The organism is Arsukibacterium sp. UBA3155, from assembly GCA_002364615.1.
In the GTDB taxonomy this organism is placed as follows: domain Bacteria; phylum Pseudomonadota; class Gammaproteobacteria; order Enterobacterales; family Alteromonadaceae; genus Alishewanella.
This window is the reverse complement of the sequence record DEYP01000024.1, coordinates 1-57671: the sequence shown is the minus strand read 5'-3', so window position 1 is coordinate 57671 and position 57671 is coordinate 1. Positions and strand designations below refer to the sequence as shown.

At 47.8% G+C, this 57671-nt stretch carries 47 protein-coding genes (1 of these 47 running past the window's edge); 22 read left to right on the top strand and 25 right to left on the bottom strand.

All coding sequences use genetic code 11. The annotated features are described in order from the left end of the window. The 3 genes from B2X65_RS11805 to narL all read right to left on the bottom strand — a co-directional run. Positions 1-1506, bottom strand: the 5' portion of a protein-coding gene (locus B2X65_RS11805) for a thiamine pyrophosphate-binding protein (RefSeq protein WP_290612738.1). 117 nt of this gene lie to the left of the window's left edge; only the first 1506 of its 1623 coding nucleotides appear in the window; the start codon lies at positions 1504-1506; its stop codon lies beyond the left edge, outside the window. Between the two features lie 122 nt (positions 1507-1628). Beyond that, a complete protein-coding gene (glp, locus tag B2X65_RS11800; protein ID WP_290612737.1) occupies positions 1629-2876 on the bottom strand; it encodes a gephyrin-like molybdotransferase Glp in 1248 nt (415 codons plus the stop codon). Further along, on the bottom strand, positions 2876-3529 hold the full coding sequence (gene narL, locus B2X65_RS11795; RefSeq protein WP_290612736.1) for a two-component system response regulator NarL: 654 nt from the start codon (positions 3527-3529) through the stop codon (positions 2876-2878). Before narL ends, glp begins: the two co-directional genes overlap by 1 nt. Positions 3530-3847: 318 nt before the next feature. On the opposite strand from narL, the gene B2X65_RS11790 reads away from it, so the two are divergent. Next, on the top strand, positions 3848-5464 hold the full coding sequence (locus B2X65_RS11790) for an MFS transporter (RefSeq protein WP_290612735.1): 1617 nt from the start codon (positions 3848-3850) through the stop codon (positions 5462-5464). A gap of 117 nt (positions 5465-5581) precedes the next feature. On the opposite strand, the gene B2X65_RS11785 is transcribed toward B2X65_RS11790, so the two are convergent. Continuing rightward, positions 5582-7369, bottom strand: a complete 1788-nt coding sequence (locus tag B2X65_RS11785) for an ATP-binding protein (RefSeq protein WP_290612734.1) — start codon at positions 7367-7369, stop codon at positions 5582-5584. Positions 7370-7725: 356 nt separating this feature from the next. Between B2X65_RS11785 and B2X65_RS11780 the strand changes: the two genes are divergently transcribed. The 8 genes from B2X65_RS11780 (at position 7726) to nrdD (ending at position 19245) form a co-directional block, all read left to right on the top strand. Beyond that, entirely contained in the window at positions 7726-11442 is a 3717-nt protein-coding gene (locus B2X65_RS11780; RefSeq protein WP_290612733.1) for a nitrate reductase subunit alpha, read from the top strand. A 16-nt stretch (positions 11443-11458) separates the two neighbouring features. Further along, the gene (gene narH / locus B2X65_RS11775) at positions 11459-12994 is read left to right on the top strand and encodes a nitrate reductase subunit beta (protein WP_290612732.1); all 1536 of its coding nucleotides are present in this window, start codon (positions 11459-11461) and stop codon (positions 12992-12994) included. A gap of 3 nt (positions 12995-12997) precedes the next feature. Then, a complete protein-coding gene (narJ, locus tag B2X65_RS11770; RefSeq protein ID WP_290612731.1) occupies positions 12998-13732 on the top strand; it encodes a nitrate reductase molybdenum cofactor assembly chaperone in 735 nt (244 codons plus the stop codon). A gap of 2 nt (positions 13733-13734) precedes the next feature. After that, positions 13735-14427, top strand: a complete 693-nt coding sequence (narI, locus tag B2X65_RS11765; RefSeq protein ID WP_290612730.1) for a respiratory nitrate reductase subunit gamma — start codon at positions 13735-13737, stop codon at positions 14425-14427. 32 nt (positions 14428-14459) lie between these two features. After that, positions 14460-15227, top strand: coding sequence for a peptidylprolyl isomerase (locus B2X65_RS11760; RefSeq protein ID WP_290612729.1), 768 nt, complete (start codon positions 14460-14462; stop codon positions 15225-15227). Between the two features lie 194 nt (positions 15228-15421). Next, positions 15422-16636, top strand: coding sequence for a hypothetical protein (locus B2X65_RS11755; protein ID WP_290612728.1), 1215 nt, complete (start codon positions 15422-15424; stop codon positions 16634-16636). 350 nt (positions 16637-16986) lie between these two features. Next, positions 16987-17439: an anaerobic ribonucleoside-triphosphate reductase activating protein gene (gene nrdG / locus B2X65_RS11750; RefSeq protein WP_290612727.1), complete on the top strand. Its 453-nt coding sequence runs from the start codon at positions 16987-16989 to the stop codon at positions 17437-17439. An 18-nt stretch (positions 17440-17457) separates the two neighbouring features. After that, the gene (gene nrdD, locus B2X65_RS11745; protein WP_290612726.1) at positions 17458-19245 is read left to right on the top strand and encodes an anaerobic ribonucleoside-triphosphate reductase; all 1788 of its coding nucleotides are present in this window, start codon (positions 17458-17460) and stop codon (positions 19243-19245) included. On the opposite strand, the gene B2X65_RS11740 is transcribed toward nrdD, so the two are convergent. Continuing rightward, entirely contained in the window at positions 19235-19618 is a 384-nt protein-coding gene (locus B2X65_RS11740; protein WP_290612725.1) for a SirB2 family protein, read from the bottom strand. The genes nrdD and B2X65_RS11740 overlap by 11 nt on opposite strands. 340 nt (positions 19619-19958) lie before the next feature. Here B2X65_RS11740 and B2X65_RS11735 point away from each other — a divergent pair, with 340 nt between their 5' ends. The 3 genes from B2X65_RS11735 to B2X65_RS11725 all read left to right on the top strand — a co-directional run bounded on the left by B2X65_RS11735 (position 19959) and on the right by B2X65_RS11725 (position 24054). Next, positions 19959-22226 carry a nitric-oxide reductase large subunit gene (locus tag B2X65_RS11735; RefSeq protein WP_290612724.1) on the top strand — a complete coding sequence of 756 codons (2268 nt, stop codon included), beginning with the start codon at positions 19959-19961 and terminating at the stop codon, positions 22224-22226. A gap of 109 nt (positions 22227-22335) precedes the next feature. Further along, positions 22336-23520, top strand: a complete 1185-nt coding sequence (locus B2X65_RS11730; protein WP_290612723.1) for an HPP family protein — start codon at positions 22336-22338, stop codon at positions 23518-23520. A 129-nt stretch (positions 23521-23649) separates the two neighbouring features. Continuing rightward, complete coding sequence (locus B2X65_RS11725) at positions 23650-24054, top strand: ribonucleotide reductase subunit alpha (protein WP_290612722.1); 405 nt, start codon at positions 23650-23652, stop codon at positions 24052-24054. Between the two features lie 60 nt (positions 24055-24114). On the opposite strand, the gene hemN (B2X65_RS11720) is transcribed toward B2X65_RS11725, so the two are convergent. Both hemN (B2X65_RS11720) and ubiT read right to left on the bottom strand, forming a co-directional pair. Next, on the bottom strand, positions 24115-25476 hold the full coding sequence (hemN, locus tag B2X65_RS11720; RefSeq protein WP_290612721.1) for an oxygen-independent coproporphyrinogen III oxidase: 1362 nt from the start codon (positions 25474-25476) through the stop codon (positions 24115-24117). A gap of 10 nt (positions 25477-25486) precedes the next feature. Next, the gene (gene ubiT, locus B2X65_RS11715; RefSeq protein ID WP_290612720.1) at positions 25487-25969 is read right to left on the bottom strand and encodes a ubiquinone anaerobic biosynthesis accessory factor UbiT; all 483 of its coding nucleotides are present in this window, start codon (positions 25967-25969) and stop codon (positions 25487-25489) included. Between the two features lie 161 nt (positions 25970-26130). Between ubiT and ubiU the strand changes: the two genes are divergently transcribed. The 3 genes from ubiU (at position 26131) to mog (ending at position 28638) form a co-directional block, all read left to right on the top strand. Then, positions 26131-27123 (top strand): ubiquinone anaerobic biosynthesis protein UbiU, encoded by a 993-nt coding sequence (gene ubiU / locus B2X65_RS11710; RefSeq protein ID WP_290612719.1) that lies wholly within the window; start codon positions 26131-26133, stop codon positions 27121-27123. A 4-nt stretch (positions 27124-27127) separates the two neighbouring features. Then, positions 27128-28000, top strand: a complete 873-nt coding sequence (locus B2X65_RS11705) for a U32 family peptidase (protein ID WP_290612718.1) — start codon at positions 27128-27130, stop codon at positions 27998-28000. Positions 28001-28101: 101 nt separating this feature from the next. Continuing rightward, positions 28102-28638 (top strand): molybdopterin adenylyltransferase, encoded by a 537-nt coding sequence (mog, locus tag B2X65_RS11700; RefSeq protein ID WP_290612717.1) that lies wholly within the window; start codon positions 28102-28104, stop codon positions 28636-28638. A 49-nt stretch (positions 28639-28687) separates the two neighbouring features. On the opposite strand, the gene rnk is transcribed toward mog, so the two are convergent. The 3 genes from rnk to B2X65_RS11685 all read right to left on the bottom strand — a co-directional run bounded on the left by rnk (position 28688) and on the right by B2X65_RS11685 (position 32470). Continuing rightward, complete coding sequence (gene rnk, locus B2X65_RS11695) at positions 28688-29095, bottom strand: nucleoside diphosphate kinase regulator (RefSeq protein ID WP_290612716.1); 408 nt, start codon at positions 29093-29095, stop codon at positions 28688-28690. A gap of 111 nt (positions 29096-29206) precedes the next feature. Beyond that, positions 29207-30943: a bifunctional protein-serine/threonine kinase/phosphatase gene (locus B2X65_RS11690; RefSeq protein WP_290612715.1), complete on the bottom strand. Its 1737-nt coding sequence runs from the start codon at positions 30941-30943 to the stop codon at positions 29207-29209. Positions 30944-30973: 30 nt separating this feature from the next. Continuing rightward, entirely contained in the window at positions 30974-32470 is a 1497-nt protein-coding gene (locus B2X65_RS11685) for a NarK family nitrate/nitrite MFS transporter (protein ID WP_290612714.1), read from the bottom strand. A gap of 301 nt (positions 32471-32771) precedes the next feature. Here B2X65_RS11685 and B2X65_RS11680 point away from each other — a divergent pair, with 301 nt between their 5' ends. The 3 genes from B2X65_RS11680 (at position 32772) to B2X65_RS11670 (ending at position 35810) form a co-directional block, all read left to right on the top strand. Then, on the top strand, positions 32772-34100 hold the full coding sequence (locus B2X65_RS11680) for an MFS transporter (RefSeq protein ID WP_290612713.1): 1329 nt from the start codon (positions 32772-32774) through the stop codon (positions 34098-34100). Continuing rightward, entirely contained in the window at positions 34091-35293 is a 1203-nt protein-coding gene (locus B2X65_RS11675) for an NnrS family protein (RefSeq protein ID WP_290612712.1), read from the top strand. Before B2X65_RS11680 ends, B2X65_RS11675 begins: the two co-directional genes overlap by 10 nt. Positions 35294-35420: 127 nt before the next feature. After that, positions 35421-35810, top strand: coding sequence for a putative zinc-binding protein (locus B2X65_RS11670; protein ID WP_290612711.1), 390 nt, complete (start codon positions 35421-35423; stop codon positions 35808-35810). A gap of 12 nt (positions 35811-35822) precedes the next feature. Here B2X65_RS11670 and moeB read toward each other — a convergent pair whose 3' ends face one another. Genes moeB through norR form a run of 3 tightly spaced genes read right to left on the bottom strand, consistent with a single transcriptional unit; the run spans position 35823 to position 38514 of the window. Then, positions 35823-36590 (bottom strand): molybdopterin-synthase adenylyltransferase MoeB, encoded by a 768-nt coding sequence (gene moeB / locus B2X65_RS11665; protein WP_290612710.1) that lies wholly within the window; start codon positions 36588-36590, stop codon positions 35823-35825. Continuing rightward, positions 36580-36987, bottom strand: a complete 408-nt coding sequence (locus tag B2X65_RS11660; protein ID WP_290612709.1) for a YbaN family protein — start codon at positions 36985-36987, stop codon at positions 36580-36582. The genes moeB and B2X65_RS11660 overlap by 11 nt, the downstream gene beginning before the upstream one ends. Beyond that, positions 36988-38514: a nitric oxide reductase transcriptional regulator NorR gene (gene norR / locus B2X65_RS11655; RefSeq protein ID WP_290612708.1), complete on the bottom strand. Its 1527-nt coding sequence runs from the start codon at positions 38512-38514 to the stop codon at positions 36988-36990. A 169-nt stretch (positions 38515-38683) separates the two neighbouring features. On the opposite strand from norR, the gene ytfE reads away from it, so the two are divergent. Continuing rightward, positions 38684-39397 carry an iron-sulfur cluster repair protein YtfE gene (gene ytfE / locus B2X65_RS11650; protein ID WP_290612707.1) on the top strand — a complete coding sequence of 238 codons (714 nt, stop codon included), beginning with the start codon at positions 38684-38686 and terminating at the stop codon, positions 39395-39397. Positions 39398-39535: 138 nt separating this feature from the next. Here ytfE and B2X65_RS11645 read toward each other — a convergent pair whose 3' ends face one another. The 10 genes from B2X65_RS11645 to B2X65_RS11600 all read right to left on the bottom strand — a co-directional run bounded on the left by B2X65_RS11645 (position 39536) and on the right by B2X65_RS11600 (position 51364). Next, positions 39536-40213: a Fe2+-dependent dioxygenase gene (locus tag B2X65_RS11645; protein WP_290612706.1), complete on the bottom strand. Its 678-nt coding sequence runs from the start codon at positions 40211-40213 to the stop codon at positions 39536-39538. A gap of 25 nt (positions 40214-40238) precedes the next feature. Beyond that, positions 40239-42542 carry a TonB-dependent receptor gene (locus tag B2X65_RS11640; RefSeq protein WP_290612705.1) on the bottom strand — a complete coding sequence of 768 codons (2304 nt, stop codon included), beginning with the start codon at positions 42540-42542 and terminating at the stop codon, positions 40239-40241. Between the two features lie 150 nt (positions 42543-42692). Continuing rightward, positions 42693-43463 (bottom strand): response regulator, encoded by a 771-nt coding sequence (locus tag B2X65_RS11635; RefSeq protein WP_290612704.1) that lies wholly within the window; start codon positions 43461-43463, stop codon positions 42693-42695. 151 nt (positions 43464-43614) lie between these two features. Then, on the bottom strand, positions 43615-44040 hold the full coding sequence (locus B2X65_RS11630) for a secondary thiamine-phosphate synthase enzyme YjbQ (protein ID WP_290612703.1): 426 nt from the start codon (positions 44038-44040) through the stop codon (positions 43615-43617). Positions 44041-44093: 53 nt separating this feature from the next. Continuing rightward, a complete protein-coding gene (locus B2X65_RS11625; protein WP_290612702.1) occupies positions 44094-44534 on the bottom strand; it encodes a nucleoside deaminase in 441 nt (146 codons plus the stop codon). A gap of 94 nt (positions 44535-44628) precedes the next feature. Beyond that, entirely contained in the window at positions 44629-45687 is a 1059-nt protein-coding gene (locus B2X65_RS11620; RefSeq protein WP_290612701.1) for a hypothetical protein, read from the bottom strand. Next, on the bottom strand, positions 45687-47372 hold the full coding sequence (locus tag B2X65_RS11615; protein WP_290612700.1) for a molecular chaperone HscC: 1686 nt from the start codon (positions 47370-47372) through the stop codon (positions 45687-45689). The genes B2X65_RS11620 and B2X65_RS11615 overlap by 1 nt, the downstream gene beginning before the upstream one ends. A gap of 323 nt (positions 47373-47695) precedes the next feature. Next, positions 47696-48148, bottom strand: a complete 453-nt coding sequence (locus B2X65_RS11610) for a VOC family protein (RefSeq protein WP_290612699.1) — start codon at positions 48146-48148, stop codon at positions 47696-47698. A 73-nt stretch (positions 48149-48221) separates the two neighbouring features. Then, on the bottom strand, positions 48222-49787 hold the full coding sequence (locus tag B2X65_RS11605; protein ID WP_290612698.1) for a glutamate synthase-related protein: 1566 nt from the start codon (positions 49785-49787) through the stop codon (positions 48222-48224). 167 nt (positions 49788-49954) lie between these two features. Beyond that, positions 49955-51364, bottom strand: a complete 1410-nt coding sequence (locus B2X65_RS11600; protein ID WP_290612697.1) for an amidohydrolase family protein — start codon at positions 51362-51364, stop codon at positions 49955-49957. A gap of 221 nt (positions 51365-51585) precedes the next feature. Here B2X65_RS11600 and B2X65_RS11595 point away from each other — a divergent pair, with 221 nt between their 5' ends. After that, entirely contained in the window at positions 51586-53433 is a 1848-nt protein-coding gene (locus tag B2X65_RS11595) for a tetratricopeptide repeat protein (protein ID WP_290612696.1), read from the top strand. A 40-nt stretch (positions 53434-53473) separates the two neighbouring features. Here B2X65_RS11595 and hemN (B2X65_RS11590) read toward each other — a convergent pair whose 3' ends face one another. Further along, a complete protein-coding gene (gene hemN / locus B2X65_RS11590) occupies positions 53474-54835 on the bottom strand; it encodes an oxygen-independent coproporphyrinogen III oxidase (RefSeq protein ID WP_290612695.1) in 1362 nt (453 codons plus the stop codon). Positions 54836-54967: 132 nt separating this feature from the next. Further along, positions 54968-55408, bottom strand: a complete 441-nt coding sequence (locus B2X65_RS11585) for a nucleoside deaminase (protein ID WP_290612694.1) — start codon at positions 55406-55408, stop codon at positions 54968-54970. Between the two features lie 285 nt (positions 55409-55693). Here B2X65_RS11585 and B2X65_RS11580 point away from each other — a divergent pair, with 285 nt between their 5' ends. Together B2X65_RS11580 and B2X65_RS11575 are read left to right on the top strand one after the other, a co-directional pair. Then, positions 55694-56785, top strand: a complete 1092-nt coding sequence (locus B2X65_RS11580; protein ID WP_290612693.1) for a hypothetical protein — start codon at positions 55694-55696, stop codon at positions 56783-56785. Positions 56786-57049: 264 nt separating this feature from the next. Next, positions 57050-57559 carry a hypothetical protein gene (locus tag B2X65_RS11575; protein ID WP_290612692.1) on the top strand — a complete coding sequence of 170 codons (510 nt, stop codon included), beginning with the start codon at positions 57050-57052 and terminating at the stop codon, positions 57557-57559. Positions 57560-57671 lie beyond the last annotated feature (112 nt).

The following is a 57671-nucleotide window of genomic DNA, read 5'->3' as shown; positions in this document are numbered from 1 at the left end:
ACTGGCCAATGCCAGCGCTAAAGCCTGGTTAAAATCAGCCAATGAACTAACCTGCATGCCATTTCCTCCCATAGTGCGAGCCAGATCAGCATACTTCCAGTTACTTAAGTTGGTACAATTAAGCCCGGGCGAAAACGCCTCTATCATGTCCCAGCGCTGGTTATTAAACACAATGACAATAGGTGCAAAACCATAGCGGGCGCAATGCCCAAGCTCCAGCCCGGTCATTAAAAAGGCACCATCACCTACCAGCACTACCGGCCGCAGGCCAGTAACCGCCTGCACACCAAACGCCGCGGGCACCGCATAGCCCATAGACGCATAAAAGGCCGGCGCCAGCATTAAACTGGGTTTGGCATGGAGTGAAGCAAATAAACAATCGCCAATATCTGAAATTAGCGGCACGGTGTTATTGCGCTCTGCTAACATCTTATCCAAACACTGCACCAAACTGCTGGTAGTCAACCGCTGCTCGGGTTCGGTAGCGGCCAATACCGGCAAAATCAATGATTTAAACGGTGGTATTGCTTGGTTTAGTAGCGCCGCCAATAGCGGCTGCAACCCCAGCTGTTTATAAGTTGTTTCGCCGAGGTTTAATTGGTTCTGCTCAATACAAATTAGCTTTTCTGGGGGGAATAATTCAGCATGAGCAGCAAAATTACTGTCCGTTTTAATCACACCAACCTGAATAATCAGATCGGCTTCCTTAAGCAGCTCTGCCGGACGAACATCCGTTTTATCTAAGAAAATACCACCATACAGAAAATGTTGCTGATCAAAGCTGGCGCGGCCCATCAGGGTGCTGACAAAAGGAATATTCAGCTTACTGGCCAGTGCTTCCAGCTCGGCTACCGCATCAAAGCGCCGCACATCCACCCCAGCCAGGATCACCGGTTGTTTAGCTTGCATTAAGCGCGCGGTAAGTTGTGTTATCGCAGCATCAAGCTCAGCCTGAGGAACGTCGGCAACCTGATAAACAGGTGCCAGAGAGGTCGTAAACTGTACTGCATCGCGCGGTATTTCAAGCAAAACCGGCCGGCTCTGCTCTTTGGCGGTTTGCAGTGCGGCCCGAATATCTTCACCGGCGCGGGCCGGGTTATCTAAGCGGAATTGGGACGCGGTAATTTCCCGGTAAATATCACGTTGTGAATCGACCGTTTTAGCTTGATGATGGATTTGCAGGCCACGCTCAATCTCAGCCTGACTGGGAAAGCCGGCAATAACGAGCAGAGGGACATGTTCAACATAAGCCTGGGCCACCGCATTAACGGCATTTAATGCGCCCGCACCGTAAGTCAGGATCACGACTGCCGGTTTATTGCTGATGCGGGCTGCGGCATCGGCGGCAAACACGGCTGACGGCTCATGGCTTAAATAATACAGCGGCAGCGTGCTGCGCTGCTGTAATTGTTCAAACAGCGGCAGCACAAAATCGCCAGGAATACCAAACAGTTGTTTTATTTCGAAAACGTCAAACTCATGTAGCAATACATCCACCAACAACATAACCTGCTCCGGGCAACCACCAATGCAGACAGTCTGGAGATATTCGTTATAGCCAGTGTTGATTCAGATCAAGCCTGCGCCAGCTTGAGCTGGCGCAAAGGTGGTATGTAAAGAGTTAACTGTCAGCGTAACAGCACTGAAAACGGCTGTATCGATACGACTTCACCGGCAGGCAGGCTGGCGCTGTCAGCTGGCAGCACGATATAGCAGTTGGCGTTGGCAATCGAGCTGAGCATACCCGAACTTTGGCTGCCTAATGTTTTCACCTGTAAACCTTGCGCGTCTTGCCAGTACCAGCCTCGCTGATAATCCTGACGCCCGGGTTGTTTTTTCAAAGGCACAGTACATGTCGCCTGCAGTAAAGAAGCTGTCCCTTCGTGGGTTTCACCGCTAAGTTTGCGCAGCACCGGCTGTACCAGTTGCTCTAAGGTCACCACGGCCGCAACCGGATTACCGGGTAAACCAAAGAACCAGCAATTATCTAACTTACCAAAAGCAAACGGTTTACCCGGTTTAATCGCCACCTTCCAGAACGCAATCTGGCCAAGTTTCTGCAGAATTTGCCGGGTATAATCGGCCTCTCCTACCGACACACCGGCACTGGTAATAAGTACATCGGCTTCTGTCATTGCCTTTGCAAACGCGTGTTCTATGGCAACCGGATTATCAGGTAGCAACCCCAAGTCAAGCACCTCTGCACCTAGGCGTTGCAGCATCGCCGCCATTACATAGCGGTTACTGTCATATATATGCCCTGATAATAACGGCTGGCCCGGTGGTAGTAATTCATCACCAGTTGAAAATATTGCGATCTTAAGCTGTCGCAAAACGTTAACGCTGGCATAACCTAATGACGCCAGTAAGCCAAGATCAGCAGGCCGTAATTTATGGCCTGCCGCAAGTACCTGCTGGCCTGTAGCGATATCTTCACCGGCAATGCGAACATGCTCACCTGCCTCAGGTACTATCTGACAATGGATCTGCTGGCTTGGCCCGGTCTGGCTTAGTGCTACCTGCTCCTGCACTACGACAGTGTCCAGTTCAGCTGGCATTACCGCGCCCGTGGTAATACGCACACAACTGCCAACCGGCACAGTGTCGTGATAAGCATGCCCTGCCAGCGCTGAACCAATGACATCTAATGGCTGATTGGGTTTTACGTCTGCCGCTCGCAGTGCGTAGCCGTCCATTGCTGCATTATCATAACCTGGCACATTGATTTCAGATAATATTGGCTGCGCTAACACGCAATCCAGTGCTTCAGCCAACGGCACCGTTAGCGATTCAGATAACGGTGATACCTCTGACAACATTTGTTCAATGGCACGCGCTGCAGATAACATGTTTTTTGTTGTACCGCTTTCCCTCATCAGGCTTTGGCTCCCTGTTGGTTGACCATCCATACCGCTGCTTCAACCCGTGAACGCAACCCAAGTTTCTTAAGTAAGTGTTTAACATGCACTTTTACCGTGCCATCAGAGATATTCAGCTCCCGGGCAATAAGTTTATTGCTCAAACCTTTGGCAATAAAACTTAGAATTTCGTGTTCACGATTGGTCAGACTATTCAGTTCAGCAGACGTTTTTACCGCGGGCCGACGCAATGCAGTGGCGAGGACCTGAGTGATCGCTTCACTGAGCACCATTTTACCGGTAAGTGAGCGTTTAATCTGTTCCAGTAACATTTCAGGATCGCTGTCTTTTAACAGATAGCCATCTGCTCCATTGCTAATGGCATTTACCACATCTTCATCAGCATCAGAAACGGTCAGCATCACAATGCGTGAGGTAACCCCTTCATCGCGCATTCGTTTTAAGGTGGCAATACCATCCATACCCTGCATATTTAAATCCAGAATTATTAAATCCGGGTCAAGTTCAACTGCCATCGGAATAGCGTCAGCACCACTGCTGGCCTCAGCCACTACTTCAAGCTCATCTTCTAACGCTAACAATTGCTTAAGCCCTTTGCGTAATAGTGGGTGATCATCCACTAACATAATGCTGGATTTTTGCTCTGCCATGTTTTGCTCCAAAATGAAATTCGGCTTAATAATGCTATTAGCTTATAACAAGCAGGAACAAACTTTGATATAAATCAGTAAAATGATAACTCTTCACCAGCACCACGTCGGCGTGAAACCGGTTACCTTGTTAATTAATTTAATCTTATCTTTATGATTTTAATGCAATAAATTTATATACTCTTTTATGCCTACCACCTTATAGGTACCTACAACTAACCTCCTGGCTTAAGGTGCTAACACCGAAGATACATTGTGACATTGCTCATCGCCCTGCATAGTTCATTGCGCTAAGAATGCTTTTAACAGGAGTGACCTATGTCAGATCTTAAACAGTGGCAACCAGAAGATGAACTCTTCTGGCAAAAAACCGGTAAGCGAATTGCGAATCGCAACCTGTGGATTTCTATCCCCAGTTTGTTATGTGGCTTTGGGGTATGGATGTTGTGGAGTATTGTCACCGTACAAATGCTCAACGTGGGTTATCCGTTCAGCACCGCCGAGTTGTTCACCCTTACCGCCATTGCCGGCTTAACGGGTGCAACGCTGCGTATTCCCTCCAGCTTCTTTGTTCGTTTATGTGGCGGGCGTTACACCTTATTCCTTACTACCAGTTTGCTTCTGCTCCCTGCCGTTGGCACCGGACTGGCGCTGCAAAGTATCGATACACCGCTGTGGGTCTTTCAGCTAATGGCGCTGCTTTCGGGTATTGGCGGTGGTAATTTTGCGTCATCAATGTCAAATATCAGCTTCTTTTTCCCGAAAAAACAGCAAGGCTTAGCATTGGGTTTAAACGCGGGTCTGGGTAACTTTGGTGTAACCACGGTACAAATTCTGGTGCCTATTTTCATGTCTTACGGCGTGTTCACCTTACTTGGCGGCGGGGAGCCTATGGTTCTTGAAAAAGCAAGCGGTACCGTTACCGGCATTATCCCCGCTGGCACCGAAAGCTGGATCCAAAACGCAGGTTTTGCCTGGTTAATTACGCTAATCCCACTGGCCTTTTTACTCTGGTTTGGCACTAACAATATTCATACCGAAGAAGTCACCCCCAAGCTGCCTTCTGCTGCAAAGTCTTTCAGTATTATCCTGGCAATGCTGGGCATTGGTTTTATTACCTCTATTGCCGGTTTATGGTTAATTTTGCCGGAGTCGGCCAATGGTTCCGGTTTTGGCATTCCGAAAGAAATTGTACTGATTGCCATCTTGTTTGCTACCGTGTTTCTGTTAAAACTGCTGCCTGGTGCCATTCGCACCAGCCTCGATCGCCAGTACAAAATCTTTAATAACAAACATACCTGGGTAATGAGTGTGCTGTACGTCATGACCTTTGGCTCGTTTATCGGTTTTGCGGCCGCTTTTCCGTTATCGATTAAAGTGATTTTTGGCTATAGCCACATTATGGTTGATGGCGTAATGACCCATAATACTTCTAATCCGAATGGCCCCAGCGCTTTAACGTATGCCTGGATTGCGCCCTTTGTTGGCGCATTAATTCGCCCGGTCGGTGGCTGGATTGCGGATAAATTAGGTGGTGCTTTTGTGACACAACTTTGCTCTGTGGTAATGGTGCTATGTGCGTTAGGCGCGGCTTACTACATGCAGCTTGCTTATCAAAGCGCGACTCCCGAGCAATATTTCGTACCATTTTTCCTGATATTTTTAGGGTTATTTGCCGCCAGTGGCATTGGTAACGGCTCTACTTTTCGGACCATTGCCGTGGTGTTTCCCAAAGAGCAAGCCGGCCCGGTATTAGGCTGGACATCAGCTGTCGCTGCTTACGGCGCGTTTTATATTCCACAAGTGCTGGGTGAGCAAATTAAAGCCGCAACGCCAGAATACGCCATGGTAGGTTTTGCTATTTTCTATGGTCTGTGTTTGTTAGTTAACTGGTTTTTTTACCTTCGCAAAAATGGTGAGTTTTACAATCCTTAACCAAACTCATATCACACCACTTAAACAACGCGAGCGTGTTGCTTTCAAAGGCAACACGCTTAGTCTCATTAAGACTGCCACTGACACGTGTTAACACGCAAGGTTTAAGACTGTTCGTTATGCGCTTTTCTGTTGCACCAGATACCCAGGTGTAAAACTGAAATAGACGCCGGTACCACCGGCATTACGGCGTTTAATCTCAATCTCACCGCCTAAGTGCTTACTGCGTTCCTGCATAATTGCCAGACCATAGTGATTCATTTTTTCGGCTGACTGCGGAATACCAACGCCATTATCCTCTATTGACAATACGATCGATTGGTCTTCTTCTTGTTGCAAATTAATTAAAACCTCACTACCAGCACTATGGTGTACTGCATTTTGACTGGCTTCACGGATTATTTGCAGCAGATGGATTTCTTCATGTGGCGCTAACGGAACATTGGTTAAATGATAATTAAGCTCTATACGCATACCCGACTGCTCACTAAGCTGTTTTGCAGTTGTTTGCAGCGCACTGTGCAATCCGCTGCCATCAACTTTAAGACGGAAGGTCGTCAATAATTCACGTAGCTGCCGGTAAGCCGCATCTAAACCTTGTTTTAACTCAGCTGACACATCAGCAATGGTCTCTTTATCGTCTTTTTGCGTTGCTTTGTTTAATCGGGTCACCTGAATTTTCAGGTAAGAAAGTGCCTGCGCCAATGAATCATGTAATTCCCGTGCAATCACCGTGCGCTCCTGCATCAATGCCAGGCGCCGAACCTGCTCTTCCTCAGATTTTAAACTCAATGCCAACGCCAGTTGGTCTGCCACCGCCGCCAGCAATTTTTGCTGCCAAAGCGCCAGTTCTTGTCCTTCGTCGATACGCGCGACTAACACTCCATATTTTTTCTGGTCTCGGTGCAACAAATAGTTGTAGATGTCACTGCTGCAGCCTGATGGCTGTGGCGAGCTTAAACAATCACCGCAATTTTTCTGTGCGCAAGGATCTGACTCACTGTCACCCGGTAACACTTGCATATAAGGCTTAACACCCTCTTCAGTAAACAAACACAGCTCCAGATTGTCTACTTTCACTACCATTTTTAATTCAGCAATTATTTGAGTAAAATCCAGATATTCTGGCACATTTTCACTAATTCTCTGAGCGGTGCTATATAAAAATCGCAAAGTGGTGTTACTGTGTTGCAGCGCCTCAGTTTGCTCTTCCACCCGCTTTTCCAGGTTACCGTACATATAGGAAATAGAATCGCTCATCTTATTAAAACTATGCGCCAACGTACCAAGTTCGTCGTTATTTACCACACTGACTCTTTGGGTAAAATCTCCCATGGCCACTTGCCGCGCGCCTTTAGTTAACTCCTCCAATGGCTGTTGCACCATCACTTTTAACCAGTAAATCACAATGGCAGACAATAGTACGGTTGCCAACAATGCGATTAACTGCAATGTACGAAAACTACGGATTTTATCTTCAGCATCTTGTTGAATTAAAGACACCAGTTGCTCCAGCAACACCATTTGCTGCCCCAATGCTTGCTCCATTTGCCTTAAAGTAAGCGTGCGCTGGGTGACTTGCGGTTCAAGTTGTTGCCAGTGCTGCTTAGCGGCATCAAATTGCCTCGCTATTTCAGCATGTTGCGTAAAACGAGCGAATATCGGATGTTGCCAGCTTTGATTAAATTGGGTTGTTGCTTCCTGCAGCTTTTGCTCATCCGGCTGCATTGCCAGCCAGGCCATACGATAACTTTGCATTCGTAAAGAACCGGCTACATTGACAGCCAGGGCGTCACTGTCGGCTTTATCTGACAACCAGTACGATGCCAGCATAGTGCCAATCGCCAGGGTGACGATGCATGCAAGTGCAATATTAATTCGGGTAACCATTGAAAACTGTCGCATAACCACTCCGCTTTTTAACAAGTTAAGCATACCTGTTTATTCGTTACTGTGCCGCAATACTGGTAAATACAGCCGAAACACCCTTAAAAATAGCGGGCAAAATTGAGCTACCTCTTTTTTCCCGCCAGGGTAGTGTTTTTTTTTATCTCTACACCTGCGGTGGTAGAACAGCCACTATTGTCAGCCATCCAGCCACACCATGCACTACCACCTTGTAGGTATTTCTGATTTTTATCATGCATTTAGCCCTATAGCGACGTTGATCCAAATCAAGCATCATCGGCCTGTTGTTTCTATAGTGTGCATATCAGACGAGCAAGACATCTGTTCATGCCGGATAAGACCAGGAGCCATATATGAGTCACCTTCTCGACAAACTACGCTATTTTAAATCACGGAAAGAACCCTTTGCCGACGGCCATGGTATTACTACCGAGCAAGACCGCCGCTGGGAGCAAGGCTATCGTGAACGGTGGCAGCACGACAAAATTGTCCGTTCTACCCATGGGGTTAATTGCACCGGTTCTTGCAGCTGGAAAATATACGTTAAAAATGGACTGGTTACCTGGGAAACCCAGCAAACTGATTACCCGCGCACCCGTCCGGACTTGCCAAACCACGAACCGCGGGGCTGCCCGCGCGGCGCCAGCTACTCCTGGTATATTTACAGTGCTAACCGGCTGAAGTACCCAAAAATGCGGCAACAGCTAATGATGCTGTGGCGTGAAGCTAAAGCGCAGCACGCTGATCCGGTAAAAGCCTGGGAATCTATTGTTACCGATCCGGTAAAGGCAAAAAGTTATAAAGAGCGTCGCGGTTTAGGTGGTTTTATCCGGGTAACCTGGGATGAAGTAAACGAGCTGATTGCTGCCTCTAACGTTTATACCACTAAAAAGTATGGTCCGGATCGGGTAACCGGCTTCTCGCCTATTCCTGCCATGTCAATGGTGTCGTATGCGGCAGGTGCCCGGTATTTATCATTAATTGGTGGTAACTGTTTAAGCTTCTACGACTGGTATTGTGACTTACCACCTGCTTCACCGCAGGTATGGGGCGAGCAAACCGACGTGCCCGAGTCAGCCGACTGGTATAACTCAAATTACATTATTGTCTGGGGCTCGAATGTGCCACAAACCCGCACCCCGGATGCTCACTTTTTAACTGAAGTGCGCTACAAAGGTACCAAAACCTGCGTAATTACCTCAGATTATTCTGAAGCATCAAAATTCGGCGATACCTGGCTGGCACCACGTCAGGGCACTGATGCCGCACTGGCAATGGCCTTTGGTCATGTGATTTTGCAGGAGTTCTATGTTAATAACCCCAGCGCATACTTTACTGACTATGTACGCCGCACAACGGATATGCCGATGTTGGTTATGCTGGAGCCCGGTGAAAAACATCTGACGCAAGGTCGTTTTTTACGTGCGGCCGATTTAGTCGATAACTTAGGCGAAGATAATAATCCGGATTGGAAAACCATTGCCCTGAATAAAGATGGCCGCTTAACCAGCCCCAATGGTGCTATTGGCTATCGCTGGGGGCAAAGTGGTAAATGGAACCTGGAACAAAAAGACAAAGACGGCGATCTGGAACTGCAGTTAACACTGAAAGATGGCCATGATGAATTGGTTGATGTTGGCTTTCCTTACTTTGGTGGCGCACCGCACGAGTATCAGTACTTTCAGCATACTGCGCATGATGATGTGCAAATTCGGAAAATTCCGGCCAAGCGGGTTGAGTTAGCCGATGGCAGCAGCGTATTGGTTGCCACTGTATTTGATTTAATGCTGGCGCACTATGGGGTAGATAACGGTATTGGTGATGAAAACCGGGCTAAATCCTTTACCGACAATGTGCCTTACACCCCAGGCTGGCAGGAAGCCATTACCGGCGTTCGGCCCGATGACGTGATCCGCGTTGCCACCGAATTTGCCCGTAATGCAGACAAAACGCGTGGGCGTTCGATGGTGATCGTAGGTGCGGCACTGAACCACTGGTACCACATGGATATGAATTACCGCGGCCTGATTAATATGCTGATGATGTGCGGCTGTATCGGCCAAAGTGGTGGCGGCTGGGCGCATTATGTTGGTCAGGAAAAACTGCGACCACAAACCGGCTGGACGCCATTGGCCTTCGCCCTTGATTGGCAACGCCCGCCTCGTCATATGAACGGTACCTCATTCTTTTACAATCACTCCAGTCAGTGGCGTTATGAAAAACTGGACATGACAGAAATTATTTCGCCGCTGGCCAATAAAGAAAAATGGAGCGGCAGTATTCTTGACTTTAACGCCCGCGCCGAGCGGATGGGTTGGTTACCATCAGCGCCGCAACTGGGAGTAAACCCACTGGGGCTGGCAGCAGAAGCTAAAGCGGCGGGAGTTGAGCTAAAAGATTATGTACTGGATCAGCTGAAAAACCGCAAAATTAAATTTGCTTGTGAGCAGCCTGAAAGCCCGCAAAATTTCCCGCGCAACATGTTTATCTGGCGCTCGAACTTACTGGGCTCCAGCGGCAAAGGCCATGAATATATGCTGAAGCATTTGCTGGGCACCAAACATGGTTTACTGGGCAAAGACTTAGGCGAGTTTGGCGGTAAAAAACCACAGGACATTGAATGGACTGACGACGGCGCTGAAGGCAAAGTTGATTTATGGGTAACGCTGGATTTTCGGATGTCCACGACCTGCCTGTATTCCGATATCGTGCTGCCAACCGCTACCTGGTATGAAAAAGACGATATGAATACCTCGGACATGCACCCGTTTATTCACCCGTTAACGGCTGCCATAGACCCGGTATGGGAAGCGCGCAGCGACTGGGAAATATTTAAAGGCATTGCCAAAGCGTTTTCAAAAGCATCTGTGGGGCATTTGGGGGTAGAAACCGATGTGGTTACTACACCGATGCACCACGATACCCCGGCCGAGTTGGCACAACCCTACGGCGTAAAAGCCTGGTGGAAAGGGGAATGTGAAGCTATTCCGGGTATGACCATGCCACATATTAATGTGGTAGAGCGGGACTACCCCAATACCTATGCCCGTTTTACATCGGTTGGTCCGTTGCTAGAAAAACTTGGCAATGGCGGCAAAGGCATCGGTTGGGATACTAAGGTTGAGGTAGATTTTTTACGTCAGTTAAACCGGGTGCACACCGATGAGGGCGTTAACAAAGGCATGGCGAAAATTGACAGTGCCATTGACGCCTGTGAAATGATTTTATCGTTAGCGCCGGAAACGAACGGCCAGGTAGCCGTTAAAGCCTGGGCTGCACTAAGTAAAATGACCGGGCGCGACCATACCCACCTGGCATTACCTAAAGAAGACGAGAAAATCCGCTTTGCCGATATCGTTGCACAGCCGCGCAAAATCATCAGCTCTCCTACCTGGTCGGGGCTGGAAGATGAACATGTGTCGTACAACGCAGGTTATACCAACGTGCACGAGCTGATCCCATGGCGCACCATTACCGGCCGCCAGCAGTTTTATCAGGATCACGAATGGATGCGCGACTTCGGTGAACAATTGTGCAGCTACAAGCCGCCCATTAATCTAAAAACTGTTGAACCGGTGTTAAATAAAAAATCTAATGGTAACAAAGAGATAGTGCTTAACTGGATTACGCCACACCAAAAATGGGGCATTCATAGTACCTACTCTGACAACCTGTTAATGCTAACGCTGTCACGCGGCGGCCCTATTGTCTGGCTTAGCGAAATTGATGCCAAAGCCGCTGATATTGAAGATAACGACTGGATAGAAATATTCAACGTTAACGGTTCAATCTCTGCACGTGCGGTGGTGTCACAACGCGTACCCGAGGGCATGAGCATGATGTATCACGCTCAGGAGCGGATTGTAAATATACCGGGTTCAGAAATGACCGGCAGTCGCGGCGGTATCCATAACTCGGTGACCCGTGCGGTTATGAAGCCCACCCATATGATTGGCGGCTATGCACAGCAAGCCTATGGCTTTAATTACTACGGTACGGTCGGCTGTAACCGCGACGAGTTCGTGGTGGTGCGTAAAATGAGCAAAGTTGACTGGCTGGATACTAAATAAGGTTGGAGTAAGCAATATGAAAGTTAGAGCCCAAATAGGCATGGTGCTGAATTTAGACAAGTGCATAGGTTGCCACACTTGCTCCATCACCTGCAAAAACGTCTGGACCTCGCGCGAAGGCGCAGAATATGCCTGGTTTAACAATGTTGAAACCAAGCCCGGTATTGGTTATCCGAAAGACTGGGAAAATCAGGAAAAATGGAAAGGCGGCTGGACCCGCGAGAAAAATGGCAAACTGGTTCCTAAAATTGGTGGCAAGTTGCGGGTATTGGCCAACCTGTTCGCTAACCCCGACTTACCCGAAATTGATGATTACTATGAACCCTTCGATTTTGATTACCAGCACCTGCATAACGCCGGTGATACCAAACACCAACCGGTGGCAAGGCCGCGTTCTTTAATCAGTGGTCAGCGGATGGAGAAAATTGAATGGGGTCCAAACTGGGAAGAAATTCTTGGTACTGAGTTTGCTAAACGTAAAAAAGATCAGAACTTTAACGAAGTCGTGCAAAAGGATATTTACGGCCAGTTTGAAAAAACATTTATGATGTACCTGCCACGTTTGTGCGAACATTGCCTGAATCCGGCGTGTGTCGCCGCCTGCCCAAGCGGTGCTATTTATAAGCGCGAAGAGGATGGCATAGTACTGATTGATCAGGACAAATGCCGCGGCTGGCGCATGTGCGTATCGGCCTGCCCCTACAAAAAAATCTACTACAACTGGAAAAGTGGTAAGTCGGAAAAATGTACTTTCTGTTTCCCACGGATTGAAGCCGGACAGCCCACCGTATGCTCAGAAACCTGCGTGGGGCGTATTCGCTATTTAGGTGTGTTGCTGTACGACGCTGATAAAATTGCCAGTGCCGCAAGCACGCCAAATGAGAAAGATTTATATCAGGCACAACTGGATATCTTCCTTGATCCGTTCGACCCCGATGTTATTTCAGCTGCCAAAGCTGAAGGTATTACCGATAACTGGCTTAAAGCGGCGCAGCGTTCACCGGTGTATATGATGGCGATGCAGTGGAAAGTCGCCCTGCCGTTACACCCGGAATACCGCACACTACCAATGGTCTGGTATGTACCACCGCTATCCCCCATTCAAAGTGCGGTTCAGGCCGGGCATGTTGGCATGAATGGTGAAATTCCGGACTTAAAATCGCTGCGGATCCCGCTGCGTTACCTGGCCAATTTGCTTACCGCTGGTGATGAAGCGCCGGTAGTCCGCGCGCTGGAGCGAATGATCGCAATGCGCGCATTTAAACGCTCGCAGCAGGTAGATGGCGTGGAAGATCTGGAAGTATTAACCCAGGTTGGTTTAACCGCAGTGCAGGTAGAGGAAATGTACCGCTACATGGCGCTGGCAAATTACGAAGACCGCTTTGTTATCCCTACCAGTCACCGGGCATATGCTGAAAATGCTTACGATATGAAGAGCGATTGTGGCTTTAGCTTTGGCAATGGCTGTGCCGGCGGCGAGAGCAAACTGAATATTTTTGGCGGCACCACCAAGGGTGTTCGCAAAGTCATTCCAGTGACGATGAAGGAGTAAACGATGGATATCATTCGAGTCATTTCACTGTTGCTGGACTATCCGCAACCTCAGTTACAAGACGCTGGAAACGATTTACTGGCCATTGTTAAACAAGCCGATTTATCGGCTGCAAAGCAACAACAGCTAAGCGCTTTTATTACTGATCGTGCCCAAAGCGACATTATGGACTGGCAGTCAGAATATGATGGTTTATTTGAGCGGGGCCGCTCATTGTCCCTGCTGTTATTTGAACACTTGCATGGTGAATCGCGGGATCGCGGCCAGGCCATGGTTGATTTAATGGCACAGTATCAAGAGGCTGGTTTAGAGATTGGGGTACGGGAACTACCCGATTATATTCCGCTATACCTGGAATTTTTAAGCACCCAGGGCGAGGAAAATGCCCGGTTAGGTTTAGCTGAAGTGGCGCATATTCTGTCAGTGTTGCAATGTCGTTTAGAACAACGTGACAGTAATTATCAGGCGCTTTTTGCCGCACTACTTGAACTCTCCGGAGTTAAAGTAGAACTGGCCCCGCTGCGCGAACAGTTAAAAAGTGAGAAGCCCGACCATACCAACGAAGCGCTGGATAAAGTGTGGGAAGAAGAAATGGTGACATTTGGTCCTGGCGCCGAAAAAGACGGTTGTGCCAGTACCAGTAAACCGGCTGAAACCCAGCGGCGCGACCAATACGTTCCGGTACAGTGGTCTGATGCTTCGCAGCCAAAAAGCTCTAATATTCCGTCAGGAGTCTAGCGATGAAATTTATTGATATGTTGTTATTTGGTATTTATCCCTATGTCGCAACAGCGATATTCTTTCTGGGCTGCATTATGCGCTATGAAAGAGAGCAATATACCTGGCGCGCCCAGTCCAGTCAGATCCTGGACAAGAAATACTTTCGGTTCGCCAGTGTGTTTTTCCATATCGGCATCATTATGATCTTTGCCGGCCATTTTGCCGGTCTGGTCATTCCCTACGAAGTGTGGGAGTTGTTCGGGATCTCTCTGGCAACTAAACAGTTAATTGCCATGGGTGTGGGTGGTATCTTCGGCATTATCTGTTTTATCGGACTGACGCTGCTCGTGTACCGCCGGCTGTTTAACCCACGGGTCAGAGCCAGTAGCTCATTGATGGATACGTTGATTTTGTTGCTCATATACTGGCAACTTGTGTTAGGTATTCTGACGATTTTCGTTTCCACCGGTCATATGGATGGTTACGTAATGAAAGGATTAATGAGCTGGTCACGTTACCTGCTAACCTTCAGACCAGCAGAGGCTATTGAATTTATTGATGGCCTGCACTGGATATACAAGGCACACGTGTTCTGGGGCATAACCTTATTCGTACTGTTCCCGTTTAGTCGGCTGGTACATATCTGGAGCGTGCCGGTGGGCTACTTAGGCCGCAATTATCAGGTTGTACGTCGTCGCTTTGGCGCGAAATAACCACCGCAATTTTCCGAGTACAGGAGCATTATATGATTCAGGTTAACCACACTCAGATCCCGGAAAAAGATATTCTGGCAGAAATGCAGTATCACCCGGCTCAGTCACAACGTGACGCCATGCTTAAGTCGGCAGAGTCACTGATAATTGCTGAATTGTTGCGCCAGCGCGCCAAAACGCTGGGGCTGGACATTGCTAACGACGGCGCCGCAACCAGCCAGGATGACTTTTTAGAGCAATTGCTGGCACAGGAAGTTGATATTCCCACAGCCAGTGCGGATGAGTGCGAGCAATACTACCGGTTAAATCCGGGGCGGTTTGAGAGCTCGCCACTGGTTGAGGTAAGCCATATATTGCTGGCTGCCGCGCCGGAGGATGACAAGGCCAGAGTGGAAGCCAAGACATTGTCAGAAGCGTTAATCAGCCAGTTGCAGCAAGGTGCCAGCCTGGCTGAGCTGGCAAAGCATTACTCTGCTTGCCCTTCAAAAGAAACGGGCGGTAGCCTGGGTCAGATAAACCGCGGCCAGACCGTACCTGAGTTTGAGCGGCAACTGTTCAGTGCTGAGCCGGGCTTGTTACCGCATGCCATCGAGAGTCGTTATGGTTTTCACGTGGTACTTATTGCCCGCAAAGTACCGGGTCAGTTATTACCGTTTAAAGCGGTACAGCAGAAGATTGCAGAGTATCTGAACGAAAAAGTACGGCGTAAAGCGGTGGCTCAGTATATTCATACACTGATTGTTGAAGCAGAAATAGCAGGTTACGATTTTAAATTGTCAGCCTCGCCGTTAATGCAGTAACCCGTCAACTTCAGGCAACAGTAAACCAGCCTAACGTAAGGCGCCGGCGCAGTCTAAGCCGCCGGCGTCTTTTTTCGTGGTTAATTTCAACTACTGCGCAACGCTACCAACAACGAGGTAACCCCTTAACCTAATTATAAAAAAAACTGTTTCAGGCTAGGATCACTCCATCATCTGCCGTTTGGAGCAACACCATGAAAACCGCTATTTCTGCTTTACCTTTTGCAATTACTTTAGCGTTATCTGCTTCTCTGCTGCCAACACCGGTTAGCGCCAATACCAATAACGAATTGTCTGACGCTGTTAAACAAAGCAGTGTTGCAGTGCATTTTCGTTATCGTCTGGAGTATGTCGACCAGGACAACGCGCTGGACGATGCCATAGCCTCTACCCTGCGCAGCCGCTTAACCGTTAACAGCGGCAACGCTTATGGCTTTAGCGCGATAGTACAACTGGATAATGTCAGTGCGTTGGGTAATGATAACTACAACAGCACGGTAAATGGCAATACAAATTACAGCATAGTCGCCGACCCTGAAGGTACCGATATTAACCAGGCATCGCTACGCTACACTAATAACAGTGGTACCTCCTTTAGCGCCGGACGCCAATTAGTAAACCATATGAACCAACGCTTTTTAGGCGGGGTTGGTTGGCGCCAGAATGAGCAAACACTGGATGGATACCGTTTGCAACAAGGGTTTGGGGAAAAAATAAATGCCGAACTGGGTCATTACCATAACGTAAACCGGGTGTTTGGCCCCAAAGGCGCCGCTGCCGATCAAAGCGGCAGTTTTAATACTGCCTTGCTGCAATGGCAGATTAACCCGGCCCATCAACTGGCAGCATTTGGCTATGATTTTGAGTTTGATAGCTGGGCTGCACGCAGCAGCCGCACTGTGGGTATCGATTATCAGGGCAAGTTAACAACCGGTCCCAAATTGAGCTGGCACTTCGCGCTGGCAAAGCAAGACGATGCGCATAACGCGCCGCTGAACGTCAGCCATCACTACCACCGTCTGAGTCTTAACTGGGCTTTCGATAATCTGACGCTGCAAGCCGGCCAGGAGCGTTTAGCCGGTAATAGCCAGAGCGCGTTTCAAACCCCGCTGGCCACCCTGCATGCTTTCTCAGGTTTTGCCGATTTGTTTTTAAACACGCCTAATACCGGTCTGCGCGATAACTGGCTTGAGGCCAAAACCAAACTAAAAGATATCGCCATCACGTTGGCTTATCACCGTTTTGACAGCGACCTCGGTAGCCAAAAATATGGTGATGAATGGAATGCCAGTGCCGGTTATGCGGTTAACAAGCAATTATCTGCCCTGGTCAAACTGGCACATTATCAGACCGACAGCCTGGCGGTGGATACCACTAAGGTATGGTTGATGCTTAGCTATCAACCATAGATACACAGCCTAACGCAGCAAAATTTAAGCTTAGCCGTAGCGATTACGTTTCCCAGCACCACAGCCAACCCTGCGCTGTTGCAAAACAGCATAAAAGCAGCGTTGATCCTCTGCCGCCCTGCACTTTGGAATGGGCGGTTTTTTTATGCCTGCAAGACTTTTTCACAGCATATGTTCGCCAATACTCCCAATGGGGTAACAAAACCAATAATTCCGCGCCCTGTCGCCATGCTGATCCTTGCCGCATTATAAAAACGTGATCTGGATCAAGTTTCACACCGCTGGGAAGACTAAGCTAAAACACAACATCTAGTGCCATAAAAACATAAATACACTATATAGAGGGTTAAATGCTTAGATTTACTGATGAACAAATCGTCTTTCAGGAAGTGCCAGGAGAAGTATCACTGGCCTTTACTATTGCTGGCTGCCCACTTGGTTGTAAAGGCTGCCACAGCAGCTACAGCTGGCGCGACGATATCGGTTGCCTGCTAACCCCCGACTACTTTAGTCACCGCCTGCAAAGCTATCAGGGCTTAATTAGCTGTGTGCTGTTTTTAGGCGGCGAATGGCAGCCCCAGCATTTACTGGCACTGTTAACGCTGGCCCGCACCGCCGGCTTACATACCTGTTTGTATACCGGCCTGGATGATGTCAGTGCTGATTTAAAGCAACAGCTGACTTACCTGAAAACCGGTCGTTGGCTACAGGAGCGCGGCGGCCTTAGCAGCCCCGACACTAACCAGATTTTTACCGATTTACGCACAGGCGAATGCCTGAACTCTCTTTTTACCCGACAATAACCTGCCGAGGAATTTACGATGCAAGCGCTAAACTTTGACCAACTCCAACAGAAGCTAAGCTTTATTGATAATTATCTGCATGCTACTAATGCCGCGGATGGCTCTAAGCTGGATGCCAATGCCAACGTTACCCAGAAAAATATTGCAACGCTGGAAGCCGAACTGATGAAAGATCAGTTTATTCAGGTTAACCGGGCGCTAATCAGCAATAAAATCAGTGAATTATTTGGCGCTGAACTGGCTGCTGAATACCTGCGGCAAATCACTGATCATGAGATATATGTTCACGATGAAACCAGTTTAAAACCTTACTGTGTGTCAGTAACCATGTATCCGTTTTTACGGGATGGTTTAACAAAATTGGGGGGCGAGTCCCAAGCACCAAAACATCTTGAATCGTTTTGTGGTTGTTTTGTAAACTTTGTCTTTGCTGTGTCCAGCCAATTTGCCGGTGCCGTAGCAACAGTAGAGTTTTTAACGTACTTTGATTACTTCGCCCGCAAAGACTATGGCGACAATTATCTGCAAACTCATCCTAAGCAGATTGCCAATCACCTGCAACATGTGGTGTATGCCTTAAACCAGCCGGCAGCAGCCCGTGGTTACCAGAGCGTGTTCTGGAATATCTCAATATACGATCAGCACTATTTTGACAGCATGTTTGGCAATTTTGTATTTCCGGATTTTGTAAAACCACAGTGGCAATCAGTATCAGCTTTACAGCAATACTTTTTAAAATGGTTTAATAAAGAAAGGGAAAAAACGGTGCTGACTTTTCCGGTCGTCACCGTTGCCATGCTTACCGAAAATGGCCAGTGTAAAGATAGTGCATTTGCTAACGATATTGCCCGGGAAATGGCTGCCGGTAACGCTTTCTTTATTTATCAGTCAGAAAACGCCGATTCACTGGCCAGTTGCTGCCGGCTGCGCAGCGAAATCAGCGATAATACCTTCTCTTACTCCTTAGGCGCCGGCGGGGTCGCCACTGGCTCTATTAACGTTATAACCATTAATATGAACCGGCTGGTGCAGGATGGCCGGGATTTAGCGACCGAAATCAGTAAAATTCATAAGTATCAGGTGGCCTATCGCAAAGTCATGGAGCAGTACCAGGATGCAGGCCTGTTGACCGTATATGACGCTGGCTTTATCAGCCTGGATAAGCAGTTTTTAACCATTGGTATTAATGGCATGGTAGAAGCCGCCGAATCGCAAGGGCTGGTTGCCGGCAATAACCCAGCCTACATTAGTTTTGTGCAACAGCAATTAAAAGTCATTTTCGATGCTAATAAACTGGCTAAAGCTAAATATGGCTACATGTTTAACACTGAATTTGTGCCGGCAGAAAACCTTGGTGTTAAGAATGCTAAATGGGACCGGGAGGATGGCTACCTGGTGCCGCGCGATTGTTATAACTCGTATTTTTACGTGGTAGAAGATGAACAAAGCAATACCCTGGATAAATTTCAGCTGCACGGCCGTGAGCTGCTGGATTACCTCGACGGTGGTTCAGCCCTGCATTTAAATCTGGAGGAAAAACTGGATCAGAATGGTTATCTGCAACTGCTGAATATCGCTGCCCGCACCGGTTGTAATTATTTTTGCGTTAATGTCAAAATTACTATCTGCAACCGTTGCGAAGCCATCGACAAACGCACATTGTGCGCCTGTCAGGCGTGCGGCAGTGACGATATTGACTACGGCACCCGGGTTATTGGCTATTTAAAGCGGGTATCAGCCTTTAGTAGCGGTCGGCGGCAAGAGCATGGCCTGCGGCACTATCGTAGAGAGAATATCAAAGAGTAAACAGCAGTGGTTTAAACCGCGCCAGATAAAAAATACCACCAAGCTGAGCCAATGCCAGCAATGCGCAAATCGCGCGGGCTGGCACTATCAGGCTTTGTTTTAACGCCCCTACTCCAAAACCAATATAGCCCAGCAATAGCAGAATTTTAAACCCCAGCCACTGATGAGCAAAAGGCTGCCAGGGGCCTATAGCCAAAAGCGTAAAAGCTAAGGTTAATAGTAAGGTGTCATTAATATGTGGCAAATGGCGCAGTGGACTATGCCGCCAGGTTGGTTTACCCAGCATATCCAACACGAGTCGACCAATAAACAAGGTTGCACTCAAATAAGCACAAAACATATGTAAGTGTTTAAGCGGTAAATAATATTCCATTCTTGTGTTCCGTCTTCACTATCTGGCTACTGCCTCGCTACTACCTGGCCACTACCTTAGAGCAACTTTATTGCTATGCCTATATCGCCAAAGGGGTAGAAATTACCATCAGCCTATCACCATGGGTATTTTTAACCTGCTAAGTATATTTCACCCGACATTGCTCAGGTCAAAACCACCCCAACTTGCCATCAAATAATATATATCCATTTAAAACAAAAGCTTAAATTTTGGCTTGGTTTTTGTAATGGCTGGTCTGGCGGGTAACGCTCTGCCGATAAAAAACAGGAGTGAAAAATGACACTTTGGCGCGACAACATAACTATTTTAAGGGGGCTATATGGCCGGATATCGTAAACTCTGGTGGCTGTTAATTGCCATTTTAGCCATTACCTTCTCGGTGCTGGGCTATTTTGGTGCTGAGGTGTACCGCTCAGCGCCGCCAATCCCGGCTAAGGTAGTGAATCAGCAAGGGCAAGTGCTGATGACTAACGAGACTATCTTAAACGGCCAGACCGCCTGGCAATCGGTCGGTGGCATGCAGCTTGGGTCAATTTGGGGCCACGGTGCCTACCAGGCACCGGACTGGACTGCCGACTGGCTGCATCGTGAACTAATGGCCTGGTTGGAATTAGCCGCGCAAGACGAGTATGGACGGCACTATGCTGAGCTAAATGCAGCACAGCAGAATGCGCTGCAATTTGCGTTAAAGCAGGCGTATCGCAGTAACAGCTATGATAAAGCAACTGATACCCTGTTGCTAAGCGACAGACGAGCACTTGCGATTTCGCAAACCGCTGAGCATTACATTGCCTTATTTGGCGATGACAGTTCGCTAAGCCAGACTCGCGCTAACTATGCGATGAAAAACAATACTCTGCCCTCACTGAAACGCCGGGAAGAAATGACACAGTTTTTCTTCTGGACGGCCTGGGCCGCCAGCACGGAAAGAACCGCGGGCAGCGCGACTTATACCAATAACTGGCCGCACGAGCCGTTAATCGATAACCGTCCTACTGCAGAGAACCTGATCTGGTCGTTAGTGAGTATTATTTTACTGATCGCCGGGGTAGGTGCCCTGATCTGGGGCTGGGCATTTTTACGCAAACATGATGAAGAAGAGCCCGAAACACCTAAGTTAGATCCTATTGCCCGCTTAACACTAACGCCATCCCAAAAGTCTCTGGGTAAATACATTCTGGTGGTAGTCGCCTTATTTACCTTGCAAGTTATGCTCGGCGGTTTCACCGCGCACTACACCGTTGAAGGTGATGGTTTTTACGGTTTAAACACGACTGAATGGCTACCCTACAGCCTGGCTCGTACCTGGCATATCCAGGCAGCAATGTTCTGGATAGCGACTGGCTTTCTGGCAGCCGGATTATTTTTAGCACCGATAATTAACGGCGGCAAAGATCCTAAGTACCAGAAACTGGGAGTAGATATACTGTTTTGGGCGCTGGTGGTGCTGGTAGCCGGTTCTTTTGCCGGTAACTACTTTGCCATTATGCAAATTATGCCTGAACATTTAAGTTTCTGGTTTGGCCATCAGGGCTATGAATACATCGATATTGGCCGCTTCTGGCAAATTATTAAGTATGTGGGTGTATTGTTCTGGCTGCTGTTAATGCTGCGGGCGATCGTGCCGGCGTTTAAAGCACCGGGTGATAAAAACCTACTGGCGTTATTTGCTGCTTCGGTCATTTGTGTCGGTTTGTTTTACGGTGCAGGCCTGTTTTATGGCGAGCGTACCCATTTATCAGTAATGGAATACTGGCGCTGGTGGGTGGTTCACCTGTGGGTAGAAGGCTTCTTTGAAGTATTCGCCACTGTGTCACTGGCATTTATTTTTCATAGCATGGGACTGGTATCACGAACCGTGGCAACCAGTGCCAGCCTGGCTTCAGCCTCATTGTTTATGCTAGGCGGTATACCTGGTACCTTCCACCACCTGTATTTCGCTGGCACCACTACACCGGTAATGGCAGTCGGCGCTACCTTTAGTGCACTGGAGGTGGTACCACTGGTCGTGCTTGGCTACGAAGCCTGGGAAAACTGGCGCTTAAAAAACAAAGCGCCATGGATGGGTGATATAAAATGGCCACTGATGTTTTTCGTCGCGGTAGCATTTTGGAATATGCTTGGTGCCGGCGTGTTTGGTTTTATGATCAACCCACCTATCGCACTGTATTATCTGCAGGGCTTAAACACCACGCCAACCCACGCTCACGCTGCGTTGTTTGGGGTTTATGGTTTTCTGGCACTTGGCTTCTGCCTGTTAATCCTGCGCTATATCCGGCCGCAGTTGGTGTTTGACGAGAAGCTAATGAAAACGGCATTCTGGTGGATGAACGGCGGCCTATTGCTAATGCTGTTTACCAGCCTGCTACCCATAGGTTTTATCCAGTTTTACGCCAGTGCCACCGAAGGCTTATGGTATGCCCGTAGTGAAGCCTTTATGCAAAGCGACATTTTGCATACCCTGCGTTGGGTTCGCACGATTGGTGATGTGATCTTTATCATCGGTGCGCTGGCGGTATCCTGGCAAGTGGTTAAAGGCGTGTTTGACAGTAACGCTGCCGTACAGCCATTGCAGCAGCCTGGCTGATTTAAAGCTAACAGGCTTCACTTTAAAGACGCCACTTTTAACAGTGGTGTCTTTTTTTATGCTTACTGCTTATACTTGCCCCCCTTTGGTGCAAATAGCGGATTTGCCTTTGCAAACTAAAGCAAAAAACCTGCTCAGTATGATGCTGGCCCAACTGGGCCTGATTAAACATGACAGCCAGCGACTATCCGCCATACCACTAACCGAGCGGTTAAAAGTAGCTTTCGCGGCATTCATAGCGCTGTTTATCGTCACCTTTATTAGCCTGCAACTGGCCGACACCGCCAGCACTATAGTACTGCTGGCCTCTATGGGCGCGTCCTCCGTGTTGTTATTTGGCTTACCAAACAGCCCATTGGCCAGACCCTGGTCATTTGCAGCCGGCCATCTTATCTCCGCTGCAGTAGGCCTTATTTGCTCGCATCTGTTCACTGATCTGGCCCTGATGGCTGCAATGACCATTGGCTGTGTCCTGTTTGTTATGTATATCTTCGAGTGTATGCACCCACCAGGCGGCGCCACGGCGTTGGTGCCGGTAATTGCCTCAACCGACACTGTGCTGGGTTATGATTTTTTACTCTACCCGGTCGCGTTAAACGTATTGGTGATGTTGGTGGTTGCTATTTTATTGCAAAAGTTCTGGCTAAAACGCGGTATGCAACTCCCGTCACAGAAATTTGATCCGGTGCATCTGCATCACGATCAATCTCCGCTTAAACGCCTCGGGTTGCAACCAGAGGATTTGCTCAGTGCGTTAAACAGTTTTGACACCGTAGTCGATATTAGCGAGCAAGATTTAGAACGCTTATATCATCAAGCACAACTGCATGCTTATCAGCGCAAAAGTGGCGAGATCCGCTGTGGTGATATTATGTCGCGCGATCTGATTACTGTAGGACCAAACAGTGCTGTGGCATCAGCGTGGCAGCTGCTGCGCAAACATAAAATCAGTATGCTTCCGGTTACCGATAGCCAGCATCAACTGCTGGGGGTGGTAGCAACCGTTAATTTTCTGAAAAACCTGCAGGTACCACATTATTGGGGGTTACTGCGCCATGTTAATCAGCTGCTTTTAAAAAACCGCTACAACAAGCATTACAAGCGCAAAGTTGCTGAGATTATGGTTACTAAACTAAGCGTGGCGCATGAAGATGACCATATTGCAGCGCTTGTGCCAATGCTATCCGACCAAGGACTACACCATATTCCCGTATTAAATGCCCAGCAGCAACTGGTCGGTATTATCACCCAATCGGATTTGATTGCGGCGTTGTTTAACGCCAAACTAACCTGAACCCTCTTTGCTTCCGCACTAAATGCATGAGCCCTACCCCATCTGGGGTAAACCTTTACCCCTTAATACCAAAGCTTCACCCCGGCGGGCTTTGCTACACTGACCCAAATCCTTACTGAGCGTTATGATATGAATATTGAATCTTATGCCGACTTAATCCGCGCTGCCGGCATCCAGGATGAACCGCAACGTTTGCTGTTTGTGTTTGCCAAAGCCGAATTGCCCAATGGTTTTACCGATAGCCAGAAAAATAACTTTGAAAATGGCCAGGGGGGCGCCTTAGCACCGGTGCTGTGTGTAGATAAACTGCCTGACGAAGTCGTCGAATTCAGCACCTTGGTAGCTGAGTCAGAGAAAACCGGAATAGACTGGGATATCGCTTTTGTCTCAGCAATTGCGGGGCGCGGCAGCTTTGCTCCAAACAGTGATGAGGCCAGCCAACCACTTAAAATGATGACTGAAAAAATTCAGGGCGGCATGATTGCCGATTTCCTGACTTTTAATAAAGCCGGCGATTTAGTGGCGTTGTATTAACCTCCCTCCAGATAGCTTTGGGGCGCCCTTTTTCACTGATAAACGGGCGTCCCCTCAGAATTACACTACTTTTGAATAGCGCTGCTGGCCCTGGGTTAAATAGGCGTCAAAACAGGCGCAGATGCTGCGCACCCAGAGTCTGCCATTGTCAGTTACTTTAATTCGCCCGGCAGTTACCTCAACCAGGCCGTCTTCCATAAAGGGCTTTAGCCGTTCTAATGCCTCGGCAAAGTAGTACCAAAAACTATCGATGCACCACTTTTGACTGTACGCTTCTATATCCAGCTCAAAGTGACAGATTAACTGGCTGATCAGCGCTGCACGCACTTTATCATCGCTATTTAAACTAAAACCGCGCTCGGTGGGAAGCTGGCCGCTACTGATAGCCGCATAATAGGCAGGTAATTCTTTGCTGTTTTGCCACAAGACCCCGCTTACCTGGCTAATGCTGGATACGCCCAAGCCAATTAATGCATCTTGTCCGGCAGTGGTGTAACCCTGAAAATTACGCTGCAGTTTACCAGCCTGCTGTGCTTTGGCTAAGGCATCGTCTGGCCTGGCAAAGTGGTCCATACCAATAAACTGATAACCAGAGGCGACAAAACGCTCTATTGCCAGCTGCATCAGTTCCAGCTTTAATTGCGCATCTGGCAGGCTGCTATCGGCTATTTTACGCTGGGCCGCAAAACGTTCAGGAATATGGGCGTAGCTAAACAGCGAAATACGGTGCGGGTTTAGCCGGATAATTTCATCGACGGTTTCAGTAAAACTGGCAGGATGCTGAAACGGCAAGCCGTAAATTAAATCCAGATTAATCGAGTTAAAACCGAGCTCACGGCTAAGCTGCACCTGGTGGCGGATTAAATCAGTATCCTGCACCCGGTTAATAGCAATTTGTACTTTCTCGTCTAAATCCTGCACCCCGAAACTCACCCGGTTAAACCCCAGGGTACGTAAATGGCGTAATTTATTATCACTGCAGCTACGTGGGTCAATTTCAATACTGATTTCAGCATCGTTATTAATAGCAAAGTTTTGGTGCAATAAGTCCATCAACCGGCTTAGCTGAACTTCGGTTAAAAAGGTGGGGGTGCCGCCACCTAAATGCAGTTGATTAATCTGTTTGCTTCGCAGCAAAGGGGCATACAGCGCCATTTCCTGCGCTAAGGCATTCAGATAATTATCGGCTTTATATTGATGCCGGGTAATAACCTTATTACAACCACAGTAGTAACAGAGCTTGTGGCAAAATGGGATGTGCAAATACAGGCTTAGCTCATTCGGACTCTGAGCAATAGCAGTCTTTATCAATGCCGGATCAAAGCTGTTATTTAACGCCAATGCCGTGGGATAGGACGTATATCGCGGGCCGTTAATATTATATTTGCTGATTAATTTAGGATCCCATTGTACGGTTTGCATCTTTACCTCATTAATTGTGTTGCTGGATCTCACTGCACTGATCAGCTAACTGACTTTGCGCTAACGCAGCATGTTGCTGAGCCAGCCAGTTAAGGCTTGCCGACACGGGCAGCGGCAAACGCTCTGGCCCAATGCTATCGAGCAGATTTTTGCAGTACAAACCCAGCTCGGTGTCGCCTAACATTTGCAAGCGCCGACGAAAAAACAGCGTATCCGGATCGACCTGGTTACTGATCATGGCAACAAAATCTGCAAGTTCGGCTTTTAACAGCAGATTGTGGTGCAGCGGTTGCAACACCACCTTTAACTTGCAGCCATCAAGACTGATCCCAAATTGCAAACCAATATCACTTACCTCAATCTGCAGCATCTTATTCTGCATAAAGTTCAGCTCGCCTGCGCTAAGCTCAGGCTGGAAAAACCGGTTTAACGCCAACTGTATCATTCCAGCTTGCAACCGTTCGGGAGCATAGCAGGTAAGCTGGCGCAACATTGTAGGTAGTCCTGATACCAACTTAGAGTTAACTCTTTTAATATCAAACATATAAAAGCATTCCTATTCATTATTCTTCTATAATAAAACCACAATATTTGCCGTGTAGCTATTCCCTGTCGGAGGTAGCTTAGGTAGATAATTAACTCAAGAGGCAATAAATGGAGCTGCTCTGTCCTGCTGGCAGTATGCCGGCATTGAAGGCTGCAATTGAACATGGTGCGGATGCGGTATATATCGGTTTAAAAGATGACACCAATGCCCGTCATTTTGCAGGATTGAATTTTGACGAAGCCAGGCTTAAAGACGCAGCCTGCTTTGTGCATCAGCATGGCAAAAAACTGCACGTAGCCATTAATACCTTTGCCCATCCGAACAACTATCAACGCTGGCAATATGCCGTAGATATGGCTGCTAACGCCGGTGCCGATGTGTTGATTCTGGCCGATATTGCGGTCCTGGCTTATGCGGCGCAGCGCTACCCTAAGCTGGAGCGGCATTTATCGGTGCAGGCTTCTGCAACCAATGCCGCGGCAATAAATTTTTACCGTCAGTTTGATATTAGCCGCGTCGTGTTACCGCGCGTGCTATCGATGCAGCAGGTTCGGGCACTCGCCAAAAGCTGTGATATAGACCTTGAAGTATTCGCGTTTGGCAGCCTGTGCATTATGGCCGAAGGTCGCTGCTACTTAAGCTCCTACATGACCGGTCAGTCACCCAATACAGCGGGGGCGTGCTCCCCGGCGGCGTTTGTAAATTGGCAGGACAATAACGGCACTTTGGAATCACGTTTAAACGGCATTTTAATTGACCGTTTTGCGCCGAATGAAACCGCCGGTTATCCGACGCTGTGCAAAGGCCGATTTAATGTCGGCAATGATACTTATCATGCGCTGGAAGAGCCTACCAGCTTAAACACTCTGGACTTACTGCCACAACTTTATGCTGAAGGAATTAAGTCATTAAAAATTGAAGGCCGGCAGCGCAGTCCTGCCTATGTCGCACAAATTACTAAAGTCTGGCGTGCTGCCATCGATGCGGTGTTAAGTGCGCCAGATCATTTTTGTGTAAAACCACAATGGCAACAGGTTCTGGCTGCACTGTCCGAAGGCAGCCAGACGACCCTGGGCGCTTATCATAGAAAATGGAAATAACCGCATGCAATTCTCACTAGGTCCAGTCCTCTATTTCTGGCCCAAAGCTCAAATACTGCAATTTTACCGGGAGGTCGCAGCGAGCGACATTGATATTGTCTATTTAGGTGAAACGGTGTGTAGCAAAAGACGTGAGTTAAAATTTGAAGACTACTTTGCTTTGGCGCAAATGCTGCGCGACGCTGGGAAGCAGGTGTGCTTATCATCCATGACATTATATGAAGCGCCCGGTGAGCTGCGGGAATTACGCAAATACGTTGATAACGGTGAGTTTTTAATTGAAGCCAACGATGTGGGTGCGATAAGCATGCTGCAGGATCAGGGTTTGCCGTTTGTCGCCGGCGCAGCAATAAATTGCTATAACCAGCATGCGCTGCGTCGCCTGGTGAGTATGGGGTTAACTCGTTGGGTAGTGCCGGTTGAGTTATCAGGACAGTGGTTATGTGACGTATTAAGCCAAAGTATCATTAGTGATATTCGTGACTGTTTTAGCACTGAAGTATTTGCGCTGGGCCATTTGCCGCTGGCCTGGAGTGGCCGTTGCTTTACCGCCCGCTCTGAGAACCGCAGTAAAGATCAATGTGAACTCTGTTGCATTAAATACCCAAAGGGGCGTGAAGTAACAAGCCAGGATGGCAGTCAGGTTTTTGTATTAAATGGTATTCAAACTCAATCGGGATACCGTTACAACCTGGTAAATCAGCTTAGCGCTATGCAAGGTTTAGTGGATATAGTACGGTTAAGCCCACAACAAACCGGTACTTTTGACTGGCTGGCCAAATTTAAAGCTAATGTGGACGGCAAAGCACCACAGCAGCTTGGTAATAGCGACAGCAATGGTTACTGGCTGAATTTAGCCGGTATGGCGACGGGTTAAAACTTATTGCTAACCCAACGGTTTCTACACTCCTTGGCGGCTCAGACACTCTACGGCTGTGCGCAACGAGGTAGCAACCTCAGTTAAATAGAGGATGTGTAATGAGCAACTCCAGCGCCAAAATTGGCATAGTTACAGTAAGCGACCGGGCCAGTGCCGGCGTTTACGAGGATTTATCCGGCAAGGCGATTATCGACACCCTGAAGGAGTATTTAAACAGCAACTGGCAGGCTGAATACCGGCTGATCCCGGATGAGCAGACGGTGATAGAGCAAACTCTGCGCGAGCTTTGTGATGAGCAAGGCTGCTGCTTAGTGGTGACCACCGGCGGCACCGGGCCGGCTAAGCGCGATGTAACACCGGAGGCCACCGAAGCCGTATGCGACAGAATGATGCCGGGTTTTGGCGAATTAATGCGCACGGAGTCATTGAAGTATGTGCCAACTGCAATATTATCTCGTCAAACTGCTGGCCTGCGCGGCAGCAGCCTGATTATTAATTTGCCCGGCAAGCCCAAAGCCATTCGCCAGTGTTTAGATGCGGTATTTCCGGCGGTGCCTTACTGCATTGATTTAATGGATGGACCCTTTTTGCAGTGCGATGAAGATGTGATTAAGCCGTTTCGACCAAAAAAATAGCAGTGTGGAACATAGTGCCGCAGCCATTAGCTCCGGCACGATATGTAACTTAGCGTTGATATTCTCCAACGCGTTCAGGTTGATATAACACTTCGAGAATTTCTACCGTGCGGCTCTGACCATTTGGCATCGGCCATTCCAGTGACTGACCAACAGCTAACCCCAGTAACGCACTCCCCACAGGAGCGAAAATCGATATCTGATGTTCACTTCTAGCATCTTGCGGATATACCAGTGTTTTCTCAAACACCTTGCTATCACCGGCGAATTTAAAGCGCACTGTAGAATTCATACTAACTACATCTGCTGGCATATTTACCGGCTCAACAATAGTTGCGCGGTCTAACTCACTCTCCAGCGTTTCGAGTTCTGGCGTCATCCGAGACACTTTTTCAATCAGCGCTTCTATTCTGTCCATGTCGACAGCGGAAACAGTAATGGTAGGTTTTGAACTCATTAAACACTCCTGAAAATGACAGCCTTTGAAAAAAAGAAAAGCCCGCCGGCACTGGCCGTCGGACTTTTACACAATCTGAACGTTATAACGCCACAGCCTCAAAAAAGCAAGTTAACCACGAAGCAAAAACAGCCACACCACCAGCAATAACGTGATAAACCAGAAACCCGATAGCAGCTGCCAGAATAGCAGCGGGTTGGTTTTGTGTTGTTGTTTAACTTCCTCGTGCAAAAACGCCGGGTTCGGTTGTTGTAAATCGGTCAGTAGCTGATTAATACTTTGATAGCGCTGCGATAAATCTAAACTCACCCCGTTTTGCAAGGCACGGTCAAACCAGGTTGGAATGACTGGGTTAAACTGGCTGGCACTACGATATCGCAGTTTGTCGTAATCGGCCGCCGTGCGACAATTTTCAACGGTATGACCATAAGGTAAATGACCACCACTGAACAGCTCGTAGGCGATGGTAGCAAGGGCATAAATATCTCCCTGCACGCCGGAGTTATGGCCCAGCAAATAATGCGGATCAGAATACGCCGCCGTACCCAGCGCGGCTTCGTGTTGCAGTGGACTGTATATTTCGGCCAGACCGGCCACGTATACCGAGCCAAAATCGACAATTTTCAGGCTGCCGTCTTCCAGGTAAATAATATTGCCGGGTTTTAAGTCCTGATGAATGGCACCCATCCGGTGAAAAGCCTTTAAACCCTCGGCAATCTGTGTAACCAGCTTTATTGCGATTGCAGGCTTTAATGGCTTTGGCTGGCGCTCATACCATTGCTCTAAACTCTGGCCGGGCAGATATTCCATCAGATAATACAAAAACGTTCGTGTCCGATGTTGCCGCACGACCTTTACCACATAGTTTGATTCTATTCGCAGTCCTATCCATTCTTCGCGAATAAAGCGGTCAATGTATAAGATATCATCATCGTAGTTCAGTGATGGACATTTGAGCACCAGCTGCAGGCCACTGCTCTCATCTTCAACCAAATATAAATGGCTGCGACTGCTGGCAAACAATTCGCGTTGCACCTTATAACCATCCAGCTTCATGCCGGGGCGAAGTGCCGGCGGAAATGGCAGCCGGGTAAGGTGCTCATTCAAATCGTCCAGGCTTTGCTCAGGTAATGTTACTGCTTCTAGCAAAATAAGGCTGATATTATCGTCACTGCCCTGGGCTAATGCCAGCTGCTTAAGCTGCTGCACCGTTAGTGGTAAGTCTGTCGCGACGGACAGCTCGCGCTGTAACACCTCAGCACTGATAAAATCGGAAATACCATCTGAGCATAGCAAAAATTTGTCGCCAGGCAGCAGGCTGATACTACCTTGCTGCGGTTCAACCCGCGCATCCATGCCCAGCGCCCGGCCCAAAAACTGGCGCTGCTCAGACAATACCGTGATGTGGTCCTGGCTCAGTTGTACTAACACGCCTTCGCGCCAATGGTACAAACGGCTATCGCCAATATGAAAAAAATGAGCAGTTTGCGATTTAATAATCAGTGCAGTAAAAGTGGTCAGATAACCCTTCTGGTTATGCACGAATTGATGGCTTAGCTCATACAACTCGTTATTGATGGTCGCAAGCAGCTGGGTGGCGCTGTAAGCTACCGACCAGCTATCGGGTGTCTGGTTATATTCGCGGCAAAAACGACTGACCGCCCGCTCACTGGCTTGCTGGCCAGCCTCAGCGGTGCTTACACCATCGGCCAGTGTAAAGCAGGCACCTTTATAGGTTAACAGATGAGCGTCATCGGGCACATTAACTGCCACCGCATCCTCGTTGGCCGGCTTGATGCCCGCCTCACAGACAAGGCTGTAACGAAGTTGCAATTCAGATTGGCTCACCTGTTAATCCTTTTTCCAGCAATAACCACATTAACCAACGTTAATCCGATGCACAGTACCGTCTTCCCCGACTTCAGTAATATGGCCTTTCGGGTCGTCCAAAAACATAACCGCAACCAGGCCCACCAGGGCAGAGGCTGCAATCACATAGAAAAACATACTGTAGCTGACATAGCTTAGCACCGTTAAATACACCACAGCACCCACGTTACCATAAGCACCGGCCATGCCAGCGATCTGGCCGGTCATGCTGCGTTTAATCAGTGGCACTATGGCAAACACCGCGCCCTCACCTGCCTGCACAAAGAAGCTACAGGCCATGGTTGCCAGCACCGCCAGTGGGATCCACCAATGGCTGTCCATCAAACCCATCAGGAAATAGCCAGCGGCCAGGCCGCCAATTAACATCAGCATACTTCTGCGCCGGCCAAATTTGTCAGAGAACCAACCGCCCATCGGCCGCGATACTAAATTCATAAAGGCAAAGCCTGATGCCAGCATACCCGCTTTAACGGCGCTGATGCCTTCAAAGGTTTCCAGAAAGTACAAAGGCAGCATGGAAACCACGGCCAGCTCAGAGCCAAAGGTGGCAAAATAGGCAATATTCAGGATACTCACCTGCTTAAAACTGTATTTATCAGCCTCCGCTACACCAGCACGCAAATGCTCGACATTAATCCGCCAGGTTTGCTGAGTTTGCACCGTAAACAACAGCAACAATATGCCCCAGAACACATACATCATATCAGTAGAGAACAAATTAACGCCCGCTGGAGATAACCGCCAGGCCAACATCCCCAAGGCCAAATGCATAGGAATATTCATCAGTATCAGGCCCCAAAGCGCACCCCAGCTTGACACTACCATGGCACCGGTTTTTTTCGGTTTAAAATACACCGAGCCTTTAGGGGTATTACGGGCATATTTATAGAACACCAATGCATATACCGCACTGATAACGCCTACAGTACCAATGGCATAGCGCCAGCCGTCTGCGCCACCATAAGCCAGAGCCAGGAGCGGTAGCGTCATGGCTGCTGCGGCCGAACCAAAGTTACCCCAACCGCCATAAATACCTTCAGCGGTGCCGACCTGATGGTGTGGAAACCACTCGCCCACCAAACGAATACCCACAACAAAACCGGCACCGACAAAGCCCAGTAAAAAACGAAACAATGCCAGCGCATCAAACGTTTGAGCAAATGCAAAACCAATACAGAGCAACGCGGAGATAAACAACAGTAAGGAGTACATAATGCGGGGGCCATAACGGTCTACCAGCATACCCACCACTATCCGCGCCGGGATGGTAATAGCAACGTTTAAAATCAGCAACGCTTTAACCTGAGCATCAGTCAGTGCCAGCGCTTCTTTAATATGGATCAGCAATGGCGCATGAGCGAACCAGATCACAAAGGTTAGAAAAAAGGCAAACCAGGTTAGATGCAGCATTTTTATTTTTTGTTCAGCGAAATTAAGCAGGTTTAACCCACCACCGCTTGGCGTTGCTAAAGCAGGACCAGCCATAACATTCTCCACAGAGTTAACAATTAACTGCGCCTAGTGTAGAGAGCTAAAAGGCTAAAATCATTGATATAAAACAAAGCTGCTCAGTCAGGTTTTCCCATAAAAACAAACAGATACTACTTTATAGGTAGTTCGTAGCACTGCCGCACCCTGCCAGCTACCGATACTACCTACCTACATGGGTTTAACCCTGTGGCGGGCATTGCCTTCACCAGCGCGTCGGAGGTACACCCTCATTGCTGCGGCAACAGCTCGCTTTGGCGTTACACTACGCAGTAATCATTTGCAGCGGATATTTGCTATGGCGCACCGCGCTCCGACGACACTGGCCCAGGCCACATTGCCTGAAGCGAACAGAGCCCTATTACTGGCAACGCTGGCTTTTGCGGCTTGCTTTTCGGTTTGGACGCTATATGCCGTTATGGGCATCACGTTGCAACAACAACTTAGTTTAAGTGCTACCGAATATGGCATTTTGCTGGCAGCACCTATCTTAAGCGGCGCCGTGTTGCGACTGCCCTTCGGCATGCTGGCTGATCGGATCAGCAGTCGCCGTATTTGGATATATCAAATGCTGATAATCATTCCGGCACTGCTAATGCTACCGCTGGTTAGCAGCTATGCTGGTTACTTATTTCTGGGCCTGTGGTTTGGGTTAAGCGGTGTATCTTTTACCCTGGGTGTACGCTACGTCAGTAGCTGGTTTGCTTCCAGCCGCCAGGGCCGGGCACTTGGGCTATTCGGGGTTGGTAATGCCGGGGTGGCGATAACCTTTGTACTGGTGCCTCTGACCATCCATCATCTTGGCTGGCAGTGGGTAGGCCCATTGTATGCAGCAGGCATGCTGATGATTACCACCCTGTTTGCCGTTTTTTCGCCGGCTGAACCGGCTCAGGCTTATCCTGAAACCCCCTCACTAAGTCTGCGTCAACTGGCCAGTGACGCCAGGATCTGGCGCTTTTCACTCTATTATTATTTTGTTTTTGGCAGCTTTTTAGCATTGCTGTTATGGCTACCGCAATATTATATGCAAGCCTATGCAATGAGTGCACCGCATGCAATGGCCTTTACCTTATTTTTTGTCGCTACCTCCAGCATGGTAAGAGCACTGGGCGGTTGGTTTGCTGATCGCTACGGCGGTCGTGCGGTAAACTGGAGTGTGTTCTGGGTCTGCATTATCTGTCTGTTTTTCTTAAGCTATCCACCCACTACGCTGATTATTCATGGCATGGAGAAAAACGTACAATTAGAGATTGGTTTAAATGTCTGGTGGTTTACCTTACTGATATTTGTCATCGGCGTAGCTCAGGGCTTCGGCAGAGCCAGCGTGTATAAAGTCATCCACGATTACTACCCACATCATATGGGTAGCACCGGTGGATTTGTTGCGGCTATTGGTGCGCTCGGTGGCTGCACCCTGCCTATTGTATTTGGCCTGGCACAAGATGCTCTGGGCATCATTACCGGCTGTTTTATGATTCTATATGGCGTATTGGCGATGTGTATGATCACCATGTTTTTTGCTAATCAGGCGGCGCAGTACCAACAAAAATTGGCTCAGGCGCGCCGCGACAATTTTTTACTTGATGACGATATACCTTTTGAACATGAGGACCCACCATGCAAATAACTGATCTGGCAACCGAACAAAAGCTGTTACCACTGCTACGCCAGGCGTTTCGGCCAATGTTTTTATGTGGTGCAGCGTTTAGCGCTATTGCTATGCTACTTTGGGGTTTGACGCTTTCCGGTCACATTCAGCTTAAACCCTTCGCCAATGTCTTGTTCTGGCATAGCCATGAAATGCTGTTTGGTTTTGTTACTGCGATTATCATCGGTTTTTTGCTAACCGCAGTACAAAACTGGACCGGTCTGCGCGCACCGCATGGTAAAAGTTTGCTGTTTATCAGTCTGTTGTGGCTGGCAGGCAGATTACTACTACTTTTTGGTCAGGACCTGCCGCTGCTGTTAGTCGCAGCTGTGGATCTGAGCTTTTTACCGGTTTGCGCCTTTCTGCTCGCAAAGCCTTTACTACAAACCGGACAAACCAGAAACTTATTTTTTATCCCGGTACTGCTGTTACTTACCGCTTGCAATGCCCTGATGTACATTGGCGTCGCCACTAACCGCTTTGAACTGATTCAACTTGGCAGCCAGAATGCGGTCTGGTTAGTGACGTTACTGATGGCCATCGTCGGTGGTCGGGTATTGCCGATGTTTACCGCTAATGGCACCCAAACTAAAAAGGTGGAAGCCTGGCTTTGGCTGGATCGCGTTGCGCTGGGCTCACTCTGGCTGATTTTTGTATTGCACTTTTTTGCCTTTACCCAATATCTGCCTGCCATGGCAATCAGTGGGTTATTTGCGCTTAGCGCTGCCTTAACCGCGCTGCGCTGCCTGCGCTGGAAAATATGGATCACCTTAAAAGTGCCGCTGTTGTGGTCGCTGCATGTGGCGTATTGGTGTATCCCAATTGGCCTGGCACTCTACAGCGCCCGCTACGCCGGTGTTAATATCAGCAATAGCGTTGCGCTGCACACGTTAACCGCCGGTGCTATGGGCAGTATGATTTTAAGCATGATGGCCCGGGTGTCGTTGGGTCACAGCGGCCGCATGTTAAAACCGCATACCATTATGTCGCTGGCATTTTTGCTGGTGCTCGCCGCTGCTGTCAGCCGTACCCTGCTGATCTGGCTATGGCCAGCACAAACCATGCAGTGGCTATGGCTGGGCGTCGGCGGCTGGGTGCTGGCCTACTTGTTGTACGTACTGGTGTATTTCCCGGTGCTAACAACGCCAAGGCCAGACGGCCGGCCTGGCTGAAGCGAGATTACCTCTGAACGAGATTACCTCTGAAGTGGTAACTGCGGCGCGGCTTTGATTTATATCAAGTCGCCGCGCGCTGCAGCTTTTACACTGGGTAGATAGTCATTCAACAACGGTGCCCGCTATGAGCCCTGATTACAACGACAAACCCCTGGTATATTCTTGCTCCGGCTGCTCTAACGTCGCGCAGCTGGCCAACGATTTAGCCGTAGTACTGGATCGCGAAGGTTCAGCGCAAATGTCCTGTATTGCCGGAGTGGGTGGCAAGGTAAAGCAGCTGGTAAAAGTCGCGCAGTCTGGCCGGTCAATTCTTGCTGTCGATGGCTGCCCGCTTAACTGTGTAAAACAAACCCTGGCCACAGTAGATGTGGTGCCAACCTGGCATATTGAGTTAACGTCAATGGGTTATAAAAAACGTGAGCATGAAAACTGTGATTTAGGTGATGCTTATAAACTATTGCAAAAGGTGCATAGCGATATACTGCCACAAACGGCTAAGCCGGCACTGCGGTAATCGCAGCAAGCATTAACCACAAACAGTGCAGCCCGGGTCTTTGCTTAAACCAAACTGGCGCCATTGGCTGGTCAAAGCATCAAATAACTGTAATTTGCCATACAGCGGCGCACCTACTTTCGCCAGAATTTTTACCGCTTCCAGCGCCTGCATGGTGCCGATAACACCCACTACCGGGCTTAGAATACCGGCTTCCATACAGCTAAGTTGCTGCTCACCAAATAACTGGCTTAAACAGTGATAGCAGGCATCATCGTCTTGCATACTAAAGCTGGCCACCTGGCCCTCGAAGCGGATCGCCGCACCTGATACCAACGGCACTTTCGCCTTAACACAGGCGGCGTTAATGGCATTGCGGGTGTCAAGGTTATCGGTGCAATCAAGTACCAGTGAAAATTGGGGTATCAGCTCAGCTAAACCGTCTGCAGTTAAACGTTGCTGCAACGCGTGTATTTCAATGTCAGAGTTTAACTGGCGTAAACCCGCGGCAGCCTGTTGCACTTTACTAAGCCCGATATCAGCTTCCCGATACAAAATTTGCCGTTGCAGATTACTACGGTCAATAGTGTCATCGTCTACCAGGGTAATACTGCCGATACCGCTGGCCACTAAATAAGGGGCTGCCGCACAACCAAGCCCGCCCATGCCAACCAAAAGCACCTTACTTGCCAGTAAAGCCTCCTGACCACGAAAATCCATTGCCGGCAGCATCAGCTGGCGGCTATAACGCATCGCTTGCTCTGCATTAAGGGCTGGCGGATCAGTAGGCTTAGTCATCATTGTTATCCTGTATCGCTTGTTCGGGGCGGCGCCATAGCCAAAGCGCCACCATTAATATAAAACATGGCAGCAACAGTCTTAGGATCAAGGGCGCTGCTGAGAACTGTAACAGCACCACGCTGATCAGCATCATGCCGCTGGCCAGGTATTTGGCGCGACGCGGCACCACCCCGTTTTGGCGCCAGGCCAGAATGGGTGGGCCTAATTGCGGATGTGTCAGCAATCGTTGCTCCAATGCAGGCCAGCCTTTACCTGCCGACCAGGCGCTAAGCAAAATAAAAGGTACCGTCGGCATGCCCGGCAAGGGTATGCCTAACAGCCCCAGCGCTAAGCTGACAATGGCCAGTGCCCGCCAGCACAGCATCCGGCTATAGTGCCACATTATGTCTTTTACCATTCATTTAAGGCCCAACCTTTGTGCCAGCTTATGCAGGTTGCTGGGATCAAGCTCCAGCTGACGGGCAGCTAACGACCAACTGCCGTTGTGCTGGCTTATTGCCTGTTGAATCATTTGTCGTTGCAGTTGGTTGACCGCTTGCTTTAACGGTATACCGCTTAATTGCAGCACCTCATTTGTTTCATTGTGTGCAATGGCTGAGGGCACGGTATCCAGATCAAGCAATGCCGCCTCCAGAGTAACAATGTCAGTGCGGGATGCGCCATGACTTAATGCTTTAATCGCCGCCCGGCTTATTACATGTTCCAGCTCGCGGACATTACCCGGCCAGCTATAACTTAATATTGCTAATTCAGCATCGTAAGATAAACGCAGCGCTCGCAACCCTAAACGGCTGCGGTTTAGCTCTAAAAAATGTCCGGCCAACAGTGGAATATCATCAGGCCTTTCCCGCAAGGGCGGTATCGGCAACGGGTACACCGATAACCGATGATATAAGTCGGCCCTAAACTCGCCACTTTTCACCTGATGCTTTAAATCACGATTGGTTGCGGCAACCAAGCGCACATTAACCAACCGGGTTTTATCTGAGCCCAAACGTTGAATTTCACCATCTTGCAATACTCTGAGTAACTTAGCTTGCACCGATAGCGGCAGCTCTCCAACCTCATCCAGAAACAGCGTACCGCCATCAGCGGCTTCAAAGCGACCTGCCCGTTCAGTATGGGCACCAGAAAATGCACCTTTGCTATGACCAAATAATTCGCTTTCTGCCAGGCTTTCCGGTAATGCCGCGCAATTGATATACACCATTGGTTTGGATGCGCGGGCTGAACTTCGATGCAAATGCCGGGCAAATAACTCTTTGCCCACCCCTGTCTCGCCGAGTAACAACACGGGTAAATCTGAGCTGGCTACCACCCTTAGCTCCTGCAAAATTTGTTGCAGCACTTTGCTTTGACCTATCAGCTCATAGCGCTGTTTCGCAGCAGGTTCAAATTGCTGTTCATCTGCCTGATGATTAAGCCGAAGTGCCCGGTTTGCTTGTTCCAGCTCTGTCATCCGCACTGCGGCCTCAACCAACAGGCTGTAGCGCTGCAACTCATACACAGCCGCCTGAGAAAAGCTACCGGCCTGCAACGCATCCAGGGTTAGCACTCCCCAGCAGCGCCCTTCGACAAACAGAGAGATGCCCATACAATCATGCACTGGCAAGACCTGACCCGGCTGATCCTCCAGCAAACCATCGTAAGGATCCGGTAACTCAGATTCAGGTTCAAACCGCACCGGGTTGCGACTGGCCAGAATAGCCGCTAACCGAGGATGTTCTGCCACTACAAAACGCCGGCCCTGCGCTTCACGCACTAAACCATGCAGCGCAACCGGTTTAAGGGCTTCATGCTCGAGCCTTAGCAGACCTACCGCACCACAGCTGAAATGGCTGCGTAATGTACTCACCAGTCTTTGCAGGCGCACGGCCGCAGGTAACTCAGTGACTAAATCGGCAATTAAACTTTCTTGCAACATGGTTATTTTTACCCTTGAGTATTTATTACCCAGACTTTAGTGGGTGCAATTTACCACAGTGCAAAATAAAGCCATATAAATCAAAGGTGGTAGTTATGGCCTGACTCTTGCCATCTAACGTTAACCGCGTTGTTAACGCGCCCCTTAAATTAATCAAGCAGGAGTTAGTATGTCTTTCACAACTATATCGTTTTTAGATCAGTCTTTAGGGCAAATCGCCACTACACTTGCTGGTGCCACTGCCGTATTTCATCAGTATAAACTGGATTTTTGCTGTGGCGGCCAACATAGCTTACGTGAAGCGCTGGCAAAAAAAGAACAGGATGCTACTCCAATTCTTGACGCCCTAAGCGTATTACAACAGCAAGACGGAGACATTACTGATTGGCGCGCGAAACCGGTAAAAGATCTTATTGAGCATATTTTACATCGGTTTCACCAGCGGCATCGGCTGCAATTGCCTGAGGTCATCAGGCTGGCAAGGCGTGTTGAGCACGTACATGCTGATGATCCAAATTGCCCGACTGGGCTAACACAACACCTGGAAGATATGTATCAGGAGCTGGAAAGTCATATGGTAAAAGAGGAGCAAATTCTGTTTCCAATGCTGGCAGGTGGGATTTATCCCTCAGGGCCAATCAGCGTAATGGAAGAGGAACATCTGCAACACGGCGATGCGTTGGGAACGTTAGATATGCTGACTAACAACATAACCTTACCTGCCGATGCCTGTAATACCTGGACTGCGCTATATCTGGGGTTAAAGGAACTGAAAGAAGATTTAATGCAGCATATTTTGCTGGAAAATGAGATCTTATTCGTACAACCTGCCAGAGCAAACCACGGAGCCGACGGCCAGATGTGCTGCGGCAGTTGCCAGTAACCATTCTGTCATCAAAGCTCAGGTATGCTCCTGAGCTTTGATGGGCGAGAAGTATTCATCAGTGCGCGTCACTGGAAACTTTTAACGTGTTACGCTAAAAGCAGAGAAAATTTTATGGTACCTATAACAGATACATGCTCACACCTGCGAATGTTGGCGGATAAGATTATGGTAGACATGATGTAACTGGTCTAATTGCTCGCGCGCTACCGCCGGATTGGTCAGCAGATTCTGGATACTTTGGTCAAGCTGATGCAATGTATTACGCATTTGGCTATCCGGAATTAAACTCTGGATCCAGGTTATCGCCGCAAAACGCTGGCCCCGGGTTACTGGTGTCACCTTATGTAAACTGCCTGATGAATACAACACCGCATCACCAGCAGATAACTTAACGCGTTGTTGGCCAAATTCAGTTTCTATAACCAACTCGCCACCCTGATATTCGTCTGGTTCAGATAAAAAGGTGGTCATCGACAAGTCTGAGCGCAGTATCTCATTATTTGGCATACGCATTATTGCCGCGTCAACGTGTAGCCCGTAGGTTTCTCCCTCACCATAGCAATTAAAACAAGGTGGAAAGATACGATGCGGCAGTGCCGCTGAAAGTAAAGCTGGAGTATGCCCAAGCCTTGCCAGCAAACGATTTGCCAGTTGCTGAACCTGGTTGTCACCAGCATCGGCCTGGCCGTTTTTTTTAACCGATGCCGCCATCCCCATTGCTGTAGTGATACCGTCGTTCCAGGGTGCAACGTGCAGTAATGCTCTGTACTCTTTCACTTCTGCCGCTGATAAAAGTTGTTTTATGACCACCACCGGAACGACTCCTTAATTGCTGTTATTAAAATTCGTAAGTCAGGGTTGCTTTGATGGAGCGCGCATCGCCCAGATACATAAAGCTGCCAGAGCGGTATGCAGCGGTCCAGTATTCTTTGTCGCTGACGTTGCCAATATTGACTCTCACTGTAGTGGAGTCATTAACGTTGTAATTGGCAAACACGTTAACCACTGCATAACCTGGCACTCTGATGCTGTAGTAGCCATTTTCAGTATCATAGCCAGCGGCAGTATCAGGCTGGCCACCGAACATTTCGCTCTGATAGCTGTAATCACCACCAAATGCAAAGGCCTCGGTCAGCTGATACCGCATCTGTAAATAGAAACTGTTATTGGCAAAGTTACTCAGTTCCAGACCAAGGTTTGCAGGGTCTATCGAAGCCATAACCTCTGAATCCATTATCGCCGCGCTGGCCTGCAGGCTGAGTTTATCGGTAACAGCACCATTTAGTGCAATTTCTACCCCCTGAATGCGGTTTTTACCGGTATTTAAGGTACCTAAGGTTGAATAAGCATCACCCACGCTTTCCATCACATCTGTTTTTGTCATCTGAAACACGGCGGCGGCAATAAACAATTTTTCATTCAGCACCGCCCATTTGGTGCCAAACTCTATATTCTGCACGGTTTCCGGATCGGCCATAGCCGCCTGCTCAGGATCACCACACAAACCACCATAGCCGCAATTGGCGCCCAGATCCGACTCACCACCATTAATATTGGTCGCAGTTGAGTAACTCAGATACAAATTGCCCTCGTCGGTAATGCTGTAGACGATGCCAACATGACCGTTGTAGAAATTATCTTTGTACGCATAGTCAATAGCATCGCCGCGGCTGACGACGTCATTGCTGTAGTCTATTTGATCAAGCCTCAGCCCGGCAAACACCTGCCAATACTCATTTATTTTGGCAGTATCCATAGCATAAAACGCAATAGTGTTAGCAGAGAACAGCGCATCGGACGCATCTTTGCTGTAACTGCGGCCAATAATGCGGCTGCTGTTTTGATACACCTGCCCGTCTGCATCCAGTAAACAATAGCCCGGTTGAGAGCCTGAGCGACCTGTCGTAGTGCAATTAGGGCTGTTATTATAACTGATGTCGTACACGCCATTATCGACCGACTCGTCGGTAAACTCTAAACCGAACAACAACTTGTGCTCAACACGGGCAGTTTTCAGATCCCAGAACAGGTTAAATTGGGTGGCGAAATATTCCACATCCTGCCAGCCTTGATGGGTACTTAAGCCTATAGTTGACGCACCGGGAGCCTGCGGATCATCCTCTGAGCGAACTGTGCCCCTGGCTCCCGTAGCAAGGTAGCCATTGCTGGTTTGGCCATAGCGTGTTGCATTGTAAAATCTTACGTTGTCACTAATGTTATATTCGGTGCGAAGGGTAAAGGCTGACACGTCTGAATCTAAGAAGTCTTCTTCCTGCGCGTATACCGGGATATCACTGACCGGCTTACGGCTTTCAAGGTTAAAGTAACTGCCTAAATCTGGTTTATCAGCGGCATTCAGGTAGTAGCCATCGGCATATACCCGCAAATTAGCAGCGTTGTCGTATACGCCAGAGAGCAACGCGCCGTCTCTGTTACGGCTGATCCCGTCGCGGTTTGGTGCATCTTCTGCGGTACTTAGCAGGTTTAACCGAAATGCGGTATCCGTAGTAATGGGTGTATTGTAATCCAGCACCAGCCTGTGGTGCTCATCGCTACCGACACTGGCATCGACCCGACCAAAACTGTATGACGTAGAAGCTTTTTTGGTAATGCTATTTACGGCACCACCTGATGAGCCGCGACCGGCGAAGGTTGAACTTGGCCCTTTGGTAATTTCAATTTGTTCGGTTGCAAAGCTCTCGCGCGTGGTCATGCCAGGGTCTCGCAACCCATCCACAAATACATCAGAGCGTGCCTCATGGCCGCGAATAATATAACGATCGCCAAAAGCGTTACCATTTTCACCCGTGCCAAGCGTAACGCCTGCCTGAGCAGCCAGAATTTCTTTTAAGTCTGTTTTACCCGACTCTTCGATCTGATCTTTTGTCAGTACAGTAATGGTGTGCGGCGTGTCAGTCAGTTCAGCCAGGCGGCGCAGGTCGCCCGACTGTTTTACACTGTAAACAGAGCTGCGTACTCCATGTACTTTAATCAGTTCAATTGCTTCCTGAGTGCATTGCGTGTCGGTGGCGACACAGGTATCTACCATCTCAGTAGCGCTACTGTGGACGGCATTAAGTGCTAATGCGGTGAAAAGAGCCTGAGAGCCAAATGTTGAGAGAGGATGTTTACGTTCAGTCATAAATAAGTTTCTATTCTTGTTAGTCGTTTAAAAATCAGGAGCCAAAATAGTAAAGCGTTTAGCTCACAATGTAAATGCTAATGAGAATAGTTTTTATTTGCAACTGAAAGTTAATTCAGCTGTTGACGTTTAGATGTGACATCCGCACCACTACTTATTATCAATTATCTGAGGAATGTTAATGCTCAGATATTCCAGCACCGATGTCAGCGCGGTCTGCGTCTGGTCGCTAATAGCCTCTTTGACAAAGTGTAATGCGACATTACACAGGGCGGAACCGCTGTCGTTAACATCGTCCGCTTCAATCCGAATGACCTTGCCTGTCAGCTTGCTGATAGAGTAAGCACTGTCATGGCTAAGCTCATCTAACGTAATATCCAGTTGGTACCGGTCAAACAGCTTTATTTGCTCGTTGTAGGTCAGCTGCAACATGACACCGGTTTTACTGATATTTTTTACCTTCGGCGTTAACTTTGCTTGCGGGGTATGTAAACACACTTTGTGTGGCGGCAGGCCAGACACGCGCACGGCATTACGCTTTTTTGCGCCATTCCAGGACTTGTTAATGGCATCTTCTAATTTATCTGCGCTGAAGGGCTTAACAACGTACTGGCTAACGCCATGCTGCATTGCAGTGATCACATAGTCTCTGCCGCCATTAGCCGTCATCATAATAAAGGGAATATCTTTAATCTTATGATTTTTTCTAACATGTTTTAACAGCCCTACACCGCTTAGCAACGGCATTTCCCAATCTGAAATAATGATATCGATATCTTTTGTTTCCAGAATCTTCAACGCTTCCTGGCCATTTTTTGCAGTATAAACCGTTTCAGCACCCAATCTGTTTAACAGTGCACTGCTGACAACGCTAATAACGGTTGGCGAGTCATCGACCACCAAAAATTTCACATATTGCATTGTTACTCCTTCTTAAAAACATGGAATACTGTAGCCAGACGATAAGAAGTATATCTGTTTCCACTTCTGACATTTGAACAAAAAAGTCAAACGCCTTATGAAAGCGCAAGTTTATCTCGATAGCACATAGATAAAATCCTGAAACGCTACTTTATTCACCTTGCACGGTAATAACCAGTGTTCTGCTACCAGCATGGTTGCGGTGCTCGCCCAGATAAATACCCTGCCAGGTACCCAGACACAAGCTGCCGCCAGCAATTGGAATGGATACGCTGCTGCCAAGTAAGCTACTTTTCAGGTGTGCTGGTAAATCGTCACTACCTTCATAAGTATGAGTATAGTAAGGCTCGTTTTCTGGTACCGCTTTACTGAAAAATTGCTCAAAGTCCTGGCGTACAGTCAGATCAGCATTTTCATTAATCGTTAAAGAGGCAGAACTATGTTTAATAAAAATATGACACAAGCCAATAGACAGTTGCTTAAGCTCGGGCAACTGCTGCAACACTTCAGCGGTAATTAAATGAAAGCCCCTTGGTTTTGCTTTTAACATCAATTCTTTTTGTAACCACATGGTCATTGTCTCTACATTAAAACCCAGGTTGGCGAAACGCAGCCAGCGGCTGCTTCGCTCTACTCGCCAATATCTTCAAACCACAGCTGTGGTTTAGCGGCAATAAAGTCCTGCATTAGCTTTATACACCTTTCATTTTGCTGATTTTCGACAGTGACACCGCGGCTTTGCAAATAAACCTGTGGCCCCTGAAACGTCTGGTTTTCACCAATAACTACTTTGGGAATGCCATACAGTAGTACCGTGCCGCTGCACATATCGCAGGGTGATAAGGTAGAGTACAGCGTCGCGCGCCGATACTCGGCGGCGGTTAAGCGGCCAGCGTTTTCCAGGCAATCCATTTCCGCGTGCAATACGCAACTGCCCTTTTGCACTCGCTGGTTGTGGCCGGCACCGACAATCTTGCCATCAATCACCAGCACCGAGCCAATGGGAATACCGCCCTCGGCTAAGCTTTTTTCAGCCTGCGCTATTGCGGCCTGCATAAATATATCGGTCATATTGGATCCTCGGGCAAAATTAGCTTGATCGAAAAGGACACGGCATTAACGTTTTGGCCAGTGTCAGGCTTAACCCTACCAGTTCAGGTGTCAACTAGGAGTATCGAAAATACTTTATTCCTTTGTACAGGCATTGGCTCATTCTCCACCCGGCAAATGTGCCCCAGGGAAAACACAGAAGCAGAAAAAAAGATGTTGGCCACATGGTGTAAAGCATGTACTTGTTTTTCAGAGTAACGCCAATGATTTGAATAATTAACAAGGTAATTATTGAGCCAATAATCATAGCAGGACCAATATTATCGTCTTCAATTAAAGCCGGCATCACCACAGAAAGCAGTAAAATTCCGATGCCATGTGTCCAGTAGGTTAACTTTTTCAGGTGCTGCAAAGCGTCTATTGCTTCGGAATACTGATCGGCGTGATTTACTTTACGCGCTTTATTCTCGCGCACTTTTCCACCCTTGACTGAATTAATTGCGCTTTGTGTGTCCGTACTGTGATCATGCCCCTCTAACATATTTAATATTTTTATGGTGTTGTCGTCACCAAAAAAGTAGCGCAACGACTGGATCTGACCCCGCCAATGAAAAATGCCGTCCAGATATTTTACTGTACTGCCTTTTACTGTCGAGTTTGGCTGACTGTAACGTTTATTGTGACGATTGAGGCTTTCAAACTCGTTGTTGATCTTCAAAATTTTATCAAGCACAAACATGCCGAGGTGGGCATTGAACTGAGAATCCAGAATAAAATCAGAATGAAACAAAAAGCGCCACTCGTTTGGATCGTTGCGGGTATTGTTGCCATCCAAAATGACCGTTACTCTTTCAACATGACGGTTGTACTCGGCGTTTAATAGCTCGATATAGGCCTGCTCCTCAGGTGACCGTTCAATCTCATTATTAGGTGTTTGCGGCGCTGGTTCTTCGCCAGTAGGACTACTGTCAACTTGCTGTGATCGGTCATTTTTATTTACTTCACTAGCTGCTTTTTGCACCAAATGGAGTGCCGCTTTGTAGGCTTGATGGAGTACCTGAAATCCCTCAGGGTCTTTATCGGGTTGACAATTTTTTAGCTCCTTTGCGTATGCAGTTTTAATCTTGCCTATTTCATTGGTTTGCTGGATCTTCAGTACATCCCAAACTGACATCAAAATCTTCCTTCTTTTTCCAGCACATCCAAATAATTTGAAAACTCTTGTTGAGCTTTTTCAATTGATATTTTGTTTTGTGCTTCAAGGATGCGTTCGAAATTCGCAATTGCCGAAGCAAGTTGCTCACGAACCTGGCCAAGATTCGACTTAAATAATCTATCGGCTTTGGCAATGAGCTGAGCGTTCTTTTGATTATCTCTGGGATGAAACTTCAATTTATCCAAATTGCTGAGGGACTTTTGCTTTTCTGATTCGCTGAGCATCCCCGGCGCATTTTCTATAACTTTATTGAATGTCTTTCCAGTAGAATCAACCGATACATCTACCACCAACAATCCGTTCATATCATAGCTGTATCTTATTCTTGCTGACTGGGTGCCTGCTTTCGATTTGGGCAAAGGTACGTTTACAAAACCAAGAAAAACGTTCTTCTCAACTCGTCTGTTTTCCCCCTGAAAAATTTTAATCATTAATGCATCTTGATTATCACGTACCGTATGCACTGTTCTCTCAATACTAATCGGAACAACTGAGTTACGCTCGATTATCGGCATAAATAATCCGGGGTTTCCGTTTTCATCAACCACTTCAGTGCCCAGTGTATAAGGACAGACGTCAGTTAGAACCACATCTTCCAGCGCCTGATTATGAACCAGTAATCCAGCTTGTATTCCGGCACCCATTCCAACCACAATGTCAGGGTCAATGTCGCATGACAAAATTCTTCCTAAAAGCTTAGCCACGGTGACCCGAAAATGTTTAAGCCTTGTTGCCCCGCCTACCAGAATCACCTCATCAATCTGCTGAGCATGCATACCTGCATCTTGTAGGGCGAGCTGTATTGGATTTCTTACGCGCAGTAACAGCGGAGTAATAACTCTTTGAAACCACTGCTGATCAACTTTGAATTCGACTGTCTCTCCATTTAACTGAAAGCTCAGGATCTCTTCATCCACTTCATCAATACGTTTTTTTAATGACTCCATTTGCAGATAAAGAAGATGACTGTCAGTCGTCGATAGAGATTCTATGCTAACGTTTTTCGCACTTAAAACATGATCAATCATTGCCTGTACAAAGTCTTCCCCACCCAAAAAGTTATCACCTGAACTGGCGTGGACCTCCATTATTCCGGAAAAATATTCCATTATTGAGACATCGAAAGTACCACCTCCCATGTCCAGAATCAGAAAAGTACCTTCCTGACGTTTGTTAAGTCCGTAAGCTATTGCGGCGGCGGTAGGTTCGTTAATGAGTCTGCGTACTTTTATACCCGCAAGCTCACCAGCAAGTTTAGTGGCTGCGCGCTGGTTTTCATTAAAATATGCCGGTACGCTGATAACCGCTTCCGTTACTTTCTCGCCTAAGTGCGCTTCAGCATCTTTGATCAAACTTCTGATAACAAGTGATGAAAGCTCAGGGGCAGAGAAAGAATGCGAGGCGATTTTTACTTTGTGTTCACTGCCCATCAGGCGCTTGAATACTGCGACAGTTTTATCCGGGTGAGTAAGTAAGCGTTCCTTAGCAATTTGACCAACTAAGATGTTTTTATCATCATCCAGGCCAACAACTGATGGCGTAAGAAGTGAATTTAACGCATTGGGAATATTCAATAATTCATTGTCTTTCCACGCACAGCATGTGCTGTTCGTGGTCCCAAGATCAATACCGATAATTGCCATGTAAGTTATCAATCCTTTTATTGTTATTATTAGAGTAATCTGATTGATGTAATTTTAAAAATGATGTTCGGAACATTACACCGCTTATTCAAAACTTACAATAAGTTATAGGTACAGCTAATGTCTTTGCCAACACAAATTACGGGGTAACAATCAGAATAAACTTGGCTTAGAAGACAATGGCCATTCATTTAAATAATCGGGAAATGTTTGGTTTGATAAACCTAAAATAGCAGTAGCTACCGACCTGCCTAGAGTGAAATGCGTTCAGCCACTGTCTTAAATACAAAGATGATTCTGCATAGCCCTTGCCTGTCACTGATCTAGTTGGGGTGCATTTGTAGCAAATCCCATTTATTGCCGTATAAATCCTGAAAAACTGCCACGGTGCCGTAGCTTTCCTCTCTGGGCGTCTCGTTAAACTCAACGCCTTTGGCTTGCATGGCGTGATAGTCGCGCCAGAAGTCGTTGGTATGCAAAAACAAAAATACCCTGCCGCCGCTTTGGTTGCCTACAGCGGCTTGCTGCTGCGTGTTAGTGGCTTTGGCTAGCAGCAAGTGGCTGCCATTGCTATTGGGCGGGGCAATTTCAACCCAGCGCTTGCCGCCGCCTAAATCGACATCGGCCACCACGCTAAATTGCAGTTTGGTAGTATAGAACGCAATGGCATTGTCGTAGTCTGCCACCACAAGTGTAACATTACCGATTTTTTGCTGTACTGGTTTTTGTTGCGTAGGTTTTGGTTGCACTGGCTTTTCTCGTGTACGATCAGTCATCAGAATGTTTCCGTGTATTGTCGATAATCAATTGTACAACAACATTAACGCCGGAAGAAAAGCAGCCAGCCAATTAGCTGCCACCCGTGTTAATCCCTTCGAAACCAGAAAACCGTATACCGGATAAATAGGCCATTTCCCGGTTCCAGGTGGCTAAATCAGCCTGGTTAAACTTGCTTAGCGCGTCATGGCCACAAGCGCGGGCCATCACCTGCATCAGTTCTACTGAGGCGCGAAAGAAATTATTCAGCCGCTTAGCAGAGACATCGATGTCCAGCCGCTTACGTAATTCAGGCTTTTGCGTAGCAATACCCGACGGGCAATTGTTGGTGTTGCACATTCTGGCACCGACACAACCAATTGCCTGGATGGCGCTGTTTGACAGCGCTATACCATCTGCGCCCAGTGCCATGGCTTTAACAAAATCTATAGGCACCCGCAGCCCGCCGGTAATAATAAGCGTTACCCTGCCGCTGGCGTTTTGCGCATCCAGATAACGGCGGGCACGGGCCAACGCGGGTATGGTTGGCACACTGATGTGATCGCGAAACATTTCCGGTGCTGCGCCGGTGCCGCCACCGCGTCCGTCCAGAATGATATAGTCAGCGCCAGCATCCAGCGCGAATTGAATGTCGCGTTCGATATGATTAGCACTCAGTTTAAAGCCAACTGGTATGCCCCCGGTAATTTCCCGCACCCGGGCGGCAAACCGGGCGAAATCACTAACACTGGACAGATCCTTGAAGGTTGGCGGTGATATCGCATCAGTACCTTCTGGTATGCCGCGCACTGTTGAAATTTTGCCTTTATTTTTAATGCCGGGTAAGTGTCCTCCTGTGCCGGTTTTAGCGCCCTGGCCGCCTTTAAAATGGAAACTTTGCACCCGGGTTAGCAGCTCTTCCTGATAGCCAAACTGCGCGCTGGCAAGCTCATAAAAATAGCGTGAGTTCGCGGCCTGCTCTTCTGGCAACATGCCACCCTCGCCCGAGCAAATGCCGGTACCGGCCAATTCAGCACCGCGCGCCAGGGCAATTTTAGCTTCTTCTGACAACGCACCAAAACTCATATCTGACACAAACAACGGCATCTTAAGCAGCAGCGGCTTTTTAGCTTCGGGTCCAATAACCAGTTCAGTGGCAACCGGAATATCTTCCATTAGCGGCTTGGTTGCCATTTGCGCTACCATCAGTTGTAAGTCGTCCCAATGCGGTAACTTATGCCGTGGCACGCCCATTGATGTCATTGGCCCATGATGGCCAAACTTAGACAAACCGTCGCGGGCAAGTTGATGAATAAACTCGACCGTTGGCTCTTCTGCAGTAGCTTTTGGTTCAGGTGCGCCGGATGAAGATGATGTTGAAGATGAAGAGCCTGGGCCTTCCTTACCGACCTGCTCTGCATCGAACTGTTTATGCGTGCCATCACAATATGGCGCGTTGGCCGTGTGTTTGCAGCGACAAAGAAAGGCATCGCCGGTTTCGTCAGCAGTAAAGGCTTTAGGTTTGAAATCGGTGCCGGCGTGCGAGCCATCGCAGAAAGGCTGATCCTTCGATTGGCCACACACGCAAAAGTAATATTCTGAGCCTTTGGTTAAACTTACTTTTATGGGTTTATTGTCGGCGATGATAGGGTTAGTCATGGTCAGGCTCCGGCTCATAGAGTGTTCTGCGCCATAAATGGCAGAGGCTAAAGTAGGTGCAGTTGCATTTTGCGCCAAATAAGCAAAACTGCGTCGCTTATAAACACCACTGCCCTAGCAACTATAGTTGCAAAGCCCTAAAAGCCCCAACATAACAGCGTGATGAGTTAAGGCGCGCTGCGCTCTGCCAGCCTGGCACTGGCGATATCTGCCAGTTTGCTATCAAGCTCTGAGCGGCTTAGCCACTGCCCCTGCACCATTACCCCGGCAGGTTTGTATAGTGCTGACAAGTTTTCTAATGGATTCCCCTCAAGTAAGAGTAAGTCAGCGCGCTGGCCGGCTTTTACCTGACCGAACGAGTCCTGATCAGCAAAATACTCGCCCACTAACGCTGTACCACTTAGCAAAATATCGTAGTTGCTCATGCCTGCCGCGGTCATTTTTGGTATTTCGCGGCGTATGGAAAACCCCGGCACACTAAATAATTGCGGCGCATCAGTACCCAGTAATATAGTAACGCCTGCCCGGTATAGCTCCGCAAGCAACAAGCGGCGGTTTTCGGCATGTAACTCAGCGGTCTTCCCCGTGTAATAACTGCCACTGGCTTGCTGCAAATAGCGCTGCCAGCCGGCGATTACCTGCGCTGGCATATATTTCAGTTCGTCATAAGCGTGTAGCTGTGTGCTGTCTGCGGCTCCAATAATGGTTTGCCACAGCGCTTCGGTGGGGACTACTGCCACATTATGCTGTTTGGTCAGTGCCACCAGCGGCGCCAGATCTTTGACTGTTAAGGTCTTATCAAAACCGCCGAGCGCGGCCATATAACCATCGAGATGATCATTAGTACGGCTACCCAGTACAATAGCCTGCTCTATGCCCACGGCTTCGGGTACGTGGCCGGCAAAGTCGATAGCTTGTTTATTGGCTTCGTCGGCTATGGCTTGATAGTGTTCAAGGCTTAAACCGGGGTGAATTTTCAATAAGTCCCAGCCCTCAGCTTTGTGCTGTCGCACGCGTTCGCGGGCTTGCTCTGGTGAAGTTACAGTATGCTGGTTAAAACTGGGGCCGGCCAGATACAAGGTTGGGCCCTGTCGTTTACCGCTGGCAATATCGTCTTTTAGCTGCAATTGCCGGTCGTGGCCCAGCATGCCACGCACTGTGGTAACCCCCCCTGCCAGATATAGCGTTAACACATCATCCAGATAGCGCTTAGGTACTCCGCTAAAATCGGCCAGCGGCGGCACATGACCGTGCATTTCGGCCAGCCCAGGCATAATATAACGACCGTTGCCGACAATGACCTTAGCACCGTCAGGTATGGCAATATCCGCAACATTGCCTACAGCGACGATGCGATCGCCCTGCACCAGTACCCGTTGCTCGCGCAGCACCCGTTGTTCTGGCTCCGGTGCAGATGTCATCGGCAATACATGCACTTGATCAAACACAGTATAGAGTGCCGTGTTTTGTGATGTTTTATCGTTGTTGGTTTCGCTGTTTGTTGCGGTGGCTGAGACTGATATCAGTGCCAGCGCCATGCCTGCTATAAACCGTAATGGTATTTTAACCTTTAACATCTGAGCCCGCCTTTTCCGTTTCGCCAAGAGCTAACTATGAAGAACTACAGCCAGTTTGGCAATGCCGGATAGCCGCTGTTTAGCTTTGCATACAAAGCGCGAAAGTTGCGAAGTGCTTAATCCTGAACTACTATTTTTCTCTTCATCAAGACGATTTTCATATTGTTCCTGACTAATCAGCTTTACCTGTTGCCGCATTCAGCGCATAGAGGTACTGTGCCATGAATTTTTTCAATGAATTAAGAAGACGAAATGTATTACGCGTTGCCACAGCTTACAGTTTGATGGCATGGCTGCTGATCCAAGTCGTCGATACCATCTTCCCCGCCTTTGGATTTAGTGCTTCGTTGGTTCGTCATGCAACAATCATTGCTGTTATCGGTCTTGTTCCAGTCGTTATTCTTGCCTGGGTATTCGAACTCACACCAGAAGGATTGAAGAAAGACAGTGGCGTGACTCCCCAATACAAGGTTACGGGAAAAACGGCAAAAACTCTGGATCGGGTTATCATTATCGTTTTAGCGCTGGCGGTAACGTACTTTGGTGTCGATAAGTTTGTGCTGATGCCCGCCAGAGAGGCAGCTCTGACTGACGTTGTTGCTAATCAAATCGATGAAGCAAGAGAGACGGGCCGCAGCGAAGCCTTTATTGAATCGTATGGTGATAATTCGATTGCGGTTCTGCCTTTTGTCAACATGAGCTCAGATCCGGAACAGGACTATTTTTCCGATGGTATCTCTGAAGAATTGCTTAACCTTCTGGCCCAAATTTCTGAATTGAGAGTCATCTCTCGTTCATCAGCATTTGCTTTTAAAGACAAGGATATAAACATTGTCGAACTTGCAGAGAAGCTTAATGTTGCTCATGTATTGGAAGGCTCAGTTAGAAAGTCAGGCAATCAGATACGGATTACCGCGCAGCTAATTGAAGCGGCTACTGATACCCATTTGTGGTCTGAAACCTACGACAGAAAATTAGATAATGTGTTTGCTATCCAGGATGAGATTGCCAACGCAGTGGTGCGGCAACTGAAATTAAAAATTCTCGGGAACAGCCCCACAGCCAATAAAGTAAATTCTCAAGCCTATGAATTGTTTTTAAAAGCTCGTCATCTTACCCGATCCGGCGATCCTGAAAAGTTAGAAGAGGCCACTAAGATATTCAAGCAAGCGATTGATATAGAAGAAAACTTTGTAGAGGCTTGGGATTGGTTAAGTATCAATTACGGTAAGCAGGTAGTCATGGGTATTATCCCTCCTGATGAAGGAAGCACCTTAGAACGGCTGGCAAACAAACGGGCGTTACAAATTAATCCGGACTATTCTCCGGCGCTCACTAGCCAGGCATGGTTTTCAATGATTTATGAAAAGGATTTTCAAGCGGCGGCCACCCAGATTGAAAGAGCACTAAAAAGAGCACCTTCTAATGTCAGCTCTCTTGGCATGGCAGCGTTACTGTTACATAAGCTGGGCCGCACGTCAGAGGCTGTATTGGTTAATCAGCATGCCATCACTATCGATCCGCTAAGCACGTCTATTCGCCACAATACCAGTATGATGCTGTTTTATTTAAGGCGCTGGGAAGAAGCGATTGCATCTTATAACGTTTTGCTACGCTTGAGTCCGGACCATACTGGCACTCATTTTTTTATCGGTTTGGCGCAATATTACCGGGGCGAACCTGAACTGGCATTAGCGGCATTTGAAAAAGAACGTCGTGAATCTGTTGCGCTGGCAGGGAAAGCGATGGCATATCACGTTTTAAAAGAACAGAGCCTACATCAACAGGCTTTTCAGGAATTAATTGATCGCTGGGGCGATACGTCTCCTATCGCCATCGCCCGGGTTTATTTGGAAAAAGGCATGCATGACAAAGCATTTGAGTGGTTAAATAAGGCTGTAGAGCTTAAAAAGGCAAATCATTTTAGTCCACTTGATCCAGGCTTTAGTGCAATGCATGACGATCCCCGCTGGCTAGACTTTCTCAGTAGCATAAATCAAAATACTGAAGAGCTTGAAGAAATTAAATTTAATGTAAGCCTGCTTAGCAACGTTGCAATGATTCAATGATTCAACAAGCCTGCCAGCAATGTCAGTCTCTGGTTTTACGTTATACCACCTTAGAAAACCGCTGCTGCCCTTGGTTTAGATAAGCATCAAAGCAAGTACAGATACTGCGTACCCATAGCCTGCCGACAGGGCTTACTTTTATTTGCCCGGCAGCAAGCTCGACCAGACCATCCTCAATAAACGGCTGCAGCCGTTCTAAAGCCTCGCTAAAGTATCGCCAGAAGTCATTTATTTTCCATAACTGGCAAAACGTCTCTATATCTAACTGAAAATGACAGATTAACTGGCTGATCAGCGCTGCGCGGATCTTATCATTCCGGTTTAAACTGAAACCATGCTTCAGTGGCAGGTTTGCAGCATTGACAGCTGCATAATAGACAGGCAAGTCTTTACTATTCTGCCAAAGCACTCCACTTACCTGGCTGATGCTGGAAACACCAAGGCCAATTAACCCGTCCTGCCCTCTGGTAGTATATCCCTGAAAATTTCGCTGCAGTTTGCCGGTCTGCTGAGCTTTCGCCAGCGCATCTTCGGGTTTGGCAAAGTGGTCCATGCCAATAAACTGATAGCCGGCGCCAACAAAGCGGTTTATGGCCAGTTGCATCAGCTCCAGCTTTAATGGCGCACCTGGCAGGCTGCTATCGGTAATTTTACGCTGGGCGGCAAAACGTTCTGGTAAATGGGCGTAACTGAACAACGAAATACGATCAGGATTAAGCCGGATAATTTCATCTATTGTTGCACTAAAGCTGGCAGGCTGCTGAAAAGGCAAGCCATAAATTAAATCGAGATTAATGGAGCTAAAACCTAACTCCCGACTAAGCATAACCTGATGACGAATAAGCTCAGTATCCTGCACCCGGTTAATGGCAATTTGTACTTTTTCATCTAAATCCTGTACGCCAAAACTTACCCGGTTAAAGCCAAGCTTACGCAAATGGCGCAGCTTGTTATCGCTGCAACTACGCGGGTCTATTTCAATGCTTATTTCAGCATCATTGTTAATAGTAAAATGTTGCTGCAACAACGCCATTAAGCGGCTTAGCTGTACTTCGGTTAAAAAGGTCGGGGTGCCGCCGCCCAAATGCAGCTGGTTAATACTTTTATCGCAGAGCAGCGGCGCATACAGCGCCATTTCTGCGGCTAGTCCATCCAGATAAATATCGGCCTTATGCTGATGGCGGGTGACCACTTTATTGCAGCCGCAGTAATAACACAGCTTATGGCAAAACGGGATATGCAGATACAGACTAAGCGCTTCCGGGCTTTGGCTGATGGCTGTTTGGATCTGTGTTTGATCAAAATGGGTATGCAGCGCCAGAGCGGTAGGGTAAGAAGTATAACGCGGGCCGTTAATATTATATTTGCTGATTAAATTCGGGTCCCATTGTACTGACTGCATAACTACCTCTGTGCTGACGGCTGATCCAGGCCGTAGTGTAGAGGTTTTATCAAACTGAAAATTTGATCTAACGCAGACAGCCGGTGTGACGCAACGGGATTATTCCGTATTGATAACCACTACTGCAGGTATTTACTCGCCAATATCTTCAAACCACAGCTGGGGTTTAGCAGCAATAAAATCCTGCATCAGCTGAATGCACTCGGCATTATGCAGGTTCTCCAGGGTAACGCCCCGGCTTTGCACATAGGCTTCCGGCCCCTGAAAAGTCTGGTTCTCCCCAATAACAACCTTTGGAATGCCATACAGCAATACGGTGCCGCTGCACATATCGCAAGGCGACAAGGTAGAGTACAGCGTAGCGCGGCGGTAATCCGCGGCGGTTAACCGGTCGGCTTTTTCCAGGCAATCCATTTCAGCATGCAATACACAACTGCCCTTCTGCACCCGCTGATTATGGCCGGCACCGACGATATTGCCATCGATAACCAGCACCGAGCCAATCGGAATACCGCCCTCAGCCAAACTTTTTCTGGCCTGGGCGATAGCCGCCTGCATATAGATATCCGTCATATTAAATCTTCTGGTATCCGGAGCCATAACCGAAAGAACGCTGCATTCAAGTTTCGGCTAATTACAGGCATAACATTAACAACCCATGCTGCACGCGCAAGCACTTTACTCCAGGCACTGTGATTAATTACGTTTAGATTCTGTCAGGCATTGCAGAGGTTAATGTCTGCTATGAGCGAATAACGGACACTCAGGTTAATTAATTTGTAACATGTGCTACCCTGCAAAATAGTTAATTCCATCAGGTCACACGACCAACTCAAGTCGCTTACAGGGAAAGTCTAAATGCGCACCTTTTTCTTTTTAATATTGCTAGCCACCACAACTCAGACCATTGCCACACAACAGGCTCCTGACGTTTTGTTATTTGAGGGAAAAGAACTAAGGCTTACAACAAGTTGGGCTTACCCATCGCCTCTAGAGACTTATTACAAACAATCAGGACAAACGTCACCTTTTAAGGCGACAGGTACAGCTTTATATAGAGGGCATATAGCCACGTGGTTAATTGAAAACGAATACCTGTACCTCAACAAAGTTGAATCTAATGACAAAGAGATTCAGCCATCAGAAATAGGAAGTAAATTAGGCAAAAAGCAATCTTCCAACGGTTCTCTTTCTGCGGATTGGTTCAGCGGTGTGTTGAAAGCGACTGAACTGAAATATACCGAAACAAACGATATATTTGTGGCTGATTACTATCTTAATATTCAGCATGGTCGAATCCTAGAATTAGTACGTTTAACCAGAGAAGATTACGATAATTATGAACAGAACAGAGCAAACGAAGATGCTCAATCAAAGAAGGTTGCAATAACAGATCTTTACCAGCGTTACACTGATTACTATTTTCGCTTGAGTGAACCAGACGAAATAAATTGGAATGGCAAAGCGTTAAAGTTGAAGACTACTTCAGGCATGAGTCCACTCCTTCAGCTATATAATAATGATCACTTGAATTGGCCTTTTAACTGGAATAATAAATCAAAGACTGGGGCACCAAACTGTAAATGGTATATTGACAAAGACAACCGTCTATTTATTGATGAGATTCAATTATTAACAGGTTCAAATATATATAAAGCTGAGAAAAGTAAACTTCTGTTGAGTGAGGTGATTCCGAAAAATGACAATGAAGAAGCACTTTTTGCTAATTGGGTAAACGGTATATTTATCTTTGAAGAAGGCAATATGGTTGAAGAGAACGGGTATTCTTCGTTTAAAGCAGATTTTGCACATTTTGTAAAAATTGAGAATGGCGTTCTTAAAGAACACTATGAAATCGATGCTACAGCCGACATGAAACAACTTGAATCAAGCTCTAATCAGGGCTTAATAAAGCTTTTTAAAGAGTGGAAACAGAAAGCTGAAATATAAAAATGATCATCAATAACCGTGTCAAAAAGTGGCTATGGTTTCAACTTCTGCTTTTGGCACTCAGCTGTCAGGCAGGCTCAGGTAAACTGGCGTCTATGAGCGAATTTGAGACGGTCGCCATATTTGTAATATCTAATCTTCAAAGCGGACGTTAAGCTAACTTATTCCTGCCCAATAATGACTTGTCCATTGAATAGTTTCAGCTAATTGTCTTCGTCTAGAAGATGTAATACTATCAAAGCAATAAAGAGGAACGGAGGCAACATGTTTATTGATTGGCTATCAAAAGAAGATTTAAAGGATTCGGATAGTTTAATCATAAGGGTTGCCGCAGTTGTTTTGTTTGCAGGCTCAGTCTTTATACTAGATGAAATCTTAATATGGAACTTAAGCTTATTATCACTAACTGGTATTTCTGTAATTGCTGGAGGTATCGGATTTTTTGTCGCAAAAACCTCTCCTATTGCGATTAAAGCTATTCCACCCGTTGTATTCTTCTTCGTAACAGCATTGCTTTCGAAGGAGCTTTACGAGAGCTATTCATTACAAAAAGAGAGATCCGTATTTTTAGCTGAAACAGACAATTGTAAAGCGTTGGGCCTGCAGATTGTAAACAAAGGTTCTTGGACTCCTGTATGTATGGAGAGAGATACACTCGCCAATAATATAGCTTGTTCTTATTTTAGGGATAATGATGAGTGGTTTTGTAAGACATATAGCCACTCGGATGTAATAGCCATGCCTGGTAGGTCTGGACTTCCCCTAAAACACTAGACTCATTCTGGCCGCTTTTGGCACTAAGCCGCAATTAACATGCCTAGCAGCTTGGAGCGTGAAGCGTGAAGCGGGACATTAACGCTTTACTATAAAGCGACAATTAACTTGA

What these genes read in the sequence shown, in the direction of transcription:
- B2X65_RS11640 (WP_290612705.1), bottom strand. Translation starts at nt 42,542, where the DNA reads ATGACTGAACGTAAACATCCTCTCTCAACATTTGGCTCTCAGGCTCTT.
- B2X65_RS11605 (WP_290612698.1), bottom strand. Translation starts at nt 49,787, where the DNA reads ATGACTAACCCTATCATCGCCGACAATAAACCCATAAAAGTAAGTTTA.
- B2X65_RS11625 (WP_290612702.1), bottom strand. Translation starts at nt 44,534, where the DNA reads ATGACCGATATATTTATGCAGGCCGCAATAGCGCAGGCTGAAAAAAGC.
- B2X65_RS11670 (WP_290612711.1), top strand. Translation starts at nt 35,421, where the DNA reads ATGAGCCCTGATTACAACGACAAACCCCTGGTATATTCTTGCTCCGGC.
- mog (WP_290612717.1), top strand. Translation starts at nt 28,102, where the DNA reads ATGAGCAACTCCAGCGCCAAAATTGGCATAGTTACAGTAAGCGACCGG.
- ubiT (WP_290612720.1), bottom strand. Translation starts at nt 25,969, where the DNA reads ATGTTGCGCCAGCTTACCTGCTATGCTCCCGAACGGTTGCAAGCTGGA.
- hemN (WP_290612695.1), bottom strand. Translation starts at nt 54,835, where the DNA reads ATGCAGTCAGTACAATGGGACCCGAATTTAATCAGCAAATATAATATT.
- B2X65_RS11600 (WP_290612697.1), bottom strand. Translation starts at nt 51,364, where the DNA reads ATGTTAAAGGTTAAAATACCATTACGGTTTATAGCAGGCATGGCGCTG.
- narJ (WP_290612731.1), top strand. Translation starts at nt 12,998, where the DNA reads ATGGATATCATTCGAGTCATTTCACTGTTGCTGGACTATCCGCAACCT.
- moeB (WP_290612710.1), bottom strand. Translation starts at nt 36,590, where the DNA reads ATGATGACTAAGCCTACTGATCCGCCAGCCCTTAATGCAGAGCAAGCG.
- B2X65_RS11685 (WP_290612714.1), bottom strand. Translation starts at nt 32,470, where the DNA reads ATGGCTGGTCCTGCTTTAGCAACGCCAAGCGGTGGTGGGTTAAACCTG.
- B2X65_RS11575 (WP_290612692.1), top strand. Translation starts at nt 57,050, where the DNA reads ATGTTTATTGATTGGCTATCAAAAGAAGATTTAAAGGATTCGGATAGT.
- B2X65_RS11740 (WP_290612725.1), bottom strand. Translation starts at nt 19,618, where the DNA reads ATGGAATATTATTTACCGCTTAAACACTTACATATGTTTTGTGCTTAT.
- norR (WP_290612708.1), bottom strand. Translation starts at nt 38,514, where the DNA reads ATGTTGCAAGAAAGTTTAATTGCCGATTTAGTCACTGAGTTACCTGCG.
- rnk (WP_290612716.1), bottom strand. Translation starts at nt 29,095, where the DNA reads ATGAGTTCAAAACCTACCATTACTGTTTCCGCTGTCGACATGGACAGA.
- B2X65_RS11610 (WP_290612699.1), bottom strand. Translation starts at nt 48,148, where the DNA reads ATGACTGATCGTACACGAGAAAAGCCAGTGCAACCAAAACCTACGCAA.
- B2X65_RS11785 (WP_290612734.1), bottom strand. Translation starts at nt 7,369, where the DNA reads ATGCGACAGTTTTCAATGGTTACCCGAATTAATATTGCACTTGCATGC.
- B2X65_RS11615 (WP_290612700.1), bottom strand. Translation starts at nt 47,372, where the DNA reads ATGGCAATTATCGGTATTGATCTTGGGACCACGAACAGCACATGCTGT.
- ytfE (WP_290612707.1), top strand. Translation starts at nt 38,684, where the DNA reads ATGTCTTTCACAACTATATCGTTTTTAGATCAGTCTTTAGGGCAAATC.
- B2X65_RS11705 (WP_290612718.1), top strand. Translation starts at nt 27,128, where the DNA reads ATGCAATTCTCACTAGGTCCAGTCCTCTATTTCTGGCCCAAAGCTCAA.
- hemN (WP_290612721.1), bottom strand. Translation starts at nt 25,476, where the DNA reads ATGCAAACCGTACAATGGGATCCTAAATTAATCAGCAAATATAATATT.
- B2X65_RS11595 (WP_290612696.1), top strand. Translation starts at nt 51,586, where the DNA reads ATGAATTTTTTCAATGAATTAAGAAGACGAAATGTATTACGCGTTGCC.
- narH (WP_290612732.1), top strand. Translation starts at nt 11,459, where the DNA reads ATGAAAGTTAGAGCCCAAATAGGCATGGTGCTGAATTTAGACAAGTGC.
- B2X65_RS11780 (WP_290612733.1), top strand. Translation starts at nt 7,726, where the DNA reads ATGAGTCACCTTCTCGACAAACTACGCTATTTTAAATCACGGAAAGAA.
- B2X65_RS11630 (WP_290612703.1), bottom strand. Translation starts at nt 44,040, where the DNA reads ATGACCATGTGGTTACAAAAAGAATTGATGTTAAAAGCAAAACCAAGG.
- narL (WP_290612736.1), bottom strand. Translation starts at nt 3,529, where the DNA reads ATGGCAGAGCAAAAATCCAGCATTATGTTAGTGGATGATCACCCACTA.
- B2X65_RS11760 (WP_290612729.1), top strand. Translation starts at nt 14,460, where the DNA reads ATGATTCAGGTTAACCACACTCAGATCCCGGAAAAAGATATTCTGGCA.
- nrdG (WP_290612727.1), top strand. Translation starts at nt 16,987, where the DNA reads ATGCTTAGATTTACTGATGAACAAATCGTCTTTCAGGAAGTGCCAGGA.
- glp (WP_290612737.1), bottom strand. Translation starts at nt 2,876, where the DNA reads ATGAGGGAAAGCGGTACAACAAAAAACATGTTATCTGCAGCGCGTGCC.
- narI (WP_290612730.1), top strand. Translation starts at nt 13,735, where the DNA reads ATGAAATTTATTGATATGTTGTTATTTGGTATTTATCCCTATGTCGCA.
- ubiU (WP_290612719.1), top strand. Translation starts at nt 26,131, where the DNA reads ATGGAGCTGCTCTGTCCTGCTGGCAGTATGCCGGCATTGAAGGCTGCA.
- nrdD (WP_290612726.1), top strand. Translation starts at nt 17,458, where the DNA reads ATGCAAGCGCTAAACTTTGACCAACTCCAACAGAAGCTAAGCTTTATT.
- B2X65_RS11755 (WP_290612728.1), top strand. Translation starts at nt 15,422, where the DNA reads ATGAAAACCGCTATTTCTGCTTTACCTTTTGCAATTACTTTAGCGTTA.
- B2X65_RS11735 (WP_290612724.1), top strand. Translation starts at nt 19,959, where the DNA reads ATGGCCGGATATCGTAAACTCTGGTGGCTGTTAATTGCCATTTTAGCC.
- B2X65_RS11580 (WP_290612693.1), top strand. Translation starts at nt 55,694, where the DNA reads ATGCGCACCTTTTTCTTTTTAATATTGCTAGCCACCACAACTCAGACC.
- B2X65_RS11660 (WP_290612709.1), bottom strand. Translation starts at nt 36,987, where the DNA reads ATGGTAAAAGACATAATGTGGCACTATAGCCGGATGCTGTGCTGGCGG.
- B2X65_RS11725 (WP_290612722.1), top strand. Translation starts at nt 23,650, where the DNA reads ATGAATATTGAATCTTATGCCGACTTAATCCGCGCTGCCGGCATCCAG.
- B2X65_RS11675 (WP_290612712.1), top strand. Translation starts at nt 34,091, where the DNA reads ATGCAAATAACTGATCTGGCAACCGAACAAAAGCTGTTACCACTGCTA.
- B2X65_RS11635 (WP_290612704.1), bottom strand. Translation starts at nt 43,463, where the DNA reads ATGCAATATGTGAAATTTTTGGTGGTCGATGACTCGCCAACCGTTATT.
- B2X65_RS11585 (WP_290612694.1), bottom strand. Translation starts at nt 55,408, where the DNA reads ATGACGGATATCTATATGCAGGCGGCTATCGCCCAGGCCAGAAAAAGT.
- B2X65_RS11790 (WP_290612735.1), top strand. Translation starts at nt 3,848, where the DNA reads ATGTCAGATCTTAAACAGTGGCAACCAGAAGATGAACTCTTCTGGCAA.
- B2X65_RS11680 (WP_290612713.1), top strand. Translation starts at nt 32,772, where the DNA reads ATGGCGCACCGCGCTCCGACGACACTGGCCCAGGCCACATTGCCTGAA.
- B2X65_RS11620 (WP_290612701.1), bottom strand. Translation starts at nt 45,687, where the DNA reads ATGTCAGTTTGGGATGTACTGAAGATCCAGCAAACCAATGAAATAGGC.